This is a genomic window from Nitrospira sp., from assembly GCA_030692565.1.
In the GTDB taxonomy this organism is placed as follows: domain Bacteria; phylum Nitrospirota; class Nitrospiria; order Nitrospirales; family Nitrospiraceae; genus Nitrospira_D.
The window spans coordinates 1-56,688 of sequence record JAUYAO010000050.1 but is presented as its reverse complement, the minus strand read 5'-3'; the positions used below and the strand labels follow the sequence as shown (position 1 = coordinate 56,688).

The following is a 56,688-nucleotide window of genomic DNA, read 5'->3' as shown; positions in this document are numbered from 1 at the left end:
CTCCGAGTCAATAACTCAAAAATAAGGAGTCCGGTCAGAAGGACAAACAGCAGTGTTGCGGCTACGGCCCACAGACTCAAACGGAGAATGTAACTCCCTCCAAGCATCTGCGCCACCGAATCATGTTCCTCGCCACCCAGGATCACGTACAGATAACCCTCGATTTGGCCATTTAAGCGTTGTATGGGAAAGACCGAAAAGATCTTCTCACGATTGATGTCACGCGGGTCGTCACCCAGAATTGGGAGGTCTTCGTCTCCCGACAAAAACCGCTCCAGTGGGTCTAGCGAAATGCGTTGTCGTTTCACCTTTGCGGGAGGGGCTGAAAAGGTCAGGATCGTCCCCTGAGCATCGAGCAGGTAGACTTCGATGCTGGGGTTAATCACCATGAGCATGTGAAAAATCTTCTTGAGCGCCGCTTCATTCACTTGTCCCGCCTGCATCAGGATATTTTCAGAAACCATGTGCTCGGCCAAGGTTCGGTTGAGCTTCTGGTTGACCTCTTGGAAATACAGCCGAGTCGTATACAACGTCAGTAAAATGGCCACGGCGCCTATTAGGCAAAACAGTCCGAGGAGGACAATGGCCAGCTTCCCATACAGGGTTTTGAACATCGGACTAGCCTTCTACTTGCTCTTCATAAAACCTGTAGCCGATTCCCCACACCGTCAACACGTACTGAGGGTGGGCAGGGTCGCGCTCGATCTTGGCCCTCAGCCGGTTGATATGGGAGTTCACGGTGTGTTCGTAGCCCTCGTGGGCATACCCCCACACCAGATCAAGGAGTTGGGAGCGTGTATAGGCTCGGCCTGGGTGCTGAGCAAACTGAAGCAGGAGATCAAACTCTTTGGCGGTCAGGTCAACCGATTGACCGCGAAGCGTGACCGTGCGCTTTTCAGCATCAATCACGAGATCACCCACTTGAATCGTGTTCTGCGTGCCTGAAGCCATCTGCGATCCGAGCGCCTCCATGCGGCGGAATAACGCCTTTACTCGGGCGAGGAGTTCCCGAATACCAAACGGCTTGGTCAGATAATCGTCTGCGCCGACCTCCAGGCCCAGCACACGATCCAGCTCCGTTGACTTGGCCGTCAGCATCAGGATGGGAGTGTAGTTGGGTTTGGCGCGTAGACTTCGGCACACCTCCAATCCTTCGATCCCTGGAAGCATCAGATCGAGGATGATTAAATCGTAGGGTTTGGAGAGGGCTTGCTTGAGGCCGGACACACCATCATGCGCCACCTGTACGTCATATCCCAGATCATGCAGATGGAGTTCCACGAGACGCGCAATGTCCCGGTCATCTTCAATCACGAGGATTTTTCGCGGCTTCACACTTTGCCTATGTTGTCCCCCATCTACCATGATTGTCAGGATAACAAGCGATTGTCACAAAAGCATCACGGATGAATGGGCCTGTTGACCCGAACAGGGATCGTGAGCACAGGCAGACACAGGGCGGGAAGACCGGCAACCGGCAGTTTATTGGGCCACCTTTTTGAAAATGATATCACCGTAGTAGGCTGTAGCGCGTTCCTTGGTATTATCCGTATCGCTCATGATCGCGACGCCGTTAATCATCGGCGGCTCCTCCCCGAACGCCTTCTTGTAGTCTTCGTAAATATTCCGCTCTTCGTCGACCCACATGCCCACTTTCTGAGTGCCACTCTCGACGATCACCATTTTGGCAAAATCGGTATAGGCATTTTCAACGATCGCACCGACCGGCGTCTTCGTGTCCCAGATATAGTTCAACGCGCCGATGGGAATGTCGCCAAAGAGCGCCCGGCCCGCCTTGTACTTCAACTTCCTCCCGAAGCTCACATGGTCGGGATCATAGGCAAACGTAATATAGAGCCGGGCCGGGTAATCGTCCCCATCCTTCCGGCTCACGTCGCTATGCTGAAGCAGATTCTCGACCTTCCAGCGCCAGCGGACAATGGGATAGTCTTTGGGATTGATGGCCACTTCCTTCGTCAGCCCGGAGGCTGAAGCGTCACTCGTGGCCTTCACCACGACCTGTTCGCCATCTTTCACCAGCACATATTCCGTCTGCTTCGGGATCTTCTTGAACGTCAGGGGCTTCCAGCCGCCAGGAAGGCCTGCCCCGGGCTGATCCGAGGAGAACTTCCCAACCTCGATGACCGGCGCAGATTGCCCCCAGGACATTACCTGACCACCGAGGCTGCCTGAGATCAGAACCGTGAGCGCAACCACCCTCTGCAAGGCCGTCATGCCGTTCCTCTCCTACCTCCTCATCCAGGCAAAGAGTTTCACGAGCCGATTCCTCGTCGCCGGCGTGAAATGCGCCTTGCGCCAGAGATTGACCACCTTCTTATTGACCTCCGCCTGGGTGGGATAGGGATGGATGGTCCCGGCAATCGTCTTGGCCCCGAGTCCGGCTTTCATCAAGACGGAGAATTCACTGATCATCTCGCCGGCATGCGCTGCCACAATCGTCGCTCCCAGGACCTTGTCCGAACCCTTTTGAATGTGAACCCGCGCAAATCCTTTGTCTTCGCCGTCAAGGATGGCACGGTCGACTTCATCCAACTTGAACGTATAGGTTTCGACCTCGAGACCTTTCTCCTTCGCGTCTTTCTCATACATCCCGACGTGTGCAATCTCTGGGTCCGTGAACGTGCACCAGGGCATGATCAGCGAATCCACGCTGGCATAGCCTAAACCGAACGGATGGGGAAACAGGGCATTTTGGATCACGATCTGCGCCATCGCATCGGCAGCGTGGGTAAACTTGTGGCGGGAACAGACATCACCCGCCGCGAAGATGCGTGGATTGCTGGTCTGCAACCGGCCATTCACCTTGACGCCATTCTTATCGAACTCGACCCCGACCGCGTCCAGCCCCAGCCCTTCCACATTCGGAGTGCGGCCGACACCTACCAGAATTTCATCGACCGCCACGTCGTACTGTTGGCCATGGGAATCAACCGTGAGACGCTTCACGCCGTCCACCCTGCTGACCTTCAGATCTTTGCCGCAACAAAGGAGTTGCACCCCATCCTTCACCATCTGCGGTTCAACAATCTGCGCCGCATCTCGATCCTCATTCGGCAGAATGCCGTGCTGGGTTTCGATCAAAGAGACCTGGCTGCCAAACCGGGCAAACGATTGCGCTAACTCGCACCCGATCGGCCCCGCGCCGATCACCGCGAGACGTGGCGGCAACTCCGTGAGAGAAAACACCGTTTCATTGGTGAGATAACCCGCCTCTTGCAGCCCGGGAATCTGTGGCGCGGAAGCGCGCGCGCCGGTGCAAATCGCCGCTTTCACAAACTGCAGCGAGCGATTGCCGGCCGGCCCTTCGACCGTCACCGTCTCCGTCCCTGCGAACCGCGCGTTGCCGACAAACACATCGACGCCTAGATTTTTATAGCGTTGCGCCGAATCATTGTGGCTGATCTTCGCCCGTAGCTTTCGCATACGCGCCATCGCCGCACCAAAGTCATACTTCACGCCGGCGGGAATGTGCAGGCCGAATTCAGCGGCATTGCGGAGGTCGGCCCAGGCCCGCGCAGCGCGAATCACTCCCTTTGACGGCACACAGCCAACATTCAGGCAGTCGCCGCCCATCAGATGCTTTTCGATCAGCGCGACCTTCGCGCCCAAGCTCGCGGCGATGACAGCCGTGATTAAGCCGGCTGTCCCAGCCCCGATGACTACCATGTTGTAGCGACCGGGCGGCTCCGGATTGACCCAGTCAGCAGGATGCACATTGGCGACAAGCCGCTGATTATGCTCATCGTCCGGCAGCATCAGGCTCTCATCTTGCTGGCTCATCCGCGCGCTCCTCTAAATTTCTTATAGACCGTCGGAATGAGGGCCAACAGCCCCAACAGCACAAAGGCCCCAATGACATTCGGCGAGGCGATTTCCTTCAACGAGTTGATCGTTCCCAACTGCCGGCCGGCGTAGGCATAGACGAACGAACCCGGAATAATACCCAGCGCCGTTGCCGCAACATAGGTTCCCACGTTCATACGGGTGAGGCCGGAGACCAAATTCACTACGAAGAACGGGAACAAGGGAATTAGGCGCAAGGTCATCAGATAACTGAACGCATTGTTGGTAAAGCCCTGCTGAACGGGTCCCAGCCACTTCCCGAACTTCTGCTCCACCCAGTCGCGCAACAGATAGCGCGCCGTTAGGAAGGCCAGCGTCGCCCCGGTCGTCGCGCCAAGATTCACAAAGAGGGTGCCCAGGATACTACCAAACAGAAATCCTCCGGCCAGCGTCAGAATGACCGCACCCGGCAGGGACAAGCCCGCCACCACGATGTAGGCAAGGATGAAAAGACCGACCGCCGTCGCATAATTCGCCTCGGTGAAGGCCAGCAAGTGGTCTCGATTACTTTTCAAGGCGTCCAGAGACAGAACCCTTCCCAGGTCGAAGTAGAAAAATAGTCCGATAGCCACGACGATACCTGCCATCATGGCGAACTTGCTTCCGTTTGATTGCTGGGATGGATTGGTCGTCGGCGCTTGGCTCGTCATAGCGGCTTCGTGGAGTATCATGGGGACTCCTCTCAGGTCTGTCAATGGAACAACCTGCCCGTATAGTCGACGCCGCCGCCGGTTTCTTACAAGAGGGGCGCAGACCAAGCCGCACATGATCGCTATGAAGAGGTACGGACGGGGTTGGTATCTGGATGTGGATGGCTGAAACAGAATGAGGACAACGGACCAAAGTCAGAGGAGCCTGCTCAGGGGAAGGGGTCTGGCCTGACCGGCCGGTTCTGCGTGCAAATCTACGGGCGTGGGAGTCGAACCGCCGTGGCGGCACCACTCAGCGCGTTACCGACGTCATTCCACCAGGCATGTTGATCGTGGCAGGAACGCCCACGGATATCGCCACGGTCAGACTGTTGCAGGCGAGAGGCGCACGAATCCTGGCGAGAGGTCTCCGCCAGGTTGTTGGTCGAAGGAGGGGGAGTTCCGGCACACCCGAAACTGATAAGCAACGCCACACAGAGTCCAATCCGCATCCACCCCTCCCTATCATGCCTACTACGCATACCTAGTGCCTCTATCGGCGGGAGGAAGATTTTCCTGAAGCATCGACAGCCTGACTGATCTACGGCCACTGATGATCAGCGAGGTCGCGCTCAAGATCGAGCCGGCCCAAGGCCCGCTCAAACGGATCGATCGAGCCGTCTCGATTCTTGTCGAGTTCCTGGAAATGCTCGTGGAGCAGCGCGCCGGCATGCGGGTTTGGAACTCCTCCCTTGCCATGCTCGTAATGCGGGGTATACCGCTGCGGCTGCTGAAGCATCCCATGATAGGACACGTCAGGCTTCGGCGTAAGCGTGGCCTGAGGCCTCAGTTGTGTGGTTGCTCGCGCACGGCGAGGCGCGCGGCGGACAGACTGTTCCTTTGTCGGCCCCTTGCCCTTTTCCAGGGCAGGACCCTTCCTGATGCGCTGTTTCTTGGAAATCCCCACATCCTTTTGTACCGGGGCAGACGAGCGCGATGTCTGCCGGCTGACAGCCGCGCGATTGCTGGCAACTCCTCCCTGTTCCACTGAAGCCTTACGCTCAGTCCAGGCAACGCTCCCCTCCGCCGCCAAGGCCGACACCAGGACGACCACGAGCACGGCCAAGCCAGCGGCAGGGCGATATCGTCTCACAAGAACTTTGCGCATAGGACGGGATCTCATAGAGGCATACAAGTGTAGCAGGCCCTATTGTGCCCCCAGGCCATTGATTCGAGAAGGAAATTCAACGTCTGTGAGATGGTCGAGCACAGCGGATCAATCAGGGCGACTTGTCAAAAGAGGCCTGATTCCCGTACCCTTCGACTGGAGGCCAGACGATGGACGATGATTCTCGGTTAACACAATCCAAAGAGCAGTGGGCGAAAGCCCGGCGCGGAGGCGAAGAACGTGAGGTCTTCTATGAAGGCGACGACCGGCTTCCTCCGGGACAACATCTCGTCGAAACCTTTCCGGTGCTGGACCTCGGATTCAAACCGGACATTCCCCTCCAAGAATGGACATTGACCATCGGCGGGTTTGTCACGACTCCGGTCACCTGGACGTGGGAACAGTTTCTCCAACAGCCCCATATCCAAGACCGTTCGGATTTTCACTGTGTCACCTCCTGGAGCCGGTACGACAACGACTGGGAAGGCGTGAGCTTCCGGCAGATCATCTCCGTCGTGAAACCGCTGTCGCTCGCCAAATTCGTCCTCTTCAAATCGTACGATGACTACACCACGAATCTGCCGATCGACGTCTGCGACGATGCCGACGTGCTACTGACGTATAAGTGGAACGAGAAACCGCTCACCAAGGAGCATGGGGGCCCGGTCCGTGTCATTGTCCCGAAGCGCTACGCTTGGAAAGGCGCAAAGTGGATCAAGGAGATCACATTTTCAGATAAGGATGAAAAGGGATTCTGGGAAGTGCGGGGCTACTCCAATACCGCGCTGCCGTGGAAGAACGATCGCTACGGATAGCTGATTATTTCTTTATCCAGCCGCCGGGCCCCTCAACCATATTCCCGGGCTTCGTATTCTGAATGGCCTTCTCTCCAGCCAGGGTCTCGACGGAATTCACACTGGTACCATTGCGTCTCGCAATCTCTTCGTAGGCCTGCTTCCGCTTCTGATTGATGTCGCTGACCAGCGCCTGCACTTCGGCGTTCCCTCCGGTCACCGCACCCAAGTACCCGTTGGCCTTTTCTCCTACCTGCCCCTTGGCTTTCGCCTCCTCCAGCGACAAGGCCCAGGCGGGAAGGCTGATCCCCACACAGAGCGCCACGAGAACCACACCAACCATCATGCGTATGCGGGCCATCCTCATCTCCTTTGCCGATCGTTAAAACAGTCCGCTGTTGTTAGACAGGACCTGATCAAGATCCTTATCGACCTTCACTCGGATCTCATGATCGATCTTCACATTCAAATTGATGGTAATCGGCTTCTCTGGTGCGGCCACCTCTACACGGGGCGTACAGCCGGCCATCCCCCACAGAAGCCAAAGCCCCATCGCAAGTCTTACCCCACATCGTCTCATGATATCCCCCTGCCTCGTCATCGTCGTTGCATCTTGCCTTGAAGCGATTCTTCAATATCCTGCACCAGGCGGAGACTTTGCAAGAGCGCGGGAATATTTTCCTGAACATTCACATTGAAATGGATGGGCGGGCTCTTCTTCATGTCCGGATTTCTCCCCTCCAATCGCACGGCCAATTGCATGACTCCATCTTCAGCGTACTGCACCCCGGCTTTCAACACCGTATACTGAAAGTTGCTGAGCGCCTGTGCCACCAGCTTCACATTCGAATCGGCGTCCGTCAGGAGGGCCGCGGACTCCGGGGAGGGTTGGTAGCGAATCACCCCGCCTGGCGCTTCTGCCTCCACCGTTCCATCCTTGACACTCACCCCTTTCGCCGTCACCGTGAGCGGGATGGCCCCGCTCAACAGGCCTGTTCCCTGCAATCCCTTTTGCTGTTCAAGACTCAAGAGCTTCGCCAGATCACAGCGCCGCAGTGACAACACGAGTCGGTGGGGCATCGTAGCCGGGGCGAGACGAAGACCGGGACTCGTCACAGATCCTCCGAAAAGACCCGCCTGAATATCCTTGAGATCGAGCACCGGCCAAGGGTCTGACAGTACCCACTGCAGATCGGCTGTCACGGACACATTCGTCAGCGCCACCCCCGTCTGAATAGCCGCCGCGGTCACCACTGCCGGCTGACTCGATCGCACCTGTTCAAAACCCTGGAGATCAAAATCCAAGGTCGTGTTGATCCCCTGAATCGCCATCCCCCGAACAGCTGCGGACAGCTGATCCGCCTGAATCTTGATCTTGCCGGACTGGGAGACGACCGATGATGAGTCCTTCGATCGACTGGGGGTCCACACAAGATCCGTACTCGCCGTGATCCGACCGTCGGTGAGATCGAATGAAGCAGGCAGACCGGGCAGCCACTTCTGCAAACGATTCGCCTCTGAGTCGAACCGGAGGGGCCCGAGCACCAGTCGCGCCGATCCATCCCGCCCATATGATTGGGCCACCGTTGCGGTGACGACACTCTCTCGACCAGGGAGGTCTCCCCGCACATCGGCCTTGAACCCGGCCTGATTCGCGGCAAACTTCACCTGCCACGCAGACGGCGGAAGCGTCACTGGTAGCGGCTCGATTCGCACCCCGACCAGGTTGATACCGCCTTGGGCTGTCCACGAACTCCCTACGGATTCGGCGCTCTCGAGCGTCACGGTCCCCTCTGCCAGCGTGACGTCGTATCCGGCCGAACGAATCCCCTGCGCGCCGATCCGGAGCGTTCCCGGACCGGCCGTGCATTGTCCGGATTCCAGCGCGCAACGGACCGGAATCGGTGCAACCACCTCAATGGTCGCGGACGACATCGCCACACGTCCCTGTTGAAACTGTTTCACGGTCATCATGGAGGGCACATGCAAGGTACCGTTAACCACGCGCTGCTTGAGCACCACGCGTCCCCAAAGATCGCCCCGAACTTCTCGCACAGAGACCCCCGCGGTCAAGCTGGGCGGCACCAGCCCTCGCAGATGGAACTCCCCTTCGGCCGACACGAGATCTTGACCGACCAAATCTGCGTGAACGGCATCCACTTCGACCACCAGCGGCCCCGTCGCCGCCCCATAACTCACATGGACCGGACCATCCACCGTCAGACGGATCGGCGATTCTGCCCAATAGAGTATCCCCTGAAGCGGCTGGCGCTGTTCGACACGAATCGGCTGATCGCCCCGCGGCAACAACGACCTGACCGCATCCGGCACAAAGCGAGGCTGCATATTCACCGTCGCCGTTCCCAACACACCGGGATCAATCGTCCATCCCAGTCGCGCCGGGGATCCAGAGAAATTCCCGGACGAAGACAGGGCAATCTGCTTGGCCACGCCTTTCAACGCCGGCAACGTCACGGTGGCCTGAAACGATCCTTGGAATAGTGATTCCGGGCTTTCGCGAAGCGCACTCAGTGCCGCGCTGGACGGAGCCATGCCCGTCCATGCGACGGACACGTGCCCTGACACTTGGCTCAGCTCCGGTCCGATCGGAACGGCCAAGGCAATGAACGGAGCGAGCTCCCGAACATTGATCTCTAATTTCCCCTCAACCTGCACCTGCCCATCGCGCGCCTGCGCCGTCGACTGCCAGGTAAGAATCGGGGCGGCCTGCGGCCGTTGCGACACCAACGTCGCCGCCCACGTCGTCGCTGAATGACCTGTCAGAGAAAGGATGTACGACGCCGTCTCCCGCCCCTGAAACGACAAGCGGCCCCCGAGCTCACCATCCCGCTGTTCGATCACACCCTGAATCGCCACTCTGCGAAGCGGACCTGTCGCCTGCTCACGAAATACCGTCACCTGGCTCAGCTCCACATGCTCGAAGGGCAACACCGGGATCCGTCGCAGCAGATCACCGGCCGTGAGCACATTCCATGGGGATCCGCGTCCTTCTTCCAACACAGTTGCGTCGACGGGTACGCCAGTGGAAGACGGGTCCTGATTGTTGAGCATCTGAATGGCCAAATAGGGCAGCACCACCCGCGAGACTCGGCCGTGCAAGAGATCAGGAAGTTGATACTCGACCTGAACGTTGGTCACAGACACCATCAAGACTTCATCGCCCAGATCCAGCTGAAACGACACGACAGGAATCGAGAGCTCCTGCCATCCGGGATATCCCAACTGCACAATGACATTCCGATACCCCTGGCGACTCAGCCACTGCGTCACTCCGTAAGACACCAGTAAGGGAGCCAGGAGATAGACGCTCAGGAGACCAGTGAGCGCCAATACCAGAATTCGTTGATAGCGATAGCGGAGCATGCCGACAGGGCCCATCCTCTCTTTGGACGCGTTCAGGGTTGTCGACCAATGGCCCCTGCCCTGTCAAGGGCCAGGCCAGACAAGGGGTCTCCTCGTGCTCCGCATGCCGTGTATTTCCTGATGACAGCAGGATCTCCCTCTCGGTACTATCCCGTCCCATGACGGTAATCATGACCACGCCGCAGGTGACGCCGATCGTCCGCGATCAGATCGTCAAGATCGAGTTCTGGCCCATCGATATCCCGATCACCGACCCATTCGTCGTCGCGACCGGGGCCCGTGTGGTCGCGGAAAACATCTTCGTCCGTATCACGCTGCACGACGGAACACAGGGCTATGGAGAATCTGCGCCCTTCCCGGAGGTCGGTGGAGAGACTCGCGAATCCTGCCTGACCACTCTCCGCCGGCTCGCCGCAACGTTGATCGGAGTATCGGCTGGACACTATGCCCTATGCGCCGCCGACATGGCACAGGCCGCTCCCGCTTATCCTGCGGCCCGGTGTGGGCTTGAGACGGCTATGATCGATGCGCACTGTCGATCGACACAGGTTCCCATGTGGCAGCTCTGGGGCGGGCAAGACATCCGCCCGCGGGAAACCGACATCACCATTCCCATCGCCACCCTTGAAAAATCTGTAGCCTTAGCCAGCGGCTGGTACGCACAAGGCTTTCGCCTCTTCAAAATGAAAGTGGGCAATGATGTGGAGCAGGATATCCGTCGACTGGAAGCGGTACATCATGCACTGCCGGGCATTTCATTTATCGGCGATGGGAATCAGGGGTTCTCTCGTGAGGAGTGCCTGGCATTTGCCAGAGGTGTCCGACGATTCGGGGGAACCATGGTCCTCCTCGAACAGCCGGTCGTGCGGGACGATCTCGACAGTATGACGGCAATTCGTCGGGACACCGGTATCCCCGTGGCCGCCGATGAGTCGGTTCGCTCACTGGCGGACGCCCGCACCGTGATCGCGCAGGCTGCGGCAGACTACATCAATATCAAAATCATGAAGACGGGCGTGGTCGAAGCAGTCGCCATTGCAGAAACGACGCTCGCGGCCGGATTGAAACTGATGGTGGGGGGAATGGTCGAAACCCGCATCGCGATGGGCTGCTCGTTCAGCCTCGTCCTGGGGATGAAGGGTTTTGCCATCCTGGATCTCGATACGCCATTACTCTTGGCGACTGACCCCGTGCAAGGGGGCTATGGTTATCGAGGGGCTCACCTTGAGCCCTGGGTCGGACCCGGCCTCGCTCTCGCTGCCCAGCCAAACCACAAGGTTGAAACCGTCCAGTAATCATCTCTATTTTGAGCTCATCCCGATGGATTGGTTCGAATGTGTGACGGTTCGCTGACCGCTACTTGCTGAAGAGCTCGACCCCAAACTCCCACCGGCCAGCGGGTCATCCCCCAATCCTCCCCCGTCTCCAGGCTGTGACCCCGCAGAGCCTCCCGACCCCGGCAGAGACCCCGCACTGCCGCCTCCCGCCCCGGAGGACGCCGCTGTTGCAGACACCACCGACTTATCCACGGTCATATGTCCATCCTGATACTGCGTCAACACAAGTCTCGTCGATCCATCCGCATCCCCCTTCGCATAGGCATAGGCCTGATAGGCGATCCCATCGGTCCCTCCAAGAAATCGCATTCCGACTGAATAGAATTTCAGCGGAGGAATGGGATTGAAGCCGATCGCACCCAAATCGCCGGCGAAGGATCCGCTCTGAGCATGGTGAAGCTGCTGCAACCGATGGATCTCCGTCAGCGCGACTTCTGCTTCGACTGATTGCGCTTTCTTGGTGAAATGGCGGTAGGACAACATGGCCACCGACGCAAGAATCCCGACGATCGTGACCACGACCATCAACTCGATGAGCGTGAAACCCTTCCGGGATACAAGCGTAGCCTTCATAGATCAGCGGCCCTGCTTAAACGAAAACTCGCCGAGGACCTTTTCAAGGGACGCTGCTGCCTGCTGCACCTTCTGAACGGACTCCGGACTCTCCAGTTGGTTCGATGCCAGAGCCGCCTGAATCACTGCCGTCTGGCGATGGATGTCTCCAAACGCCTGTTCGACCTTGGCCAGCGCCTGGTTGGCCGTTGATGCCAGCTCATCCAGGCGATCGGACTGCCTAAACTGTAAGCGCCGGCTCAGATTCCCCTTCGCCCATTCCTGGATACTCTGGTCTAGCTGGACCAGCGGCCCCGCCACCCGGCGGGTCAGAACCAGGCTGAAAATGACGGCCCCAAGAAACAGGACCGGCACGGCCACCGACACGGTTTCGCTGAGCAATAACATCTCGCTGGCGGCGGCCTGACGCTCTGCAAGCGAGCCGCCACCGTACAACGTGATCATCGGCCCAAGATGCGGTCCGTAAAAGGCCAGCGTGAAGAACAAGGTGGAATACAAGAAGAGCATGAAGCCAACCCAGGCCGCATACCCCCTTTGCACGCGATGCAGAAAAAACCCCTTCCGATGCTCCTGCGAGGACGGCCCCGTCAATGTCGCGGTAGGCATAGCCCTCTCCCTTCGAACCGCCTGGCAGAGATCAACTCCTGGATGCCAGGCGTTATCGGGAAGGCTACCACCGGAAGGTGGCGGCACCAAGCAATTCAGTTATTTGAGTGGAGAAAGGCAGCCATGCCGCTGGCATGAAGAATCACGCGACCGGGGGAGACAGGTCCGGCTCCTGGCAGCGCTTACAAAATAGCAACTGGCCAAGCTGGCGCTCCCGGCCTTCCGGTGTGAGCACCCAGGGGCGAGAGAAGAACGGCGGTTGATGGCGCACATGCTGCCCATGGCCGCAAGCCAGGTCGGCGACCCAGTCGCGATACTCATCCAGGTGGTACCCGACGATCGGTTGATTCATACGCGCTCAGCAGACATCGAATCAGCCGCCAGCGATTCCTTGTTCGCTGGCGAACGAGGGTTACCGCTTTTCAAACGGCCGTTCCTGGCGTTCTGAGGCCGACACAAATCCCCAATGCTCTTCCGCATCCTCATCAAACGCTCCAACGAAGATGACGTCTCTGTCGAGGTGCCGGAATTCCGAGAGCGTAATACTGCACTGGCGAACGTCGATCACACGGGCATCGAATTGTCCGACGACATAGACCTGGGCCTTGGCCGTAACATACACATTGCGGCGACTGGTGTGGCCGGTGTCGGGGAAAAGGTCTACCGTCTCCGTGCAGTTACCCGCGCGTCCGATCGTCATGGCCAGGTTATGCCGGGACAGAAACGGATCGGTAGCGACTCGCACGACCGTCAGCCGGAGACCGGTCCCTGGGATTTCAGTGGACGCCGGCTCCGGCACACCGCTATTGCACGCGCTCAACAAGCCAATCGCAGCGACGAGGATATACCGCCGCAGGAGTCGCATTACTTCGCCGCCGGAATCTTCGGGGCAGCGCCAATGGCATCCAGACCCGCTTCGGCACAGGCATCGTCTAGATGAGTCCCGGGCGCACCGCCGACACCGATCGCACCAACCACCTCTCCACCGATCTCGATCGGCAAGCCGCCGCCCAGCATCAGAATCTGCTCATTCATATCCCGCAACGCCTGTAGCGTCGGCGTCCGGCTCATGAGATCAGCCAATTCGCTCGTCGCACGACGCAAACTCGCTGCGGTGTACGCCTTCTTTCGACTGCTATCAATGGTATGCGGACCAGCTCCATCCGCCCGTCCCATCGCGCGCAGCAAGCCCGCGCGATCGACGACCGACGCGCTCACGCGATACCCGTCTTTCTTGCAGGCATCGACAGCAGCCTGAGTGGCCCGTTGAGCCAGGCTCAAGGGCAAGACTGATTCTTTCGGCATCTCTTGGGCGACCGCAATGCCAGGCCCGAACATCAGACTTCCAACAAGGACAGCACGCCGCAGCAACACGTGATCCATACGACACCCCTTTATGTATAAACAATGAGCGCAAGCGAGAATGAATCAAGAGAGTAGTAAGGCGGACGGGGACTGTCAAGCACGTATCATCTCGCGGAACGGCCTTGATCTCCTCGGGAGATTGCTCACGAAAGTGATTGGGAGAAAATACTGCCACGGACGGGAAAGAAAGAGCGGAGGAAGCGCAGGACTACATCCAAACGACACGTTCCTGATTGAGGAGATAATCGATGACTTCGATACTCTCACGCATCTGGGTCTGAGCCTTATCGGACATCGGGAGGACCGCTCCGACGAGCTTCCCAGACTCCATGTCTTCCAGAGAAGGGATTCCGTCACCGGATCTGGTATCGAAATCCTGTCGGAAGCTGGCCAATGGAAACCTCCTGGTAGATGCTTATCGGCCCTACTCTCGGTTTTCTTGAGAGGCGTGAGGTCGGGAGAGCAGAACCGTAGAGAAAGCATACCACACGGTTTCAATCTGTCAGGGACACAGACCATCGCGTGATGTTTCAACGACTTTAGCGCTTGGAGGAAAGCTTTTGAACGGGAGGAAGCGCACCGAGAAATGGGAACTGGCCTCTATTAAGAGCCCCGCTATCTGACCGAAGCCGGAAATCGTCGTGCTCCGCATCGACGAAGCGAGGATCACCTAAAACGTCCGAATCCTGTTTCAAATCAGGCGCGGGAGTATTCGGAGATCCGGCGCGCATGTAGTCACCTTCGCTGTTAAACAGCGCATTGAACGAGGTCGTGACCCGGCTGGACGGAGCGACCAGAAAACCGACCTTATTCAGGCCGATAACATTTCCGGACGCATCGCTCTGGGACGCACCGAGAAAGGCTGCTCCGCCTCCGTTTTTCACAAGGGTGTTGCCGACCAGCGAGGCCTTCGCCTTGTCGTTCACCACGACGGCTTCGAACAGACTCCGGATAATGACATTTCGTTCCAATCGCACGTCCGACTTGCCGGCAACATTCACCCCATGGTCGTTGTCATGAATCACATTACCAACCAAGACAGCTTGTGAGTCGGAAAACTGCACGCCCGTCGTCTCGCTGCCGCCGATTACACAGTCTTCAATGCGCACATCCTGCACCTGCTGTCCGAAGAGCATCCCCTTGACGTGAAGATTACGCAGCGTGATCCCCTTGCCGTTAAAAATCCCGAGCGCGTGACCGCCATGCTCATTGATCGTCAACCCGCTGATTTCGATATTGGTGGCCCCATACGGCCACTTCCCTACGTGCAGCACCCCCACAAGGTCTTCGCGGCCCAACATCGTGACCTTGTCCACTCCGGCCCCGATCAGCTTGATCTTGTCCTTGCTGTGGATGGTGAGGTCTTGGGCATAGGCGCCAGGCTTTAAGAATACCGTGTCGCCTTTCTTCGCGGCATCCACGGCCTCCTGGATCGACGTGAAGTCCCCAGTGCCATCGAGCGCGACGGTAATGGTTCGAGGAGCCGTTACTGAAGGCTCTTCCGCCCAAGCCGGACTGGCCAAACTCAACAAGCACCCGATTGCGAACATCAGATTGCGCATAGGTTAGGTCTTACAGGCGCACACGGCAGCCTGTCAACCGTGTTTCTTGTGAGGTCGGCACCCCCGTGATAAGCTCCGCCGCCATGATCCTAGTGGGACTCACAGGCGGCATCGCCACCGGCAAGAGTACGGTCGCCGGCATGTTCAAACGCTGCGGTGCCGTGATCATCGATGCCGATGCGCTGGCGCGGGAAGTCGTTCAACCAGGCAAACCAGCCTGGAGGGAGATCGTCAACGCATTCGGCAAGACGGTCCTGAACCCTGATCGCACATTGAATCGCCCGGCCTTGGGTGCGAAAGTCTTTGGGCATCCTGCCAAGCTGCGCCAACTTGAGCAAATCATCCATCCCCGTGTCGCACGCGAACAGATCAGGCTGACGAAACAAGCTGCCAGGAAAGATCCCAAGGCAATCGTGATCTACGACGTTCCCCTGCTTTTCGAAGCCGGTATCGACACACGCATGGATACCACCATCGTCGTGAACGCCGACCGTGAAACCCAAATCGCCCGCCTTAAGAAGCGCAACGGCCTCTCCCGCGCCGAAGCCCTTCGACGGATCAAGAGCCAGATGCCGCTGACAAACAAATGCCGCCGCGCCGACTATGTGCTAGATGGAACTCTTTCGCTTCCACAACTCAAAAATCAGGTTCGGTCCCTGTACCGATCAATACGTACGTCAACCTGACTTCCCCTCCCCATGCATTCTCTTTTCTCACTGTGTTAGATTCCATTCCCATGCACAACGTTGTCATCATTGGTTCAGGACCGGCCGGATTGACCGCCGCCATCTATACGGCGCGCGCCAATCTGTCCCCCCTGCTCATCGAGGGCTGGCAATCCGGCGGTCAACTCACGACGACGACCGAAGTTGAGAACTATCCCGGTTTCGCCAAAGGCATCATGGGCCCGGAGTTGATGAAAGAAACCCGGGCGCAAGCCGAGCGGTTCGGCACCGAGTTTCTCACCGGCGATGTCACAGCCGTGGACCTCGCACAACGGCCGTTCACTTTGACCATCGATGGGGAGCAAACCGTCCAAACCCAGACGGTCATCATTGCGACCGGCGCCTCGGCCATTCCCATCGGCCTCAGGAACGAATCAAGACTGACCGGGCACGGCGTCTCCACTTGCGCGACTTGCGATGGGTTTTTCTTCAAGGGGAAGGAACTCATCGTCGTCGGCGGGGGCGACAGTGCACTGGAGGAAGCAAACTTCCTGACCAAATTCGCCACGAAAGTTTCGATCGTCCATCGGCGGGACAAACTGCGCGCCTCAAAGATCATGCAAGACCGGGCTCTGCATAATGAGAAGATCAGTTTCATCTGGAACACGGTCGTCGAAGACATCCTGGGCTCGGAAGTCGTCACCGGCGCGCGGCTCAAGAACGTGGTAACCGGAAAAATCGCTGACGTTCCTTGTGCCGGCGTCTTTGTCGCCATTGGCCATCGACCCAACACCGCGCTCTTTGCAGGGCAGATCGACATGGACGAAAAGGGGTATATCCGGACGCACACCGGCACGGCTACGAATGTCCCGGGCGTCTTCGCCGCCGGCGACGTGCAGGACTCGACCTATCGCCAAGCCGTCACCGCCGCAGGCTCCGGCTGCATGGCCGCCATCGACGCGGAACGTTTTCTAGAAACACCTGGCCATAACCTCTGAACTTCCTGGGGATGCTCAAAACAGTCGTCCAACAAGGCCGCAGGCGAGGCAAACACCGGAGGCGTACCCTCTGGGGTACGTTGAGAATGTTGGCAAGCCGAGAACGAATCCAGAGGAAAGGCGCGTCTTGGCGCGCCTGGGCCGGGCGGGTGAGAAAGCGGCTATTTTCAGCATCCCACTAACACCATGAGATGCGCCATCGTCCACTACCACGAACTTGCCCTCAAAGGTCGCAATCGCGACTACTTCGAGGATCTCCTGGTTCGCAACATCCAGTTGGCCCTCAGCGATCTTGGGGTCAGGCAGGTCGAAAATCTTCGCAGCCGCATCCGGGTGATCCTTCCGTCAGAAGCCAACCGTGACATCATTCGCCAGCGGCTGTCCCGCGTCTGCGGCATTGCGAACTTTTCACTGGCCGACTCCGTGCCGCTCGATCTGGCGCACCCCAACTTCGAGGCTCTCAGCGCGGCCATCATTGACGAGCTTCGAACGAAATCCTATTCGACCTTCCGCGTGACGGCGAAGCGCGCCGATAAGCGCCTGCCGTTGACGTCAATGGACGCGGAACGCATCGTCGGTGCTGCCATCCACGAACAGACGGGCAAAGCCGTCAGCCTCAGAGACCCCGACATCACCGTCTATCTTGAGATGCTTTCCCGGGATGTCTATTTCGCAATCGAAAAGACCCCGGGCCCCGGAGGCATGCCGGTGGGAGTGAGCGGCAAGGTCGCCTGCCTCATCTCCGGCGGGATTGACTCGCCGGTCGCGTCCTATCGCATGATCAAACGCGGCTGCCGCGCCCTCTTCGTTCACTTCTCGGGCCGGCCACTCGTCAGTCGCGACTCGGAAGACAAAGTCCGCGATCTCGTGCAGACGCTCACCGCCTACCTGCACAAGTCCCGGCTCTACGTGATTCCTTTCGGAGAAATTCAACGCGAGATCGTCCTGAACACCCCGGCGCCGTTTCGCGTGGTGCTCTATCGCCGCATGATGCTCCGGATTGCGGAGGAACTCGCGAGGCGGGAACAGTGTTGGGGCCTCGTCACCGGAGACAGCTTAGGCCAGGTGGCGTCTCAGACCCCTGAGAACATTTCGGTAGTCGAAGAGGTGGCGGGCCTGCCGATCCTGCGGCCGCTCATCGGAATGGACAAACTGGAAATTACGGACGATGCGAAACGGATTGGCACGTACGAAACATCCATCGAACCGGATCAGGACTGCTGCAAACTGTTCACCCCGCCGCACCCCAGCACCAAGACACGCCTTGAGGAACTCCTCAACATCGAACGCGCGCTGGATATCCCCCGTCTGGTGAAACAGGGAGTCGAGAAAGCCGAGCTGTCGGAATTCATCTTCCCTGCGTAGCCCGGACCAACGCCTTCTCTCTGACAATCCGAAAATGCGTTTCCAGCTCCTGGCGCATCGCGACGGCAATGACCCAATCAGGCACAAACGTCTCGATCTCGACCAGCAACTCGAATTCCGCCTTCGTGTGTGTCCCTCCTTCTGCCGGAGACAAGGTCCACACGCGGCGATATTGCTTGAAATCTCCGCCCTTCAGTTCGGTCAACAGGCCACCGGTCGCCAGCGTCCGGGACTCGCTCAGCAGACGCCGCTCGCCGGCGAGCAGGGCATGTTCGATCCGGATATCGGTAAACACGCTGCCAGGCTGCTCACGAATCTCCGCCATCCGCATCCGCGTGTCAAAGAGGTTTGGCCAGTGGGCATAGTCAGTCAACATCTGCTGTATGATCCCCGGTTCGACCGGAAAAAGCACCGTGGCGGTCGCCTTGACCCCGCCGGTGGCCTGCACCTTCACCTCAAGTGAGACAGGATCACCGGGCCAGCACCAGATCGGGCTCAAGACACCTATCACGGCGAGACACGAAAGCAGTCGTTTGACCATGGCGCGATTATACCGGCCCCTCCCAGGGCCCGCGAGCAGGAATCGCAATTGACCGGGACAAATCACTCTGTGCTAGGATGCGTCATGCATCGCGCGTACTCAATTCTGCTGTGTCTGTTCGTGACGACCGGGCTTCAGTTTCCCCTGGCCGATACCGCCTCTGCCCAGCTGATGCAGGAATCGACCGCGACCACCGAACAGTCCTGCAGCTTCGGCATGGGAAAAGGTGAACCCTCCCACAGTTGTGCCGTGCCATTCCCTCCGGGCTGCCGTGTGGCCCAAGCTCCCGGCTCCTCCAAACCCTGGACGACCATCTCAACCGGCGGCCGGTTGCTGTGCCGGTTCGATGACAAACAAACCGACTGGAAGACCAAGATCACCGGGGCCTGCAATCGTTGCCAATCCGGTCATTGTTCCGCCCAGTTCAGCGTCCGCTACGATTGTTCGCCCCAACAGTAACCCTATGCCCCTCACTCGGGCGATCAAACAAGCAGCCCTCGCGCTCGGATTCGACGCCGTCGGGATCGCCCGCGTCGACACCCCCGGCTCACCGCAAACAACGCTCGCCACACGGCTGACCCAGTGGCTCCGGCGCGGCTACCACGCCACCATGGCTTGGATGGAGCGAGCGCCGGAGAAACGGGCTGACCCGCGCATCGTCTTACCTGGCTGTCGCTCCATCATTTGCGTTGGAATGAATTACCTGACCGACGAACGGGCCGACGAACAACCGGGATATGGCCGCATCGCCCGCTATGCCTGGGGGCGGGACTATCACGACGTACTCGGCGCGAAACTCAAACATCTGGAAGCACGAATCGCCACATTGGCCCCTCAGGCGATCACCCGGTCCTACGTCGATACCGGGCCGATCATGGAAAAGGCCTGGGCCGAACAGGCAGGGCTGGGCTGGATCGGCAAACATTCCAATCTCGTATCGCCGGACCATGGATCCTGGCTGCTTCTGGGAGAAATTCTCACGACCCTGGAATTGGAGGCCGACGAACCGGCAACGGACCTCTGCGGGAGTTGCACCCTCTGCATGCAGGCCTGTCCTACCCAGGCCATCACAGATCCGTATGTCGTCGATGCCAATCGCTGCCTCTCCTATCTAACGATCGAACATCGCGGAGAAGCCGCCACGATCCCGAACGACCTGCAGCGGCAATTCGCCAATCGTATTTTCGGCTGTGACGATTGCCTTGATGTCTGTCCGTTCAATCTGCGGGCGGGCTTCACCCGGGAACCGGCTTTTCAGCCCTCACCGCTCACACAAGCGCCCTCTCTGGAAAAACTGGCCCATATGGATGAGACGACCTTTCGTTCATCCTTTCAATACAGCCCCATCCGCCGGGCAAAACTGGTCGGACTCCAACGAAATGTAGCCATCGCCAGAGCAAACCAGCCGCCTTCTCCCTGAGTTCGGCGCCCCCTCCCCCTCTTTCATTCGGCCACAATGAAGAGTAGGCTGTCTCTAGTCGATCGGTGGTTCGCCAGGAGTCCTGACCAAGGAGCCCTCCGAATGAACCCTACGACAGTCCTTCTGATTTCACGTGATCCTCACATCCGGCGTGCCCTTGAGCAGGTCGTCCCCTCCCATGCCACTCTGCTCAACGTATCCGATGTGGCAGCGGGCCTCCGAGAACTCCACCGCCAGAACCTCGCACTCATTCTGTGCGAAGGCAGCCCGGAAACCGGCAAACCCCTGCTGCACCAGACCATCCTGCACCCAGGTTCTCCACCCGTCATTCTGATCGGACCGCATGATTCGGCGCGAGACGCGGTCGATGCCATGCGCGCCGGCGCCGCTGACTACCTGACCGCGCCTATCACGGTAGCCGACCTTGATGCTGCCGTTCGCCGCGCACTGTCTCTATCGAGCCCGCCGCTCACCGCCAAGCGGCCGGCGGACCGCTTCGACCTCATCATCAGCCGGTCCCCGCAGATGCAGCTCATCAAGCAATTGGCCCGTGAAGTGGCGCTGACGGACGCCACCGTCCTGATCACCGGGGAGAGCGGCACCGGCAAGGAACTCTTTGCCCAGGCCATTCACTCTGCCAGTCCACGAGCGCTCGGCCCGCTCATCGCGCTGAACTGTGCCGGCATTCCCGAACATTTGCTCGAGTCGGAACTCTTCGGCTATCACCAGGGCGCCTTCACCGACGCCAAACACACGAAGCCCGGACGGTTCCAACTCGCCGAAGGCGGCACGTTGTTCCTCGACGAAATCGGGGAGATGAGCGCCGCGGCTCAGGCCAAACTGCTGCGAGTCCTCGAAAATCGCACGATCGATCCGCTCGGCGATACGCACAGCCACAGGGTAAACATCCGAATCATCGCCGCGACCAACGAAGACCTCCCGGCTCATATCAAGACCGGGCGATTCCGTCTCGATCTCTACTACCGGCTCAATGTGTATCAGCTCCGCATTCCTCCGCTGCGCGAACGGCTGGAGGACATCGAGCCGATCCTGCATTACTTTCTGGCGCAAGCGCGCCGTGACCACGGCTGTCGCATCACCGGCATCAGCCCGGAGGCGTCAACCGTCCTCCGGCGTCATCATTGGCCGGGCAACGTCAGGGAGCTTCACAACGTGGTCGAGTGGCTTACGATTACCTGCAAGGCCAATCAGATCGAACCCCAGCACCTCCCGGCCTCCGTCAAAACCGGCAAAGCGCCCGAGCAGCCGAACGCCGAACTCAAGCCCTCGCTGCTCGCCTTCGGTCTGTCGTTTCAAGACATGGAGAAGAAGCTGCTGGAGGAAGCCCTCGGCAAATCAGCCGGGAACGTCTCAGAAGCCAGCCGGCTTCTCAAAATCACGCGCAACACGCTGCGCTATCGCATGGCCAAACACCACCTGTCATAGCGGGATGCTGAAAAAGATGATGGCGCAGCCCGGCTGGCCCTTTTCGCTTGCTGAGTGCCCAATCCAAGCCACCCTCAAGGGAATAAGCGGAGAACAGAGCGCTTATTAGGGGGGGGGTTGCATTGCGAGATTACCCCTGCGGGCAGCAACCGAGTCCATCACCGAGACTCAGAGCACCTTCCAGACAAAACCTAGGGCATCTAAGCGCCGACGACGGTCTGGTGACATGGCATCTCTGGTGCGGCGCTGCACGCCGACCCACTGCCCTAACCGAAAGCCTTGTTCGAGATGGCTCTTAGGCACACGACCGTGTCCTTCACGCTGGCGAAAGATTTCGAGGAAACAGAAGCCTTCTTCCCACTGAGCAGTACGGGCATCCCACACAAACCCCAGTGCGTCGAGCCGCTGACGGCGTTCGGGCAGCAATTTGTCTTGGGTTGCGCGTTGCACGCCAACCCACTGTCCTAGACGAAAGCCTTGCTCACGATAGCTTGTAGGCACACGACAATGTCCCTCACGTTGGTGAAACAGTTGTAGATAGCGAAAGCCCTCTTCCCACGAAGTCGCGAATTTATTCCACACAAAATCCAGCGCGTCCAGCCGCTGACGACGTTCGGAAGGCATGGTGTCTCTATTTTGGCGTTGTTTGTCGACCCACTGTCCCAACCGAAAGCCTTGCTCACGATAACTTGTAGGTACACGACAATGCCCTTCCCGATGGCGAAAGAGTTCCAGGAAGCGAAAACCCTCTTCCCACGAAGCGGTCAAAACATCCCATACGAATCCCAGCGCGTCCAGCCGCTGACGACGTTCTAGTGACATACTATCTTTGTTGTCGCGTTGCACGCCAACCCACGTCCCTAAGCGAAAGTCTTGCTCGCGATGGCTTGTCGATACGCGGCAATGTCCTTCCCGCTGACGAAAGCTTTCGAGGGAGCGGCAGCCCTCTTCCCACTGAGCGGTACGGGCATCCCACACGAAGCCCAGCGCGTCGAGCCGCGCACGGCGGTCTGGCAACAGAACGTCTCTGGTGGTGCGTTGCACGGCAACCCACTGTCCCAACCGATAGTCTTGCTCGCGATAGAGTTGAGGCACGAGACAATGTCCTTCTCGCTGGCGAAAGATTTCGAGGGAGCGGAAACCTTCTTCCCACTGAACGATACGGGTATCCCACACAAACCCGAGTGCATCAAGCCGCTGACGGCGCTCGGGCAGCATGGTGTCTTGAGCTGTGCGTTGATTGGTGACCCACGATCCTAACCGAAAGCCGGAGATTGGGTCGCGGTAGCTATGGGGCATGAGACAGTCCCCTTGAGCCTTGCGATAGCATTCGAGGTAGCGAACGCCCTCTTCCCACCAATCCTCATGTCGATCCCAGACGAAGTCGAGCGCGTCTAGGCGCTGGCGGCGTTCGGGTGGCATGGTGTCTTGGGCTGCGCGCTGAACGGCAACCCACGATCCTAACGGATAGCCTTGCTCGTGATGGCGTTGAGGCACACGACAATGCCCTTTAGTCTTGCGGTAGCGTTCGAGATAGGCAATGCCTTCTTCCCACTGAGCTACAAATTTATCCCATACAAACCCAAGCGCGTCGAGCCGATGACGACGATCTGGGGACATCCTATCTTTGTCGTCGCGTTGATGGCTAACCCACGATCCTAACCGAAAGCCTTGCTCGCGATGGCTGATAGGTACGAGACAGTCCCCTTCCCGCTGCTTATAGTCTTTGAGCCGCCCGTACCACTCATCCCAACTGCTGCCAATGCGATCCGCGATGGCAATACTGATGCTGGTATTCAGGCGCTCCAGGTCAACCGCAGGACCAATGATTTCCACCTTCTCGTGTAATCGCCTGAGATCAAACGGTGCGCCAGCGCCTTTGCGCTCTCGCAGTTCACGAATAATGTCGAGTAAGTCCTCATCATGCTCTTGCATGGCATTGAGTACATCGGCGACTTGGTCAAACGCTTCGGACTCAATTGCCTCATCCAGACTCTTCTGCTTGCAGTCAGCGGCAAATAACGGCACCACGACATAGCCCAAAGTCTTGGTGCTGGCTCCTCGCGGTTTTCGCATCGCTCGTCCCGTCGCTTGGGCAATATCGATACGGCTCTGTTTGGGATCGAGAAATGCCACCATATCGACCGCCGGCACATCCACCCCTTCGGTCAGACAGCGCGCGTTGGTGAGCACCCCGTTCTCAGCATGGCGAAAGGCATCGAGCAGGGCTTTTCGTTCGGAACTTCGTTGTTTGCCATGCACATGGCGCACGTCATAGCCGTTGAGATAGCGTCCGATGCCATGCGTGGTGTCACTGGCAAACTCTTCTGCCGCTTTGACGCGGCTATGAAAGGTCAGGGCTTTTGTGGCGCCTGTTTTCTTGACCGCTTGCTGAAAGGCGAGCAGATTGGCTACCCATCGTGCCTGCACGAGAGCAGTCTTGACCAGCGTAATTCCGTGTTTCCACGCAAAGTCACTGACCATATGTTTGTCGATGAGCGAAATGACGACTTTATACGGGCAGATAATGTCCCGCTTCGCAGCACTCGCAAACGAGAGCGTATGGGCGCGTATGCCGTAGACCTGTGGATCGTCCATCGACTGAATGCGAAACTCGCCTTCTTTATCGCGATGGCGAATGTCGTAATGACGGGGAGTGGCGGTGAAGAACAGCCGCTTCCTGATGCGTAGGCGCTCATCGGAGAGTGCATAGCTAAACGCGCCACCCTCTCGTCCTGTGGTTTTGTGGGCTTCATCAAAGATGCCGATGTCAAATGTGTAGCCTGCTGAGCCTGCGCCCACCACGGGCGACGACTGATAGGTCGAGAAAATGACTTTCACCTCATCCGTGGGATGGGCGAGGAAACGGGTGACTTCATCGGGGTTGGTATCAATGCGAAACTCAACATCAGAGGGACGGACTTCTAATTCATCATTCGCTAAGCCTACGGTTTGATCTGAACAGACACAGAGATAGCGAAAGCCTGGCGTAAAGGTGTGATGCTTACTCCACTCACCCAGCGTCTGTTGGAGGAGCGTCAGGGACGGCAGCAAGACGAGCACGGTTTTCGGTTGTGCGTCTTGTGATGCCCACAAGGAGACCAGGGTTTTACCTGTACCGCACGCCATGACGACGGTAGCGCGATCATGTGTGTTGAGCGCCGTCTTGATGTCTGCCAGTGCGGCGGTTTGATAGGGCTTGGGGGTGGCAGGAGACCGCGGCAGCGGCCTTGCTTTCAGCCACGCTTCAATTCGGGCGAGATCCTCTGGTTCAAGCGCACGAAAATCATCGCCGCGGACCAGCCGCATCCCGCCACGATTGAGCGCATCGTCAGCGAGTTCGCTGGCAGTCGTGAAGATGACGCGCTCAGTAAAGCGTTCGGTGATGCCGAGGAACGGTGCGACTTCGGTATAGGTGAGATAACCCTTCTGGCGGTATTTGACTTGATAGGCGACATGCGTCCCGAGGCGGCTTTCATACACGCCATCAATCCCCTTCGCATCGCTGGGAAGATTGTACTGTTGCCGTAGCGTCAGGGGAATGTCGCCCACGACCCAGTGGGTGACGCACTGCATAATGGATTGAGTGGCGAGAAACCCTTCGACGAAAATCTCAAAGACATCGCCACGGTCTTTCTCCTCCGCAATGCCATTGACTCGTTGCTCGAAATCGTGGAAGGAGGTGAGTGCGTCAAAGATGCCTGTCGCGATCCAATGTCTCGCTTTGACGTGCTTGGCGGACATGCAGTTTCCTCTAGACGGAGAAATCTCTGCGGACAGCGGCATTATAGCTGGTTACTCACGTCAACCGCCTTGAGAAAGTTCGCAGCCATCGTCGAGAGTTTCCTTGCCCTCAAAGCGGAGGTCCGAGGAAGAGAAACAGTCTTGACTATCAAGTGCGCTGAGGCTGTTCCGTCCGTCAGCGCGTTCCACCAGAGCTTTCTCTGCGCCGCATCTCCCCCAAAGGAATCGCCAGACAGGCTTTTAGCGCGCGCATCGAGCGACCACCGCTTCATCGTGGGGGCGCTGCGAGCAAGAAGGATGGTTGTCTGCTCCCTCACACAGCCTTGGCCGGCTTGAGATGCAGCTCCGCCTGCACTCGTTCAAGCACAAAGAGTTTCAGGAGCGTCTGGTAGGGGACATCGCGCTTGTTGGCCAATGTCTTGAGTTGGTCCAGAAGAGATTTTGGCAGCCGCAGCGAGATCGTCTCCGTCGATGGCTTGAGCTTTGGAAAGATCATCCTGCGGCTTTTGGAGTAATCGATATACTCCGTTGAGTCATGCGACGCCCAAAAGGCGGCTTCCTGCGCGTCACTCTTGAACGTCGGTTTCGGCTTTAACTTGCTCATCGTACGTCCTCCGTTCCTTCACACTCATGTCTCTCGCCGAGATGACCCGCACTCTTCGCTTGCGGATGGTGAACACGAGAAAGAGCCGCCGGCCAGCGTCGGCTTGCCCCAGCACATAGTAGCGGGCCTCAGTGAGAGAGTGGACGTAGTCATCGGCCACGACCAGCGGGAGATTGAAGAACGCCTGTTCGCACTCCCACGGAGTAACGCGATGCTTATCCCAATTCTTCGTGAGATTCGCCTCATCCCAATCGAACCCTTCAAGCCCCAACAGTCTCTTCATGCGCGCCCTAGTCTGTATACGATAACAATATACCGACCTATTTCACCTCGTCAATACTACTCCTCTCATTACCCCGCAAGACCTCCTTACCGAATCGACACGATCGTCACTCCATCCCCGCCTTCCGCCCGATCACCCGGGCGCGTGGTGGCCACATACGGAGAGTCTTTCAAAGACGCTCGTAACGAGGCTTTCAGCTTGCCCGTCCCATGTCCATGAATGATGCGCAAGAACGGAGCGCCGTCCAATGTCGCCCGATCCAGCGCGGCAATGACGTGATCAAGCGCCTCATCAGCCGCCTGCCCGCGCACATCGACCACCGTCTGTTCGTCGAGACCCAGCCCACCGCCGGTTGAAAACTTGCGCGGAGTTGATGCGGACGCGGGCGACAGAGGTGTTGGCGCCGCCGCACCGGATGCAACGCCAATGAGGTTCGCCACCGTGGCCAGGACTTCACCTTCGCCCACTTTCACCCGAACGCGTTTCTTCCCCTGCGGATCTTCGAGCAGAATGCCGGTCATACCCAGCCCGGCGATTTCCACTTGGTCGCCGATTCGGAGCTGTTCGACCGGAATCGGTGCGCCGGCAGGAACCAGTTCGTGTTTGGTCTGGATTTCCAATTCACTGAGACGCTGGGAGGTCTCCTTGGCCTTGATCAGCTTCTGCTCGCGCTTGAGGGCATCGACGGTCGCCTGCACCTCCGCCCGCGCCCGCTGAAACTGCTCGCCCAGCTTCTTCTTCAACCCCTTCCGCGCTTCCAGTTCCGCCTCTTCCAAGCGTGCCTGCAACGCCTTCGCTTCAACGGCGGCGCGTTCGGCCTCGACTCGCGCCTGCGCCGCCCGTTCCACATCGTCGGCCAACTGCCGCTGTTTCTGCTGGAGATCGACCATGAGGTCTTCCAACCGTCGGTCATCCTTGGGCAAGCGCTGACGCGCATCGTCCAAAATCTTTCCATCCATCCCGAGACGACCGGCGATCTCCAATGCCGACGAGCCTCCGGGCACACCGAGAAACAAGCGGTAGGTCGGCGCCAAGCGAGTCACATCAAACTCAACACTGGCATTGGCAAATCCCGGCATCGTTTGGGCCAGTTCTTTCAACGGTCCGTAGTGAGTCGTCACCACGACTTTCATATTCAGCGATGCGAGGTGGCACAACAGGGCTTCTGCCAGCGCCGCCCCTTCCTGCGGATCGGTCGACGTCACCGGTTCGTCGAGTAAGACCAGCGACTGTCCGGTATCCGCCCCGCTGCTCAGCGACCGTGCCGACTCTGCGAGCAATTGCACCATCTGCGACATGTGGGCGGAGAAACTCGAAAGGTCACGGCTCAGATCCTGTGCATCACCGATGTCGGCATAGAGCGCTGGGAAGATGGCCATCTCCGACTCGGGGGCACAGGGGAGATGCAACCCCGCTCGCACCATCAGCGAAAACAAACCGACAATCTTCAGCGTGACCGTCTTGCCACCGGTATTGGGACCGGAAATAACCAGGACGCGAATGGACTCATCGAGCAGAATATCGTTCGCCACAATGTCATCTTTTGCCAGGATCAACAGCGGATGACGGGCCTGTTTCAGCAGGACCCGCCCCTGCTCATTCAACAGGACGGGATTGGCCTTGAGCCGCCGGCTGAACGCCGCCTTCGCCTGCACCGCATCAAGCTCCGCCAGTCCTTCGACCCCGGCCTGCAACGCCTCCGCCTGCCCGGCCACCAGAAGCGTGAGCTCGCGCAGGATGCGCCGCACTTCCCGCTCGATCTCCAGATCGGCGACCTTGATCGAGTTGTTCAACTCCACCAGCTCGCGCGGCTCAAGAAATACCGTCGCGCCGCTGGCCGACACATCGTGCACAATCCCCGGCATACGCCCTCGCATGTCCGCCTTCACCGGCAGCACATAACGGCCTTCCCGCTGAGCGAAATACGTTTCCTGCAGAACGTCCTCGTATCGACTGGAGTGCAGTATCCGATCCAACTGCTCGCGCATACGCTGTTTCAGTTCCTGCGCGGCATGGGTCAGGCGCCGCAACTCCGGCGTGGCCGATTCTTTGATCGCCCCATCGGGCTGAATCGCGGCGTCGAGCGCCCGCGTTATCTGCTGAAGCTCGCGAGTCGATTGCAGGCCCTCTGCCAGAGCCACCACCATAGGGACCTCGTGTGCATGGCGAGCGCAAAAGCGCGCGACCTCGTCCATCCGTGTCAACACGAGTCCGCAGTCCCGCAACTCCAGCGCCTCAAGCACGCCCCCCTTGCTGGCCCGTTCGACGAGCTCGCGCGTATCCGGAAACGACAGCACCGGGGCCGGATCACTCCCATCGCTAAGCCGCAACCACTCCGTCGTCTCCTGCTGACGCCTGACAAGACCCTCTAGATCATTACCCAGAGCCATCGCCCGACAACGTGCAGCCCCCAGCGCGGATTGAGCTCCTCGTGCCAGGCACTCAAGGACCTTCGGCCACTCCAATGCCTGCGCGGCTTTCTCCGACAGCGTATCCGCCATCCGTCCCTCACCTCCCAAACATCACTCTTTCCAGCGGGAACTCTAGCGAAGAGGGATCCGGAGAAGCAACCCGCCTTGCGCCACACAGCCCCCCTTGTTTCTACTGAGGCCACCGTTGGGGAAAAGGCCTCAAATACTGGGGTTTCTTCACGTATTCCTACCTTCGTATAGCTTGACAAGGGTTCGGACCGCCGATACTATCGCGAACACGATTGCCGGTGATCTGCGACCGGTTTGCTATTCAGTAAAGGACATGACGACATGGCTATTCGCGTAGGAATCAATGGATTTGGGCGTATCGGACGAAACGTATTGCGGGCTTCCCTGGGAGACCCGGCTCTGGAATTTGTCGCCATCAACGACCTCACGGATGCGAAAACGCTCGCCTATCTTTTGAAATACGACTCTGTACATGGCACGCTCGGCGTCAGTGTGGAAGCCAAAGGGGATCAGATTATCGTCGATGGCAAGCCGATCAAGGTGCTGGCCATTAAGGACCCGAAGGAACTCCCCTGGAAAGAGCTCAATGTCGACGTGGTTATCGAATCGACGGGGCGTTTCACCGACCGCGAAGGCGCGGGCAAGCATTTGGCGGCCGGAGCCAAACAAGTCATCATCTCGGCGCCCGCAACGGATCCGGATGTGACGATCGTGCTCGGCGTGAACGACAGCACCTTCGACCCGAAGACTCATCACATTATTTCGAATGCCTCCTGCACCACGAACTGCCTCGCGCCGGTCGCCAAAGTGTTGTTGGAAAATTTCGGCATCAAGCACGGCGTCATGACGACCATCCACTCCTATACCAACGATCAGCAATTGCTTGATCTTCCGCACAAGGACCTGCGGCGCGCACGCGCGGCCGGCATGTCGATGATTCCGACCAGCACCGGCGCAGCCAAGGCGCTCCATCTGGTGATCCCCCAGTTGAAAGGCAAATTGGATGGGTTGGCCATTCGCGTCCCAACCCCGAACGTCTCCCTGGTCGATCTCACAGTGGAAACCGAGAAAGATTGCACCATCGAGGAAGTGAACGCGGCCTTCAAGAAAGCCGCCGACGGCCCGCTGAAGAACATCTTGCTCTATTCGGAAGATCCGATTGTCTCGATCGACAAAAAAGGCGACCCGCATTCAGCGACCCTCGACGCTCCGCTTACCAATGTGATCGATAAGCGCATGGTCAAAGTCACCGCCTGGTACGACAACGAGTGGGGCTACTCCTGCCGCGTGCGGGACCTGATCAAGCTCACCGCGGAGCGGGCCAAAGGAAAGTAGCCAACGGGCGATCGGCATTCACGCGGGATGCACGTCTGAACGCGACCTGCTGCGGAGGCCTGTAAAGGAGCTCTCATGAATTTGCGCAAGCAAACCATCGATGACGTCAAGCTTCGAGGAAAGCGCGTGATCATCCGCGCGGACTTCAACGTTCCCCTCGACGAGTCGCTCCAGATCACCGACGACACCCGCATCCGCTCGACGCTGCCGACGATCAACCGTGTCGTCGACGAAGGCGCCATGGTCATTCTTTGCTCTCACCTGGGACGCCCGAAGGGAGCGTTTGACCCGAAGTATAGCTTGGCCCCGGTAGCGAAGCGGCTGAGCCGGTTGCTCGGCAAAGAAGTGATCTTCGCGCCGGATTGCATTGGGCCCGCCGTCGAGAAGCTGGTCGCAAAAATGAATCCGGGCGATGTGATGCTGCTGGAGAATCTTCGTTTTCATCCGGGCGAGGAAAAGAACGATGACGCCTTCGCAAAGGCGCTCGCGTCACTCGGCGACGTCTTTGTGAATGATGCATTTGGCGCCGCGCACCGGGCGCACGCCTCAACCGTCGGGATCACCAAATTCATCAAGGCTTCGGCTGCGGGCGCGCTCCTGAAGAAAGAAATCGAGTACCTGGAAGGCGCCGTGGAAAATCCGGTGCGCCCGTTCGTCGCCATTCTCGGCGGCGCCAAGGTGTCCGGAAAAATCGGGGTCATCGAAAACCTGGGGAAGCGTGTCGACAAGGTCATCATCGGCGGCGGTATGGCCTTCACCTTCCTGAAAGCCAAGGGCCTGGAAATCGGCAACTCCCTCGTTGAAAAAGACATGCTCGATTTTGCGCGAGGCATTGAGGAGCATGCCCTGTCCCGGGGAGTGAAATTTTATCTCCCCGTCGATTGCGTCGTCGCCGCCAGCCGTGAGCCCGGCGCTGAAACGAAGATTGTTCCCGTGCAAGAAATTCCTAAAGGGTGGTACGGGCTGGATATCGGGCCGGCGTCCGTGAAGTTGTTCAGCGAGGCCCTGCAGGATGCCAAAACGATTTTGTGGAACGGTCCCATGGGAATGTTCGAAATCGATGCCTTCGCCCGCGGAACGCTGTCCATCGCCCATGCCGTGGGTAATGCCTATGCGTTGACGATCGTCGGAGGCGGTGAAACCGCCATGGCCATTCACCGGGCAGGGGAATCGGACAGCATCTCCTTCATTTCAACCGGCGGAGGCGCAGCCCTCGAACTTCTGGAAGGCAAGCAACTCCCCGGATTGGTCGCCCTCCCGGACCGAGCCCTCTAGACATTTGAGCCCACGTTCATCGTACGTCAGAACGAAGGACACTGTGCGCATACCCCTGATCGCCGGCAACTGGAAAATGAACAAGACCGCCTCCGAGGCGGCAACATTCGTCCGTGAGTTGGTTCAAAGGAAACTCCCCGCCTCCGCCGTCGAAATCGTCATCGCCCCGCCATTTACCGCGCTGGACTCCGTCCGTCAGACGCTGGGGTCCGGCTCATCCATCGGCCTGGCTGGCCAGAACCTCCACTGGGAGGACCACGGCGCCTATACCGGAGAAGTTTCCGCGCCAATGCTGAAAGATCTTGGCTGCCGGTACGTCATTCTCGGACACTCTGAGCGACGCGCCCTATTCGGCGAAGGTGACGACGTGATACGGAAGAAACTCGCTGCAGCCTTTCGGCATGGGCTCAAGCCGATCCTCTGCGTTGGTGAATCGTTGGACCAACGTGAAGCAGGACGCACGACAGAGATCATCACCGGACAGCTCAAGGAAAGCCTGGCAGGGTTCGAAGCCGCACAACTGGCGACCCTCACCATTGCCTACGAGCCGGTCTGGGCCATCGGAACGGGAAAAGCCGCATCGCCGGAACAGGCGATTCCAGTGCATCAGACCATCAGACAACTCTTGCAGCAGGAATGGTCTTCCGCCATTGCGGAGGGAACCAGAGTTTTGTATGGCGGCAGCGTCACACCACAAAACGTGTCAGATTTTCTGGCGTCGGAAGAGATCGACGGCGCATTGGTCGGTGGGGCTTGCCTCAAGGTCGAGTCCTTTGCTAGTATCGCCACTCTCGCACAAAAACGATCGGGGCATTAAGCATGTTGTATACGCTGGTAGTCATTCTTCATGTGTTTGTCTGCTTCCTGATGATCGGCGCAATTTTGCTGCAGTCGGGAAAGGGAGCGGAAATCGGGGCGTCTTTCGGCGGCTCAAGTCAGACCGTCTTCGGAAGCCGTGGCCCCGCGAACTTCTTGAGCAAATTGACCGTCGGCGTCGCCGCGGTCTTTATGCTGACATCCTTTAGTTTGGCCATTCTCGCCAAGCAGCGGAACTTTGCGTCAACCGTGATCGATCTCAAGCCGAAAGAAACTTCGTCCGCCCCTGCGGCTCCTCCGGCCCCCGCGACAGAATCGCATCCGGCGGGGGATGCTCCGGCAGCCGCGCATTGATCCAACCTCTTTACGCAATTACAACGTTCCATCGATAGAGTGAGGCCCGCCTGCGAAGACTCGCAGGCGGGCCTCACTACGTTGCGATTATACCGAGACTCTGCCCCAGATCAATGTTCAGAGAAGCCCAATGGATCGAGCTATCGACTGTGCAGAGCTCGACAGAATTGTCAGATGCGGGTAATCCAGGATTCGTGCGCAGGATCCTCCCCGCGTACGATGGCAAAGAAGGCCTTCTGCAACGCGAGGGTAATGGGACCGGGCTTGCCCGTTCCGATTCGTCGATTGTCTATCTCCCGCACCGGTGTCAGTTCAGCCGCCGTGCCGGTGACGAATACTTCGTCGGCCAAATACATTTCGTCGCGGGTAAACCGCTCTTCCGTCACAGGGATATTCCGTTCCCGCGCCATGTCGATAATCGAGTTTCGCGTAATGCCTTCGAGAATGGACGTTAAGGGGGTGGTTTTGATTTTCCCGCGACGCACGATAAAGATATTTTCTCCCGTGCCTTCGGCCACGTATCCCTCGGGATCGAGCATGATGGCTTCATCGTACCCATCCGCTTTGGCCTCGCGCTTCGCCAGGATTGAATTCACATAGTACCCGGAAATTTTTCCCCGCGTCATCGACACGTTCACATGATGCCGGGTGAAGGACGACACCCGCGCACGCATCCCGTTGGCCAACGCCTCGTCACCGAGATAGGCCCCCCACCGCCAGGCGGCCACCGCCACCCTGATCGGGTTGTTGCCGGGATGCACGCCCATCGCCCCATAGCCGATGTAGACCAAGGGCCGAATGTAGCAGGCATCCAAGCGGTTCGCCCGTACGGTCTCCACAATCGCCTCGGCAATCTGTTTGCGATCGTAGGGCATCTCCATCATCCCGATATGCGCAGAATCAAACAGCCGGTCGACATGCTCCTGAAGCCGGAAGATCGCAGACCCCGATTTACCTTTGTAGCAACGGATTCCCTCGAATGCGGCCAATCCATAGTGCAGGGAATGCGTCAGAATATGGACATTGGCCTCAGCCCACGGAACCAACTTGCCGTCCATCCAGATCTTGTCAACAGGCTCTAACATCGACGAACTCTCCTCTGTAAACGAATCCCCACTGGCGGCGAAAACGAGCGCAAACTATAGCCTGGGCCTTGATAGGGGTCAAGCAAGCCCCAGCCTCCTCGTTGGCATTGTTCGGGGAAGTACCTTCTCGCGGAAAGAAAGACTAGGACGAAGCGCAGTAAGACCGCAGTCTGGCGCTCAAGAAGCTTCCCACCCGCTCCTCACCATCCGGAGCCAGCGTCACAATCTTGGCTCCGAAGAGCAGACCGCGAACCCATCGGACCACCACGCGCTGAATCTCCACAGGCTCGTCTTTATCAGGAAGCGAGAGACGCAGGACGAGCTCCATGCCGGGCACCACCTGATGATCACCCAGGACACGCATCCCATTCCTCGACATATTCACCACCGTCCCCTTCCCGAGAAACTCTCCCCCCATGTAATAGAGGAGACACCGGACCGGAATACGATGGTACGTTCGAATCACAAATCGCGTCGCTTGGGGCATGTCGCTCACCTCGCCGGGTAAAAATCTGGTATACATAGCCGGTCGCACGGCTGTTTGGGGGAGTCTCAGAGTACTGCCAATGACTCACGCCCTCCTAGCCCCCAAAAGAGGGTAGGAAGGAACCTGCACCAGTCACAACAATGGACGGGTTCTGAGGGAAGTCCCGGTCATTCGCTTGACACTCGGATCACCCCTCTGTTATATGAGCCGTTCTGCTTTGGAGGAGATATAGGACATGTACGCGATTATTGAAACGGGCGGGAAACAGTATCGAGTCGAGTCTGGGTCACTGTTGCAAGTGGCCACACTTGAAGGCGATGTGGGATCAACGATTGAGCTCGACCAAGTCCGGCTCGTGCACGGAGACGGCGGGGTGGTCATCGGACAACCTCTGGTGAAGGGCGCGAAAGTCACAGCGGAAATCGTCCGGCACGGACGCACCCGCTCGATCACCGTGTTCAAGAAGAAGCGACGCAAAAACTACCGGCGTACCCGCGGGCATCGTCAGGGCTTTACGAGCCTGCGCATCACCGGCATTGCAACGGCATAAGCACTTTATTGAGAAGGACCTGCCATGGCAACAAACAAAGGCGGCGGATCGTCACGGAACGGACGGGACAGTAACCCACAGTATTTGGGCGTCAAGGCCTATGGCGGCGAAACCGTCAAGGCCGGCAGCATCATCGTCCGTCAACGTGGAACCAAGTTTTTCCCCGGGTTTAATGTCGATCTCGGACGGGATCACACATTGTTCGCGCGAGTGACCGGCGTTGTGAAGTTCGAAGGTGGAGAAGACCGACGGAAAGTCAGCGTCTACCCTGCCCCTGTCAAAGCCTAACTCTCTTTTCTTTCGCGCTCACTACTCGGCTCAAAACCACCCTGACCCTCCCCTATCGGGGGCAGGGTCAGGTATACTCTCGACTCTGAACGGGGACATGCCATGTTTGTCGATGAAGTAAAGGTCTTTGTAAAAGCCGGGCGAGGCGGAGACGGCTCGGGCAGTTTCCGTCGCGAAATGTTTGTCCCACGCGGCGGGCCTGACGGCGGCGACGGCGGAAACGGCGGCGACGTCATCTTCACCGCCTCACATCGACTCACGACCCTGCTCGACCTCCGCTATCAGAAACATTACGAAGCCGAAGACGGACGGCACGGCGGCGCCTCCCATTGCAGCGGACGCCGCGGCAAGCCCGTCACCGTCGCACTCCCCGTCGGCACCGTAATTTACGATCAGGAGACCGGCGAAGTCCTAGCCGACCTGGTCGCCAACGGAGAGAGCGTCGTCATTGCCCATGGCGGACGTGGCGGACGCGGCAATAGCCACTTCGCCACTCCCACGAATCGTGTACCGACCCACTTTGAACACGGCACCGAGGGCGAAGAAAAGCACCTCCGCCTCGAGCTGAAGCTCTTGGCAGACGTCGGACTCGTCGGCTTTCCGAACGCCGGGAAATCGACCCTCATCGCGGCCATTTCATCTGCGCGTCCAAAGATCGCCGACTATCCCTTTACGACACTGATTCCGAACCTCGGCGTCGTCCGCTGGGGGACAGACCGCAGCTTTGTCGTCGCCGATATTCCCGGGTTGATCGAGGGCGCCTCCGAAGGCAAGGGGCTCGGCTTTCAGTTTCTCCGGCACATTGAACGCACCGCGATGATTCTCCACCTCGTGGATGTGTCCGAATGGGCCCCGGATGAACCGGTCCAGAGCCTGGAGGTCATGCGGCAGGAATTGGATGCCTACGACGAATCGCTGAACCACCGCCCCTGCGCGATCGTGGCCACCAAAATTGATATCAGCGGAACGTCCGACCGCCTGAGCCAGCTCCAGGCCTACTGCAAGAAGCGCAAGTACAAGTGTTTTCCCGTGTCGGCCGCCACCCGGGAAGGGCTCACCGAACTCATCGCGTATGTCGGGAAACAAGTCGAGTCCCTGAGGACGACGCCGTGCGAGACGAACTCCTAAAACAAGCCACACGCATCGTCGTGAAAGTCGGGAGCAGCCTGATCGCCTCTCGAGAGACCGGGTTGCGCCCCGAGCAGATCGAGCGATTGGCCGGCGAAATCGCCGCCTTACGCGCAGACGGGCGAGAGGTCCTTGTCGTTTCGTCCGGCGCCATTATTTCCGGGATCAAAAAGCTGCAACTCAAAGAATATCCGAAGAGTCTCCCCATCAAGCAGGCCGCCGCCGCCGTCGGACAGAGCCGGCTGATGTGGGCCTATGAAAAAGCGTTTGAGCCGCTCGGCATTCAAGTCGCCCAGATTTTGCTGACTCACGAGGACCTCGCCGACCGCCGCCGATTTCTCAACGCCCGCTACACTCTCACGGCCCTGATCGGCTTCGGCGTGCTGCCGATCATCAACGAAAACGATACCGTCGCCGTCGAAGAAATCCGCGTCGGTGACAACGATACGCTCGCCGCGCAAGTCGCGCAGCTGGTCGATGCCGACCTGCTCGTCATCTTGTCGGACGTCGACGGCATGTTCACGGATGATCCGCGCAAGAATCCCGACGCGACGCTGATTCCGCTCATTCCGGATATCACCGAAGAAGTCGAACGCAAAGCCGGCGCTTCCAGCACCTTCGAGGGGACCGGAGGCATGGCCACGAAAGTACGCGCGGCCAAGAAGGTCGGTGAATACGGCGTCGCCACATTGATCGTCAACGGCCAACAGCCCGGCTTGCTCCCCAGAGTCTTGAAAGGGGAGCCCGGCGGGAGCCTCTTCCTCGCAAAGGAACGCCGCCTGAACAGCCGCAAGCATTGGATCGCCTTTACCCTTCGTCCGCGCGGACACATCCGGGTCGATCAGGGAGCCGTCGAAGCCCTGACCCTGCGTGGAAAGAGTCTGCTCGCGTCAGGAATCATTGAGGTCACCGGGCAATTCGACTCAGGCGATCCGATCAGCTGCATCGATCAGGACGGAAAAGAGTTTGCCAGAGGTCTCGTGAATTTCTCCTCCGACCTGCTGGGCCGCATGAAAGGACTGAAGACTCAGGACATCCAGCAACAGATCGGCCCACAGGAATATGACGAAGTGATCCATCGCGACAATCTCGTCATCTTATAGGCGCGAGTGCTGAGCCATGATTGCCCCCGATTCTGCCCCCTCAGTACCCGACGCTCAAAATTCACACCCACGACGCCTCGGCCTCTTCGGCGGCAGCTTCAACCCCATTCATAATGGCCATCTGGCCATCGCCCGGAAAGCGTATGAGATTCTGGCCCTCGACCGGACGCTGTTCATTCCGACGGGCGATCCTCCGCACAAGCAAGACAGCGCCCTCGCCCCGGCCCATCACCGATATGAAATGGTGCGTCTCGCCATCGCCGACACGCCAGGATTCGAGCTCTCCGATATCGAAATCTCACGCCAGGGGAAATCCTACTCGATCGATACCGTCCGTGAACTTCAGCGCCGGTACGGATCGAGAACCAGGCTGTATTTCCTGATCGGCCTGGATGCGTTCCTCGACCTAGCCAGTTGGCGAGAGCCCGATGCGCTGCTGGCGGCCTGCTCGTTCGTGGTCATCTCCCGGCCGGGTCAGTCGTTCCAGAGCTTGACCGCTCTGCCCTTCCTTCGACACGTCAGCCCCAACCAGCTGGCGGCGTTGGATACCGGGGCACTCGATCGGCTTGACCTGCCGCTCCCGTCCGGACAGACGATCATTTGCTTGCCGCTTCCGCCCTCTCCCATTTCTGCCTCCGACATCAGACACCGCATTCAGCGCGGGACAATGCTGGCAAATTTGTTGCCGCCCCCTGTGGAATCTTATATACTTCGCCAACAGTTATATCGGGAGGATCAGCATCGCACGCACATCTAAGGTCACAGCTATTGAAATCGGTCGAGCGATGCTCGACAAGAAGGCCCTGGATGTCCAGATCCTGCACGTCGGTCCGTTAACCTCGGTAGCAGACTACCTCGTCATCGGGTCAGCGGAATCAGATCGGCAGACACGCGCCATTGCAGACCATGTCAGCGACGTCCTGACCGGCCAGGGAGACCGGCCCCTCAGCGTCGAAGGCACCACATCAGGCCAGTGGGTCTTGATGGATTTCGGCGACGTCGTCGCGCATATCTTTCGGCAGGACGCCCGCGAGCACTACGCGCTGGAGCGTCTCTGGAGCGATGCGAAGCCACTGAGCATTCCGGAAGAGAAGCCGGAAGAGAAGCCCGAAAAGCCTGTCGCACCAAAACGGCGCATTATCGTCAGGACACCCAAAGCACGAAAATCGGTCTAGACCATGTTCAGACTGCTGCTCACCATCTTCCTCATCAGCGCCGGCGTCTTCATCTATAGCTATTTCCGTGAGCTGAACCCCGGCATGGTGATGGTCCGCACGAGCTCTGCCGTGGAATTTGAACTGAGCCCGGTGACGCTGGTGCTCATTTCCATGGCCATCGGCGCCGTGGTCGTGACCTTCGTGGTGGGCTTACAGCAAACTGCGCATGCCATCATCACCTGGCAAAGCAGCCGCCTGGCGCGACGGAAAGAAAAAGTGGACGCCCTGCACCGCGAAGGCACCCACGCCTTCATGTCCAAGCGCACGGTCGAGGCCATGAGCCTCTTTGAGAAAGCGCTGGCGATGGATCCCAATCGCGTGGACTCCCTGCTGTGGCTGGGCAATATCTACCGCTCCGAACTCAACTACGCCGAAGCCATCCGGCTGCACCAGCATGCCCATCGCGTCGACGATCGAAACATCGAAGTCCTGCTGGAGCTGGGGAAAGATCTGGAAGGCGCCAAGCGCTATGAAGACGCGCTGCAGGCCTTGCAGAAGATTCTCAAGATCGAACCGGATAACCTGACCGCCTTGATCCGCAAACGCGACCTGCTCATCCGCCTGGAAAAGTGGAGCGATGCGCTGGAAATTCAACACCGCCTGTTAAAAGCGAATCTGCCTGAATCGGAAAAGCAGGCCGAAGCGGATCTCCTCGTCGGCTGCATGTACGAAGTCGGCCGCCAGCTGCTGGAGCGAGGGCACCCCGACAAGGCCCGCCGGTATTTCCGCGGCGCTATCAAGAAAGAACGGAGCTTCCTGCCGGCCTACATCGGCATCGGGGAAATCCTGATCCATGAAGGCAAGACGAAGGACGCGGTAGAAATCTTGAAGAAGGTCTACAGCCGGACCAGAAGCGTCATCATCCTCCATCGTTTAGAAGAACTGTTCCTGGAGCAAGGCGAGCCCAGCGAGATCATCCGCGTGTACCAGGAAGCCCTGCAGCAAGACCCCCAGAATCCCGTGCTGCAGTTCTATCTGGGGAAACTCTACTATCGGCTTGAAATGGTCGACGAGGCGTTCGACGTACTCTCCACGATCGAAGGGCCGCAGGACCATTTGCTCGACTACCACAAGATCATGGCCAACCTGTACCTGCGCAAGCAGCACTTCGAGCAGGCCATCGTCGAACTTAAGAAAGCGCTCAGCTTCAAGAAGCGCGTCATCGTGCCGTACATCTGTACCCAGTGCCAGCAGGAATCATTGGAATGGTCGGGCCGCTGCCGCCGCTGCGCCCGCTGGAATACCCTCACAGCCCTCCCCTGGCTCGAAGCCGGCCAGCCGGCCGCAGGCGCAGAGAGTGCTCCATCTTCCGCCCGCACCGTCCCCTACCAGGGCATTGCTTCTCCGTTTGAAACCGTGTAGGTTTTCTTCCGTCCCGATCTCGTACAACCCGTATCGATCAAACCCGTTTTCTGCACGCACGACTGAAAGGTGTCTGTCATGACCGATTACATGCAACTGGCGAACAAAGCGCTCACCGACGAGCCCCTCACGAGAGCGGAATCGCTGTCCGTGTTGGACGCACCGGATGACGACCTCCTCGCCTTGCTGCATGCCGCCTTTCAAGTCCGCTCGAAATACTTCGGCCGCACCGTCCGCCTGCAGATGCTGCAGAACGCCAAGAGCGGCGCCTGCATGGAAGACTGCCACTATTGCTCGCAATCCGCCGTCTCAAACGCGCCGATCGAACGCTACAATCTGCTCCCGCAGAAACAGATGATCCAAGGCGCGCGCGAAGCTGCCGCCTCGAAGGCCCAGCGCTATTGCATCGTCATCAGCGGACGCAGCCCGTTGGATCGTGAAATCGATGAAATCGCCGGAGCCGTCCGGTCGATCAAACAGGAAATCCCGATTCAGATCTGCTGCTCGCTCGGCTTGATGAGCGATGAGCAGGCCAAGCGGCTGAAAGCCGCCGGCGTCGACCGCGTGAACCACAATCTGAACACCAGTGAGGCCTTCCACGAGTCGATTTGCACCACACATACGTTCCAGGACCGCCTTTCGACTATCAAGAACGCACGCGCGGCCGGATTGGAAATCTGCTCGGGCGGGATCGTCGGCATGGGGGAAAGCAACGAGGATCTCATCGATCTGGCCGACGCCCTGCGCGACGTGAAACCCGACTCGATTCCCTTGAACATGCTCAATCCGGTAGAAGGCACGCCGTTGGAGAACATCGCCGCCCTCACGCCGCAGCGCTGCCTCAAAGTCCTCTGCCTGTTCCGCTTTCTGCATCCGCGCACGGAACTCCGCATCGCCGGCGGACGTGAGCACAACCTCCGCAGCCTCCAACCCCTCTCCCTCTACCCGGCCGACTCGGTCTTCGTGAATAACTACCTGACGACACCAGGCTCCCCAGCACCAGAAGTCTGGGGCATGATCGAAGATCTGGGCTTCAAGATCGAAGTGGACTACCAGCAGCCGGTGGCGAGCTGATCGATCTTGTAGTCTTTCATCGCTTCGGCGAGCATAACGCCATGCGATCATCCAACGCGGTACGAAAAACCATTCCAGCCACCGAAATCAGGCGTCGAGGACTCTCTGTCATCGACAACGCGCTGAAGCGTGGGCCGGTCCATGTCCTTAAGGACAACGAGCCCACCTACGCCATCCTGGCCGAAGCGCAGTACCAGGAATTGACCGAGCGATATCGCAAGTCATACGTGACCCGAATCAAACGATCCTTGACAGACCTCAAGGAAGGGCGCATTCGTCGCATCTCTACCAAAACACTCATCGATGCGCTTGAACTCGAATCCTGATGTACGCGCTGGCCACCCCGAACTAAAGAAGCCCCTGGCTAAAGTCCTTAGAAGCCTAGAAGCCGATCCATTTCAGCCACACCTCCGACTTCACGCGCTCAAAGGCGAACTGGAAGGGCTGCATGCCGCCAGCCTGACTCATTCGCATCGCATCACGCTTTACCTTGAGAGTGACCAAGAAAGAGATCGTCCTCCTCGACATCGGAACACATGACGAGGTATATCGGTAGCGAGCCATCTCCATACCGAGGAGCAAACATCAACAAGCGATCGCCTAAGAAACAATCTCCGAGCGCCTTTTCACAAGCCGTCGGACGGGCACTCCGAAGAGCCGCCAAGGTGGCAAGGAAGACCGCCCGGATGCATGGCACACCGATCTACGTGTGAAAAAACGGCAAGGTCGTGGCAAAGAATCCAGGACCGTTTCTCCTCGCAGATCAGTGACTCCATAGACTTCAATGTTGCGACTTTGGCCCGCCCCGCTCACTACCCGCACTTGCGCCACCTTCGCGTGTTGTTTCCCACCCTGCCGGATTGCCTTCAGCGATACCCCCTGACCCCCCAAAGGCGGGGTGATTTCCTGGCAATAACAAGGTATTCTGCGATCGCAATGCTAACTTCTTACCACACCAAGTATTTCGCCCACGAACTCACGAAACGTTGTCCATCCGATAGCATCGAAAAGCTCGCAAGCGCGTTAGTGGATGCACAGGTAGACCTCAACCCACATCAAATCGAGGCTGCGCTCTTCGCATTCCGATCGCCTCTCTCGAAAGGGGCTCTCCTTGCAGACGAAGTTGGTCTGGGAAAAACTATCGAAGCTGGTCTCGTGCTTTCACAGATATGGGCTGAGCCGAAGCGCCGCGTCCTGGTCATCACGCCTTCAAATCTCCGCAAGCAATGGCACCAAGAGCTTCAGGAAAAGTTCTTCTTGCCCTGCCGCATCTTGGAAACGAAGTCCTACAACGCCACCGTGCGTCAGGGGCATGTCCGTCCGTTCGAGTGCGACGACGTAATCATCTGTTCCTATCAGTTCGCCCGCACCAAAGCGGCAGAGATCAGCCTCATGCGTTGGGACCTGGTTGTCATCGACGAAGCTCACCGCTTGCGGAACGTCTACAAGCCGGGCAACATCATCGCTAACACAATAAAGCAGGCGCTCAAAGACGCACCCAAGCTCCTGCTTACCGCCACGCCGCTGCAGAACTCGTTGCTCGAATTGTATGGGCTGGTCAGTGTGGTGGACGACCGCATCTTCGGCGATCTCAAAAGCTTTCGAGAGCAATTCGCCAATCTGCACAACAAGCCGACCTTCGATATCCTGAAAGCCCGTCTGCAGCCGATCTGTAAGCGGACGCTTCGCCGTCAGGTGTTGCCCTATGTGCGCTATACCAAGCGCTTACCCATGATGCAGCCTTTTACGCCTGCGGAAAATGAAGATCGGCTCTATCATTTAGTGTCCGACTATCTCCGTCGGGACAATCTGCAGGCCCTCCCGTCGAGCCAACGGTCCCTGATGACCCTTGTCCTCCGGAAGCTTTTGGCCTCGTCTTCGTTTGCGATCGCCGGAGCGCTTCATTCAATGAGCCAGCGCCTTCGCGAACGCCTTCGTCTTGCCGAAGGGCCGAACCCCCTTGAAGAAGCCCTGGAAGAAGACTTCGAAGCTCTGGACGAGATGGCGGAAGAGTGGGAAGAAGAGGCGGCTGCGCCTGAAGCGCTCACTCAAGCCGACCGCAAAGCGATCCAACAAGAAATTGACGACCTCGAAGGGTTTCAGAAGCTCGCCGTGTCGATCACCCACAATGCGAAGGGGCAAGCCCTCCTCACCGCTCTGCGCACTGCCTTTGGCAAGGCAAAAGAATTGGGAGCGGCGCAGAAAGCCATTATCTTCACAGAATCCAGGCGCACACAGGAATATCTCCTCCGAGTGCTTGCCGACAGTCCGTGGAAAGACCATGTCGTCCTCTTTAACGGTTCGAACAACGACCCGAGATCGAAGGAAATTTACCAAGAATGGCTCCAGAACCATCAGGGAACGGATCGGATCACCGGATCGCGTTCGGCTGACCTGCGCTCAGCTCTCGTGGACTACTTCAAGGACCAGGGGAAAATCATGATCGCCACCGAAGCCGGAGCCGAGGGGATCAATCTCCAGTTCTGCTCGCTGGTCGTGAATTATGATCTGCCGTGGAATCCCCAGCGCATCGAACAACGCATCGGCCGCTGCCACCGGTACGGACAAAAGCACGACGTCGTCGTGGTGAACTTCCTCAATCAGAATAACGAGGCCGATCAGCACGTCTTTCGGCTGCTCTCTGAGAAATTCCTGTTGTTTGAAGGAGTCTTCGGGGCCAGTGACGAAGTGCTGGGAGCGATTGAGTCCGGCGTGGATTTTGAAAAGCGGATTAACGACATCTATCAACGGTGCCGGACACCACAGGAGATCAGGACCTCATTTGAACAGCTCCAGGGAGAGCTTGGCACCCAAATCGACGAAGCCATGACTCGCGCGCGCCAGCTCCTGTTCGAACACTTCGATGATGAGGTACGAGAAAAGCTACGCGTGAGCGACGAAAGCTCACGGCTGTACTTGAATCGATATGAGCGCATCCTGATGCAACTCACTCGCTTTGAGCTGCGCGATCACGCCGACTTTCTTTCGGACACCTCGTTCCGACTCAGCTCCTGTCCGTTCAAAGGAGAGATCCCGCTGGGGCTCTACGAACTACCTCGTCGAACTGGAGAAGCACATCTCTACCGCTTGGCACATCCACTGGCAGAGCATGTGCTGGAGCAGGCAAAGACCCGCCAGCTCAACCCAGCAGAACTGACCTTCGAGTATGGCAAACATGACGGCAAAGTTAGCGTGGTCGAACCACTCGTCGGTAAGTCTGGTGTGCTGACCCTCTCGCTGTTTACCGTGGAGGCGTTGGATCAAGCCGAGGACTATCTGATCTCTACGGGAGTGACCGACGACCTGCCTGCGCCGCGCTCAGGCCTCTTTTTTGTCTACGCGGTCGAATGCGATGACGGAAGTCACTATATTGGTCAGACGGACGACCTGCCGCGACGTTGGGAGGAGCACAGTTCCGGAAGGGGTGCAGCCTGGACGGCTTGCCATAAGCCTATTCGCATTGCTCACTACGAAGAGTATCAATCACGGGCAGAGGCGGTGGAGCGAGAACGATGGCTCAAGACAGGCTTTGGACGGAAGTGGCTCAAGGGTGAAATTGAGACTGGTCGGGCGCGGCAGGCAGGCGGCGAGGTGTTGGATGAGGAAGCTGTCCGCCGGCTGTTCTCTCTGCCTGCCACAGTCACTCTGCCGGGAAGCTCATCTGTTGAGCCTCCGACTCTCCGTAAGCGGACGGAAGAACGTCAGGACGCTATCCGCCGCCACATCTCGCAACGCAATGCGGAATTCTTCGAGATTGAAGCCGACAAACTGGATGCCTGGGCCGATGACTTGAAAGTGGGCTTAGAACGAGAGATTAAGGAATTTGACCGGCAGATCAAGGAAGCCCGAAGGGCGGCCGTGGCAGCGCTCACCTTGGAAGAGAAGCTCGACGGACAAAAGCAGATCAAGGCGATCGAAGCCGAACGAAGCAAGCGCCGCAGGGCCCTGTTCGATGCCCAAGACGAGATCGATCGTCGGCGAGAGCAGCTGATCAATGAGATTGAGGGGAAGCTGCAACAAAAGGTAAGCTCTGAGCGCCTCTTTACCGTTCGATGGACAGTGAAATGAACTCCAAAGCACCGGCAGACTCCAAGGAACTGAACCGACTTCTCAAGCAGAGGGAAGGGCCGACGTTGGAGTTCAAGCGCTATGGCATCGCCCCACCCACGTTCGACGACTGGGGAGGATCCCTCGTGGTGACGTTCCGGGCGCCGATCATCCCGGGGGCCGGGGCCGAGCCCAGGGATCAAGTCGGGACCAAGTGGAAGCCCTGCGGCTCTGCCGTAAAGCGCAACCGTTGCTTGTGATGATGGAGGCCCTCGGGCGGCAAAACCGCACCAAGTTCCGCAACGGCCTCATCAAGCCACTGATCGAAGCGGGGCTGCTCGAATTGACCATCCCCGACAAACCGAACAGCAGGTTGCAGAAGTATCGGCTGACCGAAAAAGGCATGAAGGCGCTGAAGAAGAAGCGGGCATGAGAAGGCTAGCCCTGTTCGATGCACAGGACGAGGTCGATCGCCGGCGCGAGCAGCTGATCAGCGAGACTGAGGGAAAGCTGCAACAACGCGTCTCGCAGACGATGCTGTTCTCCATCCGGTGGACGCTGACATGATCTTCGAATCCTGGGGTCCCGACAGCCAGTACAGAAGTACGTGCTGACCTTGGCAGAAGCAAAAGCCGTTGCGGATGCAACGCCTCCCGATGATGGCAGGAGTAATTAAAGTCTCATGGCTCACAACAGACTGTTCCAACAGCTCTGCCGTCCAGAAATTATGCTAACCGGATGGCACTTGGCCCATGGGGATAGTCGCGACGATTTCGTCCTTGACCCCGTGGGTTACGTCGATTTTGCTTCCAGTCTAGATGAACGACTCAGAGAACCGGCCTGTCTGCGTGCGGACACGCACAGGCAGGCCACGACCTGTTCGACACCCGTGTCGTCTTTACGGTATTGATTAACACGGAGGAACGAGCAATGAGTCAAAAATTACTTGAGATCGAGCGCGAAGCCATTCGTTTGCCGATCAAGGATCGGGAAGCGTTGGCTGAACGCCGATTCTCCGCATGGCGGCGAGGGGTACGAACAGGGGTGCCGGTTGCGCGGGCGTTCAAACAGATTCGCAAGGATCTCGGCTGGTGAAACTGCTCGGTGACCCGGAGGTTCTGGGCGACATCATTCCCGAGGAATGAGAACCAGGTTTCAAAAAGAAGAAGAACCGATGAAAGGAAAACCAGCCTGCTGGGGCGATCCAATATGTCGATGACAAGGAAGTGGAACATGGGCTGGAAAAAGGAGAGCCGTCATGACGGAAGAGAATCTGCCTGTTCTAGGTGGCAAGTCTTTTGAGAGCCTGAAACTACTGAATGAGCATGGAGCCGAGTATTGGAGCGCTCGCGATCTTCAGCCGCTGCTCGGCTATAGCCAATGGAGACGTTTCGAGGATGCGATCACGAGAGCGATAGCCTCGTGTAAACAATCGGGAAATGAGCCTGCCAACCATTTTGCCGGCGCCGGCAAAATGGTGACGATTGGATCGAGGAGTGCGAGGGAAGTTCCCGACTTTCACCTTTCCCGATTTGCCTGTTACCTGATTGCCCAAAACGGCGACCCACGCAAGCCGGAGATCGCCTTTGCTCAGAAATACTTTGCCGTCCAAACACGCCGTCAGGAACTGTCCGATGGGCTAGCCAGAGACCTGGAAAGATTGGAGCTGCGGAAGCACACCTCCGAGGAGTTTAAAGCATTGTCGGGGGCCGCCCGTAATGCCGGTGTGCAGGATAAGATGTTCGGTGTGTTTCATGATGCAGGCTATAAAGGACTCTATGGTGGACTGGGAAATGAGGCGATTAAAAAGCACAAGGGCATCCCTAAGAATGAGCAACTGATGGACCGAATGGACAGCACGGAACTGGCAGCCAATCAATTCAGGATGACACAAACACGCGATAAACTGGCAAGAGAGGGTGTCGGCAGTCAGCACGTCGCCATCCAAACCCACGAACAGGTCGGCAAAGAAGTAAGGGAGGCCATCAAACGCATTGGCGGCACTCTCCCAGAAAAGATAAATCCCGCTGAGCACATTGCTCAGGTCGAGAAGCGAGTCAAAAGTACACCGCCTAAACTAGAGCTGGACGATAAAGATGCTCAGGGGCTGGTCGGTCACGAGGGAAAAGGGTGACCCAAAGAACCAAACTCGAACTCACCTGGATTGGGAAAGAGAACCGGCCGAAGCTGGAGCCGCGCATCCTGCTGGAGGACCGCGAGAAGTCCCATCACGCTTCGCATCGAGTCACTGAGCACGACCTCTTCGATACCGGCTCGCTTCAAGGTGCACGCGAGGTCGAACAAGGCAAACGCCGCCGGGCCCTGTTCGATGCTCAAGACGAGATCGACCGTCGGCGCGAACAACTAATCAACGAGATTGAGGGGAAACTGCAACAGCGAGTCGGCCAGGAAATACTGTTCGGCGTGCGATGGAATTTAGGGCGACTTCAAATTGTATTACCTGCGATACGGCATTGATCCAACGAGGTCTGAGAAACCCGTCGAGGACGATGCCTTCTTCATGATAGGATGCGCTATCAATTAGATATCCCTTGTGGAGTTAGAGGGACTGGCGGCTCTTCAGAAAGTAGTCTCGATATGGCAAGATCTGATCTTTTGATTTCCCTAATAAAGACAGGGAAAGACACCTCTAATCCACGTTTCCGTCAGGCTGTTGAAGCCCTAATTGCAGAAGAGCGAGCCAAGAAACACACTATGCTTGCAGATCAACTGACTGCTGCTTATGCCAACGGTGCTCATGGTCAGCCCAAGCCCATCAGTTCTTCTACATCTCCAGTTGGAGACTTGGTCTATGAGGCTTCCCCCGAACGTGAGTTTGATAGTCTTATTTTGCCGCCGATAGTGGCCAAAGAGTGTCGCTCTCTGATAGAGGAGCATCGACGTGCTGACCTTCTACGGTCTTTTGGCCTTTCACCGAGACATCGAGTGCTCTTAGTCGGGCCACCCGGAAATGGCAAAACATCTTTGGCAGAGTCTCTTGCACATGAGCTTATGGTACCCATGCTATCGATCCGATACGAAGGTATTATCGGAAGTTATTTGGGCGAAACAGCGACTCGCCTGCGAAAAGTTTTTGACTATGCCAGACAACGAGCCTGCGTCCTATTTTTTGACGAATTCGAGACCCTGGGGAAAGAACGCGGTGATGAACACGAAACAGGAGAAATCAAACGTGTGGTCAGTGCGCTCTTGCTGCAGATCGACAGTTTGCCCCCACACGTTGTCGTTGTAACGGCTACGAACCATCGGGAGCTGTTAGACCGCGCCGTTTGGCGTCGGTTTCAGCTTCGCCTGGAGTTACCTCGTCCTACACAGGAACAAGTAACCGTGTTCCTCAATCGCTTGTTTGCTCAATTGGAATTCGCACGCGGTCTGCGACCTGGTAGTTTTTCGAAATCATTTCGCGGCGCGAGTTATTCAGATATCGAGGACTTCGTGCGAGACCTCGCTCGCCGTTACGTTCTCACGATTCCTAACGGTAATGTTCAGAAAATCGCTCAGGAACGGCTATCCGCTTGGAAGTCCCGGGCATGTTCCGAGTCTCGTTAAAATAGGGGCTGCATGCCCGATAAACCAATCCTTATATTTCCCGCCGCGACTGTTGCTGCCAGGCAGGTCTTATCATCGGCATTTCCACCACCACCTCCGCGACGTCCAACCCAGGCGCAGCAGAAGAGACGGCTTGCTTCTCGTTTTCAAGCTCTCTCCCAGAGTTTTGGAATAGTCCGCGCAGACACGGCTGGCCTTGACCCAGAGCAGGTCGTCGTATTCGAAGTTGCAGGGTCCGTTTCAGATTTCCAGAATGTCGTTCGGCGAATCGGAGGAATGGAATGGCTTGGGGACTTTGAAGTTGATATTGCTGAGCCATCTCCAGCCTTCTTTGAACAGAGTGCCTCCGTGACACCACTGCCTGGACGCTTGTTCATTGTTATGAGTAACCAAGCAAAATTAACCGAAATCGTCCAGCTATGGAGAATCTGGTGTCGGTCAAGGGATGAAAAGCTACCACGTAACTTTGGGACGTTAGCCTCGATCTTCAAATACCTGAACGATGTGCGCCCATGGAGCGTGAGGGACCGTCTGCAAGAGCGCCATACTCTTGAATGGTGGAATGAATGCCTTGCCGAAAATAGAGCAACGATCCGTTTTGAAGTTGAGTTATGGTGCCGTCAATCGGCTGGAAAGCGAGCTGAGGCTTATGGACGGCTCCAGAATGTTGTTCGGGAAGTTCGTGGTCAGTGTATTACTCAATCTGCAATTCCAGAGATCGACTACCATGGTGTACTCGTCGATCTGCCTGCGTCTCAGGTCCAGGCTACTATTGATGCACTCAATGCAGGCCAGGACACAAAACTTCTGCGTCTGACAGACATCAAGTATTTCTGTTCAATGGGACAAGTTGCCATCGCCCATCCGGCCGAGTCGGTGCCGGGAAGCTTTCGCCAACAACCCATTCCCCAAGGTGATCCCGTTGTAGGTCTATTAGATGGTCTCCCGCTCGAAAACCATGCGACGCTACAAGATCGACTAATCATAGACGATCCAGATGAGTTTTCTACTCGATACAATGCTGGTGAGCAGCGTCACGGTACCGCGATGGCCTCCCTAATCGTTCACGGAGAACTGGATGCGAACGATGGTGCGCTGCAACGCCCAGTCTATGCACGTCCAATCATGCATCCCGGTCGCCCTGACATCTATAACATCCGATGGGAGCAGTTGCCAGAAGGAAGTCTGCCAGTCGACCTAACCTTTCGTGCAGTGCGGCGGATATTCGAAGGTGATGGGGTAACGCCTGCGGTGGCGCCGACAGTTAAGGCGATCAATTTCAGCATCGGAGACGCCAATCAGCTCTTCGATCGTGAGATGAGTCCTTGGGCTCGCTTGCTGGACTGGCTTGCCTGGAAATACCAAGTCGTATTCATCGTCAGTGCAGGTAACCATTACGAGGATATTGCTCTTGAGGTACCTGCAGCGCAGTTAGCGACCCTTTCCGACGAGAATCTGCGTGCACAAACATTTCGCGCTATGGCACGTAATCGCATAGAAAGACGCCTGCTTGCTCCGTCAGAGTCCATCAATGCGCTTACCGTGGGAGCTGTACACGCGGACCTAGGGCCTAATAGCCCAACGCCAACTATTGTCGACCCTCTCCGCAATGCCACCTATTGCAGCCCTATTTCTTCTGTGGCTAGCGGGTTTCGTCGTTCCATTAAGCCGGACATCCTCGTTGCCGGTGGTCGACAACACTATGTTCCACAGATAATGAGTGGCGGCTCTGACCCCGCCTTGCTCAAAATACCGCAAAACCAAACTCAGCTGGGTCAGCAGGTGGCCGCTCCTGGGGGAACAGCGATCCCACCTAACCACACCACGCGAGCCTGTGGGACCAGCAATGCTACGGCTCTGACCGCTCGCCGGGCGGCCCAATTGTATGAACAAATCAACGCGCTTCGTGCCGAACCCGGAGGCGACACCCTTTCGGATGAGCTGATCTCGGTTCTGCTAAAGGCTCTACTTGTTCATGGAGCTTCTTGGAGCGACCTTCAGTCCGTGATTGATGCTGCCTTGAATGAGCGAGACAATGGCACTGCGCGTTGGAATCGTGTGAAGCGTGCCTGTGCACAGTTTCTGGGATATGGCCAAGCTGACTGGGTTCGCGGCAGCGTGTGTACAGACCAACGCGTCATCATGCTCGGTTGTGGCCGTCTTAATACCGGCGAAGCACATGTCTATCGAGTCCCGCTTCCATCGGCTCTGAGCGCGCAGCGTGTTGGTCGACGGATGACCATTAGCCTGGCGTGGCTCACACCGATCAACACACGTCACCGTTCCTACCGGATCGCCGATCTGTGGTTCGACCCTCCAGTAGAACAACTGCAATTGAAACGACGCGACGTCGATCATAACGCTGCCACCCGCGGCACCGTCCAACACGAAATTCTGGAAGGCGAGCAGGCTGTGCCCATAGCCCAAGGCGACACCGCTCCCATACAGGTCAATTGTCGATTGGAAGCGGGGAGCACGCTTGCCGAGTCGATTCCATACGGTATCGCGGTAACTTTGGAGACTGCTAGCCCACTCGCGGTAAGTGTATACGAGCAAATGAAAGTTGCGCTGGAGGGCATCCGTGAGGCGGCACGTGTCCGTCCCATAGTCCGAGCTGGGCGTGCAAATCGGTAAACATGCGACTGATATTTTGAAATTGACGGAAGAGCAATGGCCAGCAAGACAAAGCTTGAGCTAACCTGGATTGGGAAGGAGAACCGGCCGAAGCTGGAGCCGCGTATCTTGTTGGGGGACCGCGAGAAGTCCCACCATGCAGCGCACCGGGTCACCGACCATGACATTTTTGATAACCGACTTATCTTCGGCGATAACCTGTTGGCGCTCAAGGCACTTGAGCAGGAGTTTACTGGCAAGATCAAGTGCATCTACATTGATCCGCCCTACAACACGGGTTCTGCTTTTACACATTACGATGACGGATTAGAGCATTCAACATGGCTCACGTTGATGCGATCTAGATTGGAACTTCTCTGGACCCTTCTCAGTCAAGATGGGACTTTGTGGATCTCAATTGATGATGATGAAATGCCGTACCTTAGGGTCCTAATGGATGAAGTTGCAGGTCGTGACAAGTTTATAGCGCAGAATGTTTGGCAAAAGCGCTACTCCAGAGAAAATCGGGAGGCCATTGGTGACGTCCATGAGTATGTCATTGTTTACGCTAAGGACCCGCCAGGATTCAAAGAACGGCGGAATAAAGTCCCCCTAACCGAAGACCAGGCAAAGGTATATAAAAACTCAAATAAGGATCCCAAAGGTCGGTGGCGCCCTATCCCTATGACTGCTCAAGAGGGACATGCTACCTCTGAGCAATTCTACGAAATTATTGCACCTGGGGGGAAAGCACACAGGCCTCCTGAAGGTCGGTGTTGGGGGCTTTCCCAGAAAACTTTCGAAAGGCTTCGATCTGAGGGGCGTGTGTGGTTTGGCAAGGATGGCAACTCACAGCCCAATATCATCCGCTACCTCTCTGAAGTAGAAGGATTGGTTCCCTGGACTTGGTGGCCAAGTGATGAAGTCGGGCACACTGACGAGGCAAAGAAAGAAATTCACGCCTTATTCGGAAAGATAGATGCTTTTGACACGCCAAAACCAGAAAGATTGATGCAACGCATTCTTACGATTGCAACTAATCGTGGAGAGTTGGTCCTCGACTCCTTTGGTGGTTCCGGTACGACAGGCGCAGTGGCGCACAAGATGGGGCGGCGCTGGATCATGGTGGAACTAGGCGAGCATTGCCACACGCACATTATTCCCCGGCTCAAGAAGGTCATTGATGATGAGGACAAGGGCGGTATCACGGAAGCAGTTGGATGGAAAGGTGGCGGTGGATTCCGTTACTACCACCTTGCGCCGTCGTTGCTGGAGAAGGACAAATGGGGCAACTGGGTCATCAATAAGGCCTACAATCCCGCCATGCTCGCTCAAGCGGTCTGCAAGCTGGAGGGCTTCACCTATGACCCAAGCGATGCTGTCTATTGGCAACATGGCCATTCCACAGAGCGCGATTTCATCTATGTCACCACGCAGAATCTGAGTCACGACCAATTGCAGGCGCTGAGCGACGAAGTCGGCGAAGAGCGCTCTCTTTTGGTGATGTGTTCGGCCTTCCGCGGTAAGCCCGATAAGTATCCCAATCTCACGATCAAGAAGATTCCCAAGACCGTGCTCACCCGCTGCGAATGGGGCCATGACGATTACAGTCTCAAGATCGAGAATTTGCCGAAGGCTCCGGCCCCCGCTGGCCAACAGGGACTCGACTTTGCCGAGGGGAACCCACGACGATGACGTTTCACTACTCGAAGCATGTGCTGGAAGAGCTGGAAAAGCGTAAACTGTCGCGATCGCTCTTGGAGGACGTGTTGCGTGCGCCGGAACAGAAGGTGCCCGAGGTGGACAATATCACATGCTACCAGTCGCGCGTGGAGATCGGTGGAAAGCGCTATCTCTTGCGGGCGATGGTCAACGACACGGTGAATCCCCCTGTCGTGGTGACGGTCTACCGCACCAGCAAGATCAGCAAATATTGGAGGAAGCCATGAAAGTGAAATATGACGAAGAAGTGGACGTGCTCACGATTGAATTCAGTGATGCCCCGGTCGAGGAGAGCGACCAGGACAAGCCCGGTGTTATTCTGGACTATGACAAGGACGGGAACATCGTAGGCATGGAAATCCTCAACGCCTCGAAGCGGGTGCAGAATCCCAAATCCGTCGAATACGCGGTTGCCTAGTTGGCCTCTCCGAAGCGGTGATCATGCAGTGATTCGGAACGATCACGAGGTGACCACGATTGGTACTGCTCCTGCGGCGAACTTGAACTGTATCACTCATTTAGCCGGGAGCCGGTCCAGGCATCGACTTCATCATTTTGCACGCCGGGAGACGGACCCCAGGGATTACGAGCAATGAGTGAGCTGGAGGATCAAGCATGAACAAAGAGCGAATCTTGTCTCTGTTGGCCGGCCGACGAGAAGACATTCTCGTCAGGTTTGGCGTGAAGAAGCTGGGCCTGTTCGGGTCGGCCGCCCGGGATGACATGCGAAGCGACAGCGACGTGGACATCCTGGTGGAATTTCAGGACGCTGCCACGTTCAACCGGTACATGGACCTGAAGGCCTATCTCGAGGCCCTGCTCGGAACTGCCGTCGATCTTGTCACAGAGGACGCCCTGAAACCGCGCATGCGTCCTCTCATTGAGAAGGACATGGTTCGTGTCGCGTAATTGGACTGAGCAGGTCCTCCACCAGTTTAGGGATCGGTCCCAGTAAGGCACCTGCGCGTCTTGGAGCCACATCAGCATGAACCGCCACGTGAATGCCATTGCCGGACGCCTGAGCCTGCGACCTCCGCAGCGGCACTCGCTGGAGATTCTTGATCGGATCACGGAGATTGTCCCGCCGAAGAAGGGAGCGGACCTCGCAGCTGCGCTGGCGGCGATCAAAAGTGAGTTCCCGACCGTCACGGACTTTGAGCGGGAATTCCCCTCTCTCTGCTTTGCCTTGGCCACCGGTGTCGGCAAGACCCGGCTCATGGGCGCGTTCATTAGCTATCTTCACCTTGCCCATGGCATCAATCACTTTTTTGTCTTGGCGCCGAACCTGACTATTTACAACAAGCTGATCACCGACTTTACGCCGAACACATCAAAGTACGTTTTTGCCGGAATCGCCGAGTTTGCAACCGAACCGCCAACGATTATCACGGGAGACAACTACGAGTCCGGTGTCGCGGCTCGCCACACGCCTTTGCCTGGGTTTGGGCAAGAGGTCCACATCAACATCTTCAATATTTCGAAGATCAACTCGGAGGTCCGCGGCGGCAAAGCGCCACGGATCAAGCGCCTGTCTGAATACATCGGCCAGAGCTATTTTGAATATTTGGCAGGCCTTGATGATCTTGTTTTGCTCATGGACGAATCCCACCGCTACCGGGCGTCAGCCGGTGTGCGGGCCATCAACGAACTGAAACCTGTGCTCGGGCTGGAACTCACAGCTACGCCGTTCGTGGAGTCCACCCAAGGCCCGGTGCCGTTCAAGAACGTGATCTATGACTATTCGTTGGCTAAGGCGATGGCCGATGGGTTTGTCAAAGAGCCTGCCGTGGTCACGCAGAAGAATTTCAACCCGAGTCAGTTCAATGCCGCTCAGCTTGAGCAGATCAAGCTGGAGGATGGCGTGCGTCTTCACGAGAACACCAAGGTGGAGCTGGAAACCTACGCAAGGCAGACAGGGCAGCGAGTAGTGAAGCCCTTCATGCTCATTATCGCCCGCGAGACGACGCATGCGGGACAGCTGATGAAACTGATTCAGTCACCTGAATTTTTCGAAGGCCGATACAGAGACAAGGTGATTCAGGTGGACTCCAGTAAGACGGGCGCGGAAGAAGACGAGATGGTTCAACGTCTTCTTGCCGTCGAAAGCCCAGATGAGCCGACCGAGATTGTGATTCACGTGAACATGCTGAAGGAAGGTTGGGACGTGACGAATCTCTACACGATCGTTCCACTCCGCGCAGCCAACGCGCGAACCCTCATTGAGCAATCCATCGGACGCGGTCTCCGGCTTCCCTATGGCAAGCGAACTGAGGTGAGCACCGTAGATCGCCTGAACATTGTGGCCCATGACCGTTTCCAAGAAATCATCGATGAGGCCAACAAACCCGACTCCATGATCCGTCTAGCCCAGGTGTTTTTGGACCCGGTGAATGATCTTCAAAAGATGCGAACGGTGGTCGCTCAATCAAAGATCGAGGAACAGTTGCACGGAGCCTCCCTGACTGGTCCTGCTGATGGGCCGCCGCAAACTACTCCCATTTTTGCGGGAGAAGCGGAGCGAGGGATTGCGCAGGCGGCGTACAAGATCATTCAAAAATACGAGAACCTGCCTTCCTCGAATGACCTATTAAAGCCAGAGATTCAGGCGAAGATTGTCGAAGAAGTAAAACAGTCCTTAACTCCAAGTCAGCAGGCCCTACCTGGCATGGCCGCTGTCCCCAGTATTGCAGAGGTTGTCGCCAAGACGGCTCAGCTTGTCGTGCGGCAATCGATCGATATCCCAAGAATTCTAGTTGTGCCAAGGGGTGAGGTGACCACCGGGTTTCATGCTTTTACCTTGGATTGCGCGAACATCCACTACCAGCCGGTCGAACGGGACCTGCTGATCCAAATTCTTCGGACTCACGAACAGGCGACGTTGAGTTGTGGTGCGCGGATGCAGCCTGAGCAACGGCTCGAAGATTACTTGGTCCGAGGACTCGTTGATCTTGATGACATCAGCTACGACGAACACTCTGACCTGCTGTATGACCTCGCTGGCCAACTGGTCAGACACCTTCGCTCATATCTCTCCGAAGAGGAGGCGAGGAACGTCCTCATCTACCATCAGAAGCAGCTGGCCGCGTTCGTCCATGCACAAATGCAGGCGCATCAGTGGGAGAAGGCCATAGGCTACGATGTGGTGGTCAGTAAAGGGTTCACAGATCTGAAGCCTAGCGCTTATACGGCGAGAGACGGTGAACCGATCCAGGACTTTCGTCAAACTGTCGAAGATCGGAGCCGGATCGCACAGATGCTCTTTGGTGGATTTCAGAGAGGTCTGTATTCCGTGCAAAAGTTTGACTCCGACACCGAGCGACGGCTGGCCATTATCCTGGACCGAGACTCACAGAAGTGGTTCCGACCGGCCTCTGGGCAATTCCAGATTTCCTATAAGCAGGGAGTCTCGGAACATGACTACCAGCCTGATTTTGTAGCCGAAGCAGCAGATTGCATCTACATGCTCGAACCCAAAGCCAAGAATGAAATGACCACGCCAGAAGTGCTTGCCAAGAAAGAGGCAGCCGTCACCTGGTGCACCCGCGCCACGACCCACGCCCTCAGCAACGGCGGAAAACCATGGAAATACATGCTCATCCCCCACGACATGGTCGACCAGAACATGACGCTGGCGGGGTTAGTTTCTCAGTTCGCAGCTAGTGTCCTGTCTCTGAAGTCCGTGGAATAAGTTGTGCCTCGCTGGTGTCCTCAGGTATCGAAGGGAGGACGCCATGCGAACGGGACGACCGACAGCTCCGCTGACCTTGACGACAACTGAACGAGAGACCTTGCAGCAGTGGACGCGCCGCCCGAAACCCGCTCAGGCGTTGGCGCAACGGGCCCGGATTATTCTGACCTGTGCCGAGGGGCAGA

59 protein-coding genes (1 of these 59 only partly in view) are annotated in these 56,688 nt (G+C 57.6%); 36 read left to right on the top strand and 23 right to left on the bottom strand.

The features are described 5' to 3' along the window. From Q8N04_12995 to Q8N04_12970, 6 genes are all read right to left on the bottom strand, one after another. Nucleotides 1-614 carry the beginning of an ATP-binding protein gene (locus Q8N04_12995; protein MDP3091591.1) on the bottom strand. 877 nt of this gene lie to the left of the window's left edge, so only the first 614 of its 1,491 coding nucleotides appear in the window; it begins with the start codon at nt 612-614; its stop codon lies beyond the left edge, outside the window. Between the two features lie 4 nt (nt 615-618). Then, nucleotides 619-1,335 (bottom strand): response regulator transcription factor, encoded by a 717-nt coding sequence (locus Q8N04_12990; GenBank protein MDP3091590.1) that lies wholly within the window; start codon nt 1,333-1,335, stop codon nt 619-621. Nucleotides 1,336-1,482: 147 nt separating this feature from the next. Beyond that, nucleotides 1,483-2,235, bottom strand: a complete 753-nt coding sequence (locus tag Q8N04_12985; protein MDP3091589.1) for a DUF3047 domain-containing protein — start codon at nt 2,233-2,235, stop codon at nt 1,483-1,485. A gap of 12 nt (nt 2,236-2,247) precedes the next feature. Beyond that, the gene (locus Q8N04_12980; protein MDP3091588.1) at nt 2,248-3,801 is read right to left on the bottom strand and encodes a mercuric reductase; all 1,554 of its coding nucleotides are present in this window, start codon (nt 3,799-3,801) and stop codon (nt 2,248-2,250) included. Then, nucleotides 3,798-4,535, bottom strand: coding sequence for a TVP38/TMEM64 family protein (locus Q8N04_12975; protein ID MDP3091587.1), 738 nt, complete (start codon nt 4,533-4,535; stop codon nt 3,798-3,800). The genes Q8N04_12980 and Q8N04_12975 overlap by 4 nt, the downstream gene beginning before the upstream one ends. A 559-nt stretch (nt 4,536-5,094) precedes the next feature. Then, nucleotides 5,095-5,661: an EF-hand domain-containing protein gene (locus tag Q8N04_12970; GenBank protein MDP3091586.1), complete on the bottom strand. Its 567-nt coding sequence runs from the start codon at nt 5,659-5,661 to the stop codon at nt 5,095-5,097. A gap of 170 nt (nt 5,662-5,831) precedes the next feature. On the opposite strand from Q8N04_12970, the gene Q8N04_12965 reads away from it, so the two are divergent. Beyond that, nucleotides 5,832-6,476 carry a molybdopterin-dependent oxidoreductase gene (locus Q8N04_12965; protein ID MDP3091585.1) on the top strand — a complete coding sequence of 215 codons (645 nt, stop codon included), beginning with the start codon at nt 5,832-5,834 and terminating at the stop codon, nt 6,474-6,476. A gap of 4 nt (nt 6,477-6,480) precedes the next feature. Here the strand turns inward: Q8N04_12965 and Q8N04_12960 are convergent, their stop codons facing one another. From Q8N04_12960 to Q8N04_12950, 3 genes are read right to left on the bottom strand one after another with little or no spacing between them, the layout of a single operon-like run. Continuing rightward, nucleotides 6,481-6,816, bottom strand: coding sequence for a YdbL family protein (locus tag Q8N04_12960; GenBank protein MDP3091584.1), 336 nt, complete (start codon nt 6,814-6,816; stop codon nt 6,481-6,483). 21 nt (nt 6,817-6,837) lie between these two features. After that, on the bottom strand, nt 6,838-7,035 hold the full coding sequence (locus tag Q8N04_12955; protein MDP3091583.1) for a YnbE family lipoprotein: 198 nt from the start codon (nt 7,033-7,035) through the stop codon (nt 6,838-6,840). A 17-nt stretch (nt 7,036-7,052) separates the two neighbouring features. Beyond that, nucleotides 7,053-9,854: a YdbH domain-containing protein gene (locus tag Q8N04_12950; protein ID MDP3091582.1), complete on the bottom strand. Its 2,802-nt coding sequence runs from the start codon at nt 9,852-9,854 to the stop codon at nt 7,053-7,055. Nucleotides 9,855-10,009: 155 nt separating this feature from the next. On the opposite strand from Q8N04_12950, the gene Q8N04_12945 reads away from it, so the two are divergent. Further along, nucleotides 10,010-11,134 (top strand): dipeptide epimerase, encoded by a 1,125-nt coding sequence (locus Q8N04_12945; protein ID MDP3091581.1) that lies wholly within the window; start codon nt 10,010-10,012, stop codon nt 11,132-11,134. A gap of 6 nt (nt 11,135-11,140) precedes the next feature. Here the strand turns inward: Q8N04_12945 and Q8N04_12940 are convergent, their stop codons facing one another. The 7 genes from Q8N04_12940 to Q8N04_12910 all read right to left on the bottom strand — a co-directional run bounded on the left by Q8N04_12940 (nt 11,141) and on the right by Q8N04_12910 (nt 15,282). Beyond that, nucleotides 11,141-11,749: a prepilin-type N-terminal cleavage/methylation domain-containing protein gene (locus Q8N04_12940; GenBank protein MDP3091580.1), complete on the bottom strand. Its 609-nt coding sequence runs from the start codon at nt 11,747-11,749 to the stop codon at nt 11,141-11,143. A gap of 3 nt (nt 11,750-11,752) precedes the next feature. Then, complete coding sequence (locus tag Q8N04_12935) at nt 11,753-12,355, bottom strand: methyl-accepting chemotaxis protein (protein MDP3091579.1); 603 nt, start codon at nt 12,353-12,355, stop codon at nt 11,753-11,755. Between the two features lie 142 nt (nt 12,356-12,497). Beyond that, the gene (locus Q8N04_12930) at nt 12,498-12,707 is read right to left on the bottom strand and encodes a DUF3565 domain-containing protein (GenBank protein MDP3091578.1); all 210 of its coding nucleotides are present in this window, start codon (nt 12,705-12,707) and stop codon (nt 12,498-12,500) included. 60 nt (nt 12,708-12,767) lie between these two features. Next, complete coding sequence (locus tag Q8N04_12925) at nt 12,768-13,220, bottom strand: hypothetical protein (protein ID MDP3091577.1); 453 nt, start codon at nt 13,218-13,220, stop codon at nt 12,768-12,770. Further along, complete coding sequence (locus Q8N04_12920) at nt 13,220-13,738, bottom strand: heme-binding protein (GenBank protein ID MDP3091576.1); 519 nt, start codon at nt 13,736-13,738, stop codon at nt 13,220-13,222. The genes Q8N04_12925 and Q8N04_12920 overlap by 1 nt, the downstream gene beginning before the upstream one ends. 190 nt (nt 13,739-13,928) lie before the next feature. After that, nucleotides 13,929-14,114: a hypothetical protein gene (locus Q8N04_12915; protein ID MDP3091575.1), complete on the bottom strand. Its 186-nt coding sequence runs from the start codon at nt 14,112-14,114 to the stop codon at nt 13,929-13,931. Nucleotides 14,115-14,259: 145 nt separating this feature from the next. Continuing rightward, the gene (locus Q8N04_12910) at nt 14,260-15,282 is read right to left on the bottom strand and encodes a pectinesterase family protein (protein ID MDP3091574.1); all 1,023 of its coding nucleotides are present in this window, start codon (nt 15,280-15,282) and stop codon (nt 14,260-14,262) included. 65 nt (nt 15,283-15,347) lie between these two features. On the opposite strand from Q8N04_12910, the gene coaE reads away from it, so the two are divergent. The 3 genes from coaE (at nt 15,348) to thiI (ending at nt 18,310) form a co-directional block, all read left to right on the top strand. Further along, nucleotides 15,348-15,968, top strand: coding sequence for a dephospho-CoA kinase (gene coaE, locus Q8N04_12905; protein ID MDP3091573.1), 621 nt, complete (start codon nt 15,348-15,350; stop codon nt 15,966-15,968). A 50-nt stretch (nt 15,969-16,018) separates the two neighbouring features. Next, complete coding sequence (gene trxB / locus Q8N04_12900) at nt 16,019-16,945, top strand: thioredoxin-disulfide reductase (protein MDP3091572.1); 927 nt, start codon at nt 16,019-16,021, stop codon at nt 16,943-16,945. A 186-nt stretch (nt 16,946-17,131) separates the two neighbouring features. Continuing rightward, the gene (thiI, locus tag Q8N04_12895; protein MDP3091571.1) at nt 17,132-18,310 is read left to right on the top strand and encodes a tRNA uracil 4-sulfurtransferase ThiI; all 1,179 of its coding nucleotides are present in this window, start codon (nt 17,132-17,134) and stop codon (nt 18,308-18,310) included. Here the strand turns inward: thiI and Q8N04_12890 are convergent. Next, nucleotides 18,294-18,851 (bottom strand): hypothetical protein, encoded by a 558-nt coding sequence (locus Q8N04_12890; GenBank protein MDP3091570.1) that lies wholly within the window; start codon nt 18,849-18,851, stop codon nt 18,294-18,296. The two genes, thiI and Q8N04_12890, sit on opposite strands and share 17 nt — an antisense overlap. An 84-nt stretch (nt 18,852-18,935) precedes the next feature. Here Q8N04_12890 and Q8N04_12885 point away from each other — a divergent pair, with 84 nt between their 5' ends. The 3 genes from Q8N04_12885 (at nt 18,936) to Q8N04_12875 (ending at nt 21,717) form a co-directional block, all read left to right on the top strand. Beyond that, a complete protein-coding gene (locus tag Q8N04_12885; protein MDP3091569.1) occupies nt 18,936-19,310 on the top strand; it encodes a hypothetical protein in 375 nt (124 codons plus the stop codon). Between the two features lie 4 nt (nt 19,311-19,314). Next, on the top strand, nt 19,315-20,271 hold the full coding sequence (queG, locus tag Q8N04_12880) for a tRNA epoxyqueuosine(34) reductase QueG (protein MDP3091568.1): 957 nt from the start codon (nt 19,315-19,317) through the stop codon (nt 20,269-20,271). 102 nt (nt 20,272-20,373) lie between these two features. Next, complete coding sequence (locus tag Q8N04_12875) at nt 20,374-21,717, top strand: sigma-54 dependent transcriptional regulator (GenBank protein MDP3091567.1); 1,344 nt, start codon at nt 20,374-20,376, stop codon at nt 21,715-21,717. A gap of 168 nt (nt 21,718-21,885) precedes the next feature. On the opposite strand, the gene Q8N04_12870 is transcribed toward Q8N04_12875, so the two are convergent. From Q8N04_12870 to Q8N04_12855, 4 genes are all read right to left on the bottom strand, one after another. Next, nucleotides 21,886-25,461, bottom strand: a complete 3,576-nt coding sequence (locus Q8N04_12870) for a Helicase associated domain protein (protein MDP3091566.1) — start codon at nt 25,459-25,461, stop codon at nt 21,886-21,888. Between the two features lie 313 nt (nt 25,462-25,774). Beyond that, the gene (locus tag Q8N04_12865; GenBank protein MDP3091565.1) at nt 25,775-26,065 is read right to left on the bottom strand and encodes a BrnA antitoxin family protein; all 291 of its coding nucleotides are present in this window, start codon (nt 26,063-26,065) and stop codon (nt 25,775-25,777) included. Next, nucleotides 26,028-26,348, bottom strand: coding sequence for a BrnT family toxin (locus tag Q8N04_12860; protein ID MDP3091564.1), 321 nt, complete (start codon nt 26,346-26,348; stop codon nt 26,028-26,030). Before Q8N04_12860 ends, Q8N04_12865 begins: the two co-directional genes overlap by 38 nt. Nucleotides 26,349-26,434: 86 nt before the next feature. Next, the gene (locus tag Q8N04_12855; protein MDP3091563.1) at nt 26,435-28,849 is read right to left on the bottom strand and encodes an endonuclease MutS2; all 2,415 of its coding nucleotides are present in this window, start codon (nt 28,847-28,849) and stop codon (nt 26,435-26,437) included. Between the two features lie 261 nt (nt 28,850-29,110). Here Q8N04_12855 and gap point away from each other — a divergent pair, with 261 nt between their 5' ends. From gap to secG, 4 genes are all read left to right on the top strand, one after another. Next, nucleotides 29,111-30,124, top strand: coding sequence for a type I glyceraldehyde-3-phosphate dehydrogenase (gene gap / locus Q8N04_12850; GenBank protein MDP3091562.1), 1,014 nt, complete (start codon nt 29,111-29,113; stop codon nt 30,122-30,124). 75 nt (nt 30,125-30,199) lie between these two features. After that, complete coding sequence (locus Q8N04_12845; GenBank protein ID MDP3091561.1) at nt 30,200-31,399, top strand: phosphoglycerate kinase; 1,200 nt, start codon at nt 30,200-30,202, stop codon at nt 31,397-31,399. 43 nt (nt 31,400-31,442) lie between these two features. Next, nucleotides 31,443-32,216, top strand: a complete 774-nt coding sequence (tpiA, locus tag Q8N04_12840; protein MDP3091560.1) for a triose-phosphate isomerase — start codon at nt 31,443-31,445, stop codon at nt 32,214-32,216. A gap of 2 nt (nt 32,217-32,218) precedes the next feature. After that, entirely contained in the window at nt 32,219-32,569 is a 351-nt protein-coding gene (secG, locus tag Q8N04_12835) for a preprotein translocase subunit SecG (GenBank protein ID MDP3091559.1), read from the top strand. A 170-nt stretch (nt 32,570-32,739) separates the two neighbouring features. On the opposite strand, the gene Q8N04_12830 is transcribed toward secG, so the two are convergent. Both Q8N04_12830 and Q8N04_12825 read right to left on the bottom strand, forming a co-directional pair. Then, nucleotides 32,740-33,654 carry a branched-chain amino acid transaminase gene (locus Q8N04_12830; protein ID MDP3091558.1) on the bottom strand — a complete coding sequence of 305 codons (915 nt, stop codon included), beginning with the start codon at nt 33,652-33,654 and terminating at the stop codon, nt 32,740-32,742. Between the two features lie 142 nt (nt 33,655-33,796). Then, nucleotides 33,797-34,141, bottom strand: coding sequence for a PilZ domain-containing protein (locus Q8N04_12825; protein ID MDP3091557.1), 345 nt, complete (start codon nt 34,139-34,141; stop codon nt 33,797-33,799). Nucleotides 34,142-34,376: 235 nt separating this feature from the next. On the opposite strand from Q8N04_12825, the gene rplU reads away from it, so the two are divergent. The 24 genes from rplU to Q8N04_12705 all read left to right on the top strand — a co-directional run. Further along, nucleotides 34,377-34,691 carry a 50S ribosomal protein L21 gene (gene rplU / locus Q8N04_12820; GenBank protein MDP3091556.1) on the top strand — a complete coding sequence of 105 codons (315 nt, stop codon included), beginning with the start codon at nt 34,377-34,379 and terminating at the stop codon, nt 34,689-34,691. A 24-nt stretch (nt 34,692-34,715) separates the two neighbouring features. Further along, a complete protein-coding gene (gene rpmA / locus Q8N04_12815; GenBank protein MDP3091555.1) occupies nt 34,716-34,979 on the top strand; it encodes a 50S ribosomal protein L27 in 264 nt (87 codons plus the stop codon). Nucleotides 34,980-35,081: 102 nt separating this feature from the next. After that, the gene (gene obgE, locus Q8N04_12810) at nt 35,082-36,107 is read left to right on the top strand and encodes a GTPase ObgE (protein ID MDP3091554.1); all 1,026 of its coding nucleotides are present in this window, start codon (nt 35,082-35,084) and stop codon (nt 36,105-36,107) included. Further along, complete coding sequence (gene proB / locus Q8N04_12805) at nt 36,089-37,210, top strand: glutamate 5-kinase (protein ID MDP3091553.1); 1,122 nt, start codon at nt 36,089-36,091, stop codon at nt 37,208-37,210. Before obgE ends, proB begins: the two co-directional genes overlap by 19 nt. A 16-nt stretch (nt 37,211-37,226) precedes the next feature. After that, on the top strand, nt 37,227-37,967 hold the full coding sequence (nadD, locus tag Q8N04_12800) for a nicotinate-nucleotide adenylyltransferase (GenBank protein ID MDP3091552.1): 741 nt from the start codon (nt 37,227-37,229) through the stop codon (nt 37,965-37,967). 28 nt (nt 37,968-37,995) lie between these two features. Next, nucleotides 37,996-38,385, top strand: a complete 390-nt coding sequence (gene rsfS / locus Q8N04_12795) for a ribosome silencing factor (protein MDP3091551.1) — start codon at nt 37,996-37,998, stop codon at nt 38,383-38,385. Nucleotides 38,386-38,388: 3 nt separating this feature from the next. Then, on the top strand, nt 38,389-39,789 hold the full coding sequence (locus Q8N04_12790) for a tetratricopeptide repeat protein (protein MDP3091550.1): 1,401 nt from the start codon (nt 38,389-38,391) through the stop codon (nt 39,787-39,789). 78 nt (nt 39,790-39,867) lie between these two features. After that, entirely contained in the window at nt 39,868-40,863 is a 996-nt protein-coding gene (gene bioB, locus Q8N04_12785; GenBank protein MDP3091549.1) for a biotin synthase BioB, read from the top strand. Nucleotides 40,864-40,904: 41 nt separating this feature from the next. Then, nucleotides 40,905-41,189 carry a hypothetical protein gene (locus tag Q8N04_12780; protein MDP3091548.1) on the top strand — a complete coding sequence of 95 codons (285 nt, stop codon included), beginning with the start codon at nt 40,905-40,907 and terminating at the stop codon, nt 41,187-41,189. 610 nt (nt 41,190-41,799) lie between these two features. Then, a complete protein-coding gene (locus tag Q8N04_12775; GenBank protein MDP3091547.1) occupies nt 41,800-44,931 on the top strand; it encodes an SNF2-related protein in 3,132 nt (1,043 codons plus the stop codon). Next, nucleotides 44,928-45,170: a hypothetical protein gene (locus Q8N04_12770; GenBank protein ID MDP3091546.1), complete on the top strand. Its 243-nt coding sequence runs from the start codon at nt 44,928-44,930 to the stop codon at nt 45,168-45,170. Before Q8N04_12775 ends, Q8N04_12770 begins: the two co-directional genes overlap by 4 nt. Then, a complete protein-coding gene (locus tag Q8N04_12765; protein MDP3091545.1) occupies nt 45,170-45,343 on the top strand; it encodes a hypothetical protein in 174 nt (57 codons plus the stop codon). Before Q8N04_12770 ends, Q8N04_12765 begins: the two co-directional genes overlap by 1 nt. Then, nucleotides 45,340-45,477 (top strand): hypothetical protein, encoded by a 138-nt coding sequence (locus Q8N04_12760; protein MDP3091544.1) that lies wholly within the window; start codon nt 45,340-45,342, stop codon nt 45,475-45,477. Before Q8N04_12765 ends, Q8N04_12760 begins: the two co-directional genes overlap by 4 nt. 363 nt (nt 45,478-45,840) lie before the next feature. After that, complete coding sequence (locus Q8N04_12755) at nt 45,841-46,005, top strand: hypothetical protein (protein MDP3091543.1); 165 nt, start codon at nt 45,841-45,843, stop codon at nt 46,003-46,005. A gap of 163 nt (nt 46,006-46,168) precedes the next feature. Then, a complete protein-coding gene (gene dinD, locus Q8N04_12750; GenBank protein ID MDP3091542.1) occupies nt 46,169-47,044 on the top strand; it encodes a DNA damage-inducible protein D in 876 nt (291 codons plus the stop codon). Next, nucleotides 47,041-47,388, top strand: a complete 348-nt coding sequence (locus tag Q8N04_12745) for a hypothetical protein (protein MDP3091541.1) — start codon at nt 47,041-47,043, stop codon at nt 47,386-47,388. Before dinD ends, Q8N04_12745 begins: the two co-directional genes overlap by 4 nt. A 120-nt stretch (nt 47,389-47,508) precedes the next feature. After that, a complete protein-coding gene (locus Q8N04_12740) occupies nt 47,509-48,480 on the top strand; it encodes an ATP-binding protein (protein MDP3091540.1) in 972 nt (323 codons plus the stop codon). A gap of 12 nt (nt 48,481-48,492) precedes the next feature. After that, nucleotides 48,493-51,114 (top strand): S8 family peptidase, encoded by a 2,622-nt coding sequence (locus Q8N04_12735; GenBank protein ID MDP3091539.1) that lies wholly within the window; start codon nt 48,493-48,495, stop codon nt 51,112-51,114. A gap of 36 nt (nt 51,115-51,150) precedes the next feature. Further along, the gene (locus Q8N04_12730) at nt 51,151-52,788 is read left to right on the top strand and encodes a site-specific DNA-methyltransferase (protein ID MDP3091538.1); all 1,638 of its coding nucleotides are present in this window, start codon (nt 51,151-51,153) and stop codon (nt 52,786-52,788) included. After that, nucleotides 52,785-53,042, top strand: a complete 258-nt coding sequence (locus tag Q8N04_12725; GenBank protein ID MDP3091537.1) for a DUF4258 domain-containing protein — start codon at nt 52,785-52,787, stop codon at nt 53,040-53,042. The genes Q8N04_12730 and Q8N04_12725 overlap by 4 nt, the downstream gene beginning before the upstream one ends. Beyond that, the gene (locus tag Q8N04_12720) at nt 53,039-53,233 is read left to right on the top strand and encodes a DUF2283 domain-containing protein (protein ID MDP3091536.1); all 195 of its coding nucleotides are present in this window, start codon (nt 53,039-53,041) and stop codon (nt 53,231-53,233) included. The genes Q8N04_12725 and Q8N04_12720 overlap by 4 nt, the downstream gene beginning before the upstream one ends. Before the next feature lie 197 nt (nt 53,234-53,430). Then, nucleotides 53,431-53,724: a nucleotidyltransferase family protein gene (locus Q8N04_12715; GenBank protein ID MDP3091535.1), complete on the top strand. Its 294-nt coding sequence runs from the start codon at nt 53,431-53,433 to the stop codon at nt 53,722-53,724. A 76-nt stretch (nt 53,725-53,800) separates the two neighbouring features. Further along, nucleotides 53,801-56,503, top strand: a complete 2,703-nt coding sequence (locus tag Q8N04_12710; protein MDP3091534.1) for a DEAD/DEAH box helicase family protein — start codon at nt 53,801-53,803, stop codon at nt 56,501-56,503. A gap of 43 nt (nt 56,504-56,546) precedes the next feature. Next, nucleotides 56,547-56,688, top strand: a 142-nt coding sequence (locus Q8N04_12705; GenBank protein ID MDP3091533.1) for an IS630 family transposase, incomplete at its 3' end; no start/stop codon positions are given.

What these genes read in the sequence shown, in the direction of transcription:
- Q8N04_12985 (MDP3091589.1), bottom strand. Translation starts at nt 2,235, where the DNA reads ATGACGGCCTTGCAGAGGGTGGTTGCGCTCACGGTTCTGATCTCAGGC.
- Q8N04_12980 (MDP3091588.1), bottom strand. Translation starts at nt 3,801, where the DNA reads ATGAGCCAGCAAGATGAGAGCCTGATGCTGCCGGACGATGAGCATAAT.
- Q8N04_12975 (MDP3091587.1), bottom strand. Translation starts at nt 4,535, where the DNA reads ATGATACTCCACGAAGCCGCTATGACGAGCCAAGCGCCGACGACCAAT.
- Q8N04_12970 (MDP3091586.1), bottom strand. Translation starts at nt 5,661, where the DNA reads ATGCGCAAAGTTCTTGTGAGACGATATCGCCCTGCCGCTGGCTTGGCC.
- Q8N04_12965 (MDP3091585.1), top strand. Translation starts at nt 5,832, where the DNA reads ATGGACGATGATTCTCGGTTAACACAATCCAAAGAGCAGTGGGCGAAA.
- Q8N04_12960 (MDP3091584.1), bottom strand. Translation starts at nt 6,816, where the DNA reads ATGGCCCGCATACGCATGATGGTTGGTGTGGTTCTCGTGGCGCTCTGT.
- Q8N04_12955 (MDP3091583.1), bottom strand. Translation starts at nt 7,035, where the DNA reads ATGAGACGATGTGGGGTAAGACTTGCGATGGGGCTTTGGCTTCTGTGG.
- Q8N04_12950 (MDP3091582.1), bottom strand. Translation starts at nt 9,854, where the DNA reads ATGGGCCCTGTCGGCATGCTCCGCTATCGCTATCAACGAATTCTGGTA.
- Q8N04_12945 (MDP3091581.1), top strand. Translation starts at nt 10,010, where the DNA reads ATGACCACGCCGCAGGTGACGCCGATCGTCCGCGATCAGATCGTCAAG.
- Q8N04_12940 (MDP3091580.1), bottom strand. Translation starts at nt 11,749, where the DNA reads ATGAAGGCTACGCTTGTATCCCGGAAGGGTTTCACGCTCATCGAGTTG.
- Q8N04_12935 (MDP3091579.1), bottom strand. Translation starts at nt 12,355, where the DNA reads ATGCCTACCGCGACATTGACGGGGCCGTCCTCGCAGGAGCATCGGAAG.
- Q8N04_12930 (MDP3091578.1), bottom strand. Translation starts at nt 12,707, where the DNA reads ATGAATCAACCGATCGTCGGGTACCACCTGGATGAGTATCGCGACTGG.
- Q8N04_12925 (MDP3091577.1), bottom strand. Translation starts at nt 13,220, where the DNA reads ATGCGACTCCTGCGGCGGTATATCCTCGTCGCTGCGATTGGCTTGTTG.
- Q8N04_12920 (MDP3091576.1), bottom strand. Translation starts at nt 13,738, where the DNA reads ATGGATCACGTGTTGCTGCGGCGTGCTGTCCTTGTTGGAAGTCTGATG.
- Q8N04_12910 (MDP3091574.1), bottom strand. Translation starts at nt 15,282, where the DNA reads ATGCGCAATCTGATGTTCGCAATCGGGTGCTTGTTGAGTTTGGCCAGT.
- trxB (MDP3091572.1), top strand. Translation starts at nt 16,019, where the DNA reads ATGCACAACGTTGTCATCATTGGTTCAGGACCGGCCGGATTGACCGCC.
- thiI (MDP3091571.1), top strand. Translation starts at nt 17,132, where the DNA reads ATGAGATGCGCCATCGTCCACTACCACGAACTTGCCCTCAAAGGTCGC.
- Q8N04_12890 (MDP3091570.1), bottom strand. Translation starts at nt 18,851, where the DNA reads ATGGTCAAACGACTGCTTTCGTGTCTCGCCGTGATAGGTGTCTTGAGC.
- Q8N04_12885 (MDP3091569.1), top strand. Translation starts at nt 18,936, where the DNA reads ATGCATCGCGCGTACTCAATTCTGCTGTGTCTGTTCGTGACGACCGGG.
- queG (MDP3091568.1), top strand. Translation starts at nt 19,315, where the DNA reads ATGCCCCTCACTCGGGCGATCAAACAAGCAGCCCTCGCGCTCGGATTC.
- Q8N04_12875 (MDP3091567.1), top strand. Translation starts at nt 20,374, where the DNA reads ATGAACCCTACGACAGTCCTTCTGATTTCACGTGATCCTCACATCCGG.
- Q8N04_12870 (MDP3091566.1), bottom strand. Translation starts at nt 25,461, where the DNA reads ATGTCCGCCAAGCACGTCAAAGCGAGACATTGGATCGCGACAGGCATC.
- Q8N04_12865 (MDP3091565.1), bottom strand. Translation starts at nt 26,065, where the DNA reads ATGAGCAAGTTAAAGCCGAAACCGACGTTCAAGAGTGACGCGCAGGAA.
- Q8N04_12860 (MDP3091564.1), bottom strand. Translation starts at nt 26,348, where the DNA reads ATGAAGAGACTGTTGGGGCTTGAAGGGTTCGATTGGGATGAGGCGAAT.
- Q8N04_12855 (MDP3091563.1), bottom strand. Translation starts at nt 28,849, where the DNA reads ATGGCGGATACGCTGTCGGAGAAAGCCGCGCAGGCATTGGAGTGGCCG.
- gap (MDP3091562.1), top strand. Translation starts at nt 29,111, where the DNA reads ATGGCTATTCGCGTAGGAATCAATGGATTTGGGCGTATCGGACGAAAC.
- Q8N04_12845 (MDP3091561.1), top strand. Translation starts at nt 30,200, where the DNA reads ATGAATTTGCGCAAGCAAACCATCGATGACGTCAAGCTTCGAGGAAAG.
- secG (MDP3091559.1), top strand. Translation starts at nt 32,219, where the DNA reads ATGTTGTATACGCTGGTAGTCATTCTTCATGTGTTTGTCTGCTTCCTG.
- Q8N04_12830 (MDP3091558.1), bottom strand. Translation starts at nt 33,654, where the DNA reads ATGTTAGAGCCTGTTGACAAGATCTGGATGGACGGCAAGTTGGTTCCG.
- Q8N04_12825 (MDP3091557.1), bottom strand. Translation starts at nt 34,141, where the DNA reads ATGCCCCAAGCGACGCGATTTGTGATTCGAACGTACCATCGTATTCCG.
- rplU (MDP3091556.1), top strand. Translation starts at nt 34,377, where the DNA reads ATGTACGCGATTATTGAAACGGGCGGGAAACAGTATCGAGTCGAGTCT.
- rpmA (MDP3091555.1), top strand. Translation starts at nt 34,716, where the DNA reads ATGGCAACAAACAAAGGCGGCGGATCGTCACGGAACGGACGGGACAGT.
- obgE (MDP3091554.1), top strand. Translation starts at nt 35,082, where the DNA reads ATGTTTGTCGATGAAGTAAAGGTCTTTGTAAAAGCCGGGCGAGGCGGA.
- nadD (MDP3091552.1), top strand. Translation starts at nt 37,227, where the DNA reads ATGATTGCCCCCGATTCTGCCCCCTCAGTACCCGACGCTCAAAATTCA.
- rsfS (MDP3091551.1), top strand. Translation starts at nt 37,996, where the DNA reads ATGCTCGACAAGAAGGCCCTGGATGTCCAGATCCTGCACGTCGGTCCG.
- Q8N04_12790 (MDP3091550.1), top strand. Translation starts at nt 38,389, where the DNA reads ATGTTCAGACTGCTGCTCACCATCTTCCTCATCAGCGCCGGCGTCTTC.
- bioB (MDP3091549.1), top strand. Translation starts at nt 39,868, where the DNA reads ATGACCGATTACATGCAACTGGCGAACAAAGCGCTCACCGACGAGCCC.
- Q8N04_12780 (MDP3091548.1), top strand. Translation starts at nt 40,905, where the DNA reads ATGCGATCATCCAACGCGGTACGAAAAACCATTCCAGCCACCGAAATC.
- Q8N04_12775 (MDP3091547.1), top strand. Translation starts at nt 41,800, where the DNA reads ATGCTAACTTCTTACCACACCAAGTATTTCGCCCACGAACTCACGAAA.
- Q8N04_12770 (MDP3091546.1), top strand. Translation starts at nt 44,928, where the DNA reads ATGAACTCCAAAGCACCGGCAGACTCCAAGGAACTGAACCGACTTCTC.
- Q8N04_12765 (MDP3091545.1), top strand. Translation starts at nt 45,170, where the DNA reads ATGATGGAGGCCCTCGGGCGGCAAAACCGCACCAAGTTCCGCAACGGC.
- Q8N04_12760 (MDP3091544.1), top strand. Translation starts at nt 45,340, where the DNA reads ATGAGAAGGCTAGCCCTGTTCGATGCACAGGACGAGGTCGATCGCCGG.
- Q8N04_12755 (MDP3091543.1), top strand. Translation starts at nt 45,841, where the DNA reads ATGAGTCAAAAATTACTTGAGATCGAGCGCGAAGCCATTCGTTTGCCG.
- dinD (MDP3091542.1), top strand. Translation starts at nt 46,169, where the DNA reads ATGACGGAAGAGAATCTGCCTGTTCTAGGTGGCAAGTCTTTTGAGAGC.
- Q8N04_12740 (MDP3091540.1), top strand. Translation starts at nt 47,509, where the DNA reads ATGGCAAGATCTGATCTTTTGATTTCCCTAATAAAGACAGGGAAAGAC.
- Q8N04_12735 (MDP3091539.1), top strand. Translation starts at nt 48,493, where the DNA reads ATGCCCGATAAACCAATCCTTATATTTCCCGCCGCGACTGTTGCTGCC.
- Q8N04_12730 (MDP3091538.1), top strand. Translation starts at nt 51,151, where the DNA reads ATGGCCAGCAAGACAAAGCTTGAGCTAACCTGGATTGGGAAGGAGAAC.
- Q8N04_12725 (MDP3091537.1), top strand. Translation starts at nt 52,785, where the DNA reads ATGACGTTTCACTACTCGAAGCATGTGCTGGAAGAGCTGGAAAAGCGT.
- Q8N04_12720 (MDP3091536.1), top strand. Translation starts at nt 53,039, where the DNA reads ATGAAAGTGAAATATGACGAAGAAGTGGACGTGCTCACGATTGAATTC.
- Q8N04_12715 (MDP3091535.1), top strand. Translation starts at nt 53,431, where the DNA reads ATGAACAAAGAGCGAATCTTGTCTCTGTTGGCCGGCCGACGAGAAGAC.
- Q8N04_12710 (MDP3091534.1), top strand. Translation starts at nt 53,801, where the DNA reads ATGAACCGCCACGTGAATGCCATTGCCGGACGCCTGAGCCTGCGACCT.